Annotated in this window: 49 protein-coding genes (2 of these 49 cut by a window edge); 19 read left to right on the top strand and 30 right to left on the bottom strand. The window is 64.8% G+C overall.

The window, feature by feature from the left end:
- The 9 genes from H0A72_RS11750 to H0A72_RS11710 form a co-directional block, all read right to left on the bottom strand.
- On the bottom strand, positions 1-314 hold the beginning of the coding sequence (locus tag H0A72_RS11750; RefSeq protein WP_180155444.1) for an FAD-dependent oxidoreductase. 1426 nt of this gene lie to the left of the window's left edge; 314 of the gene's 1740 nt are visible here — the first part of the coding sequence; it begins with the start codon at positions 312-314; its stop codon lies off the left edge, out of view.
- A 29-nt stretch (positions 315-343) separates the two neighbouring features.
- Positions 344-1756, bottom strand: coding sequence for an FAD-dependent oxidoreductase (locus H0A72_RS11745; RefSeq protein WP_180155442.1), 1413 nt, complete (start codon positions 1754-1756; stop codon positions 344-346).
- Positions 1757-1793: 37 nt separating this feature from the next.
- Positions 1794-2075, bottom strand: coding sequence for a hypothetical protein (locus H0A72_RS11740; RefSeq protein ID WP_180155440.1), 282 nt, complete (start codon positions 2073-2075; stop codon positions 1794-1796).
- On the bottom strand, positions 2072-3589 hold the full coding sequence (locus H0A72_RS11735) for an FAD-dependent oxidoreductase (protein ID WP_218953279.1): 1518 nt from the start codon (positions 3587-3589) through the stop codon (positions 2072-2074). Before H0A72_RS11735 ends, H0A72_RS11740 begins: the two co-directional genes overlap by 4 nt.
- A 119-nt stretch (positions 3590-3708) precedes the next feature.
- Entirely contained in the window at positions 3709-4896 is a 1188-nt protein-coding gene (locus tag H0A72_RS11730; RefSeq protein WP_180155438.1) for an ABC transporter substrate-binding protein, read from the bottom strand.
- Positions 4897-5002: 106 nt separating this feature from the next.
- Complete coding sequence (locus H0A72_RS11725) at positions 5003-5707, bottom strand: ABC transporter ATP-binding protein (protein WP_180155436.1); 705 nt, start codon at positions 5705-5707, stop codon at positions 5003-5005.
- A complete protein-coding gene (locus H0A72_RS11720; RefSeq protein WP_180155434.1) occupies positions 5704-6423 on the bottom strand; it encodes an ABC transporter ATP-binding protein in 720 nt (239 codons plus the stop codon). Before H0A72_RS11720 ends, H0A72_RS11725 begins: the two co-directional genes overlap by 4 nt.
- Positions 6424-6448: 25 nt before the next feature.
- Positions 6449-7465: a branched-chain amino acid ABC transporter permease gene (locus H0A72_RS11715; RefSeq protein WP_180155432.1), complete on the bottom strand. Its 1017-nt coding sequence runs from the start codon at positions 7463-7465 to the stop codon at positions 6449-6451.
- Positions 7466-7482: 17 nt separating this feature from the next.
- Complete coding sequence (locus H0A72_RS11710) at positions 7483-8334, bottom strand: branched-chain amino acid ABC transporter permease (protein WP_180155430.1); 852 nt, start codon at positions 8332-8334, stop codon at positions 7483-7485.
- Positions 8335-8851: 517 nt separating this feature from the next.
- Here H0A72_RS11710 and H0A72_RS11705 point away from each other — a divergent pair.
- The gene (locus H0A72_RS11705; protein ID WP_180155428.1) at positions 8852-10015 is read left to right on the top strand and encodes a linear amide C-N hydrolase; all 1164 of its coding nucleotides are present in this window, start codon (positions 8852-8854) and stop codon (positions 10013-10015) included.
- A 47-nt stretch (positions 10016-10062) separates the two neighbouring features.
- Here the strand turns inward: H0A72_RS11705 and H0A72_RS11700 are convergent, their stop codons facing one another.
- From H0A72_RS11700 to H0A72_RS11680, 5 genes are read right to left on the bottom strand one after another with little or no spacing between them, the layout of a single operon-like run.
- A complete protein-coding gene (locus tag H0A72_RS11700; RefSeq protein WP_218953278.1) occupies positions 10063-11655 on the bottom strand; it encodes a TolC family protein in 1593 nt (530 codons plus the stop codon).
- Positions 11652-13454, bottom strand: coding sequence for an FUSC family protein (locus H0A72_RS11695; RefSeq protein ID WP_180155425.1), 1803 nt, complete (start codon positions 13452-13454; stop codon positions 11652-11654). The genes H0A72_RS11700 and H0A72_RS11695 overlap by 4 nt, the downstream gene beginning before the upstream one ends.
- Positions 13438-14487: a multidrug transporter subunit MdtN gene (gene mdtN / locus H0A72_RS11690; protein ID WP_180155423.1), complete on the bottom strand. Its 1050-nt coding sequence runs from the start codon at positions 14485-14487 to the stop codon at positions 13438-13440. The genes H0A72_RS11695 and mdtN overlap by 17 nt, the downstream gene beginning before the upstream one ends.
- 2 nt (positions 14488-14489) lie before the next feature.
- On the bottom strand, positions 14490-14756 hold the full coding sequence (locus tag H0A72_RS11685) for a YtcA family lipoprotein (protein ID WP_343060175.1): 267 nt from the start codon (positions 14754-14756) through the stop codon (positions 14490-14492).
- Positions 14711-15025, bottom strand: coding sequence for a hypothetical protein (locus H0A72_RS11680; protein ID WP_180154935.1), 315 nt, complete (start codon positions 15023-15025; stop codon positions 14711-14713). Before H0A72_RS11680 ends, H0A72_RS11685 begins: the two co-directional genes overlap by 46 nt.
- On the opposite strand from H0A72_RS11680, the gene H0A72_RS11675 reads away from it, so the two are divergent.
- Together H0A72_RS11675 and H0A72_RS11670 are read left to right on the top strand one after the other, a co-directional pair.
- Positions 15024-16109, top strand: coding sequence for an RCC1 domain-containing protein (locus H0A72_RS11675; RefSeq protein WP_180155421.1), 1086 nt, complete (start codon positions 15024-15026; stop codon positions 16107-16109). The two genes, H0A72_RS11680 and H0A72_RS11675, sit on opposite strands and share 2 nt — an antisense overlap.
- Positions 16110-16122: 13 nt before the next feature.
- Positions 16123-17871, top strand: a complete 1749-nt coding sequence (locus H0A72_RS11670; protein WP_180155419.1) for a multicopper oxidase family protein — start codon at positions 16123-16125, stop codon at positions 17869-17871.
- A gap of 103 nt (positions 17872-17974) precedes the next feature.
- Here H0A72_RS11670 and H0A72_RS11665 read toward each other — a convergent pair whose 3' ends face one another.
- Entirely contained in the window at positions 17975-19474 is a 1500-nt protein-coding gene (locus H0A72_RS11665) for a catalase (RefSeq protein WP_180155417.1), read from the bottom strand.
- 75 nt (positions 19475-19549) lie between these two features.
- Positions 19550-22051, bottom strand: a complete 2502-nt coding sequence (locus H0A72_RS11660; RefSeq protein WP_180155415.1) for a heavy metal translocating P-type ATPase — start codon at positions 22049-22051, stop codon at positions 19550-19552.
- Between the two features lie 115 nt (positions 22052-22166).
- Between H0A72_RS11660 and chrA the strand changes: the two genes are divergently transcribed.
- From chrA to H0A72_RS11635, 5 genes are all read left to right on the top strand, one after another.
- Complete coding sequence (chrA, locus tag H0A72_RS11655) at positions 22167-23363, top strand: chromate efflux transporter (RefSeq protein WP_180155413.1); 1197 nt, start codon at positions 22167-22169, stop codon at positions 23361-23363.
- 37 nt (positions 23364-23400) lie between these two features.
- Complete coding sequence (locus H0A72_RS11650) at positions 23401-24486, top strand: tellurite resistance/C4-dicarboxylate transporter family protein (protein ID WP_246436933.1); 1086 nt, start codon at positions 23401-23403, stop codon at positions 24484-24486.
- Between the two features lie 167 nt (positions 24487-24653).
- Positions 24654-25607 (top strand): Bug family tripartite tricarboxylate transporter substrate binding protein, encoded by a 954-nt coding sequence (locus H0A72_RS11645; protein WP_180155411.1) that lies wholly within the window; start codon positions 24654-24656, stop codon positions 25605-25607.
- Positions 25608-25638: 31 nt separating this feature from the next.
- Positions 25639-26121: a tripartite tricarboxylate transporter TctB family protein gene (locus H0A72_RS11640; RefSeq protein WP_180155409.1), complete on the top strand. Its 483-nt coding sequence runs from the start codon at positions 25639-25641 to the stop codon at positions 26119-26121.
- On the top strand, positions 26121-27611 hold the full coding sequence (locus tag H0A72_RS11635; protein ID WP_180155406.1) for a tripartite tricarboxylate transporter permease: 1491 nt from the start codon (positions 26121-26123) through the stop codon (positions 27609-27611). Before H0A72_RS11640 ends, H0A72_RS11635 begins: the two co-directional genes overlap by 1 nt.
- A 30-nt stretch (positions 27612-27641) precedes the next feature.
- Here the strand turns inward: H0A72_RS11635 and H0A72_RS11630 are convergent, their stop codons facing one another.
- From H0A72_RS11630 to H0A72_RS11610, 5 genes are all read right to left on the bottom strand, one after another.
- Positions 27642-28637: a Bug family tripartite tricarboxylate transporter substrate binding protein gene (locus tag H0A72_RS11630; protein ID WP_246436934.1), complete on the bottom strand. Its 996-nt coding sequence runs from the start codon at positions 28635-28637 to the stop codon at positions 27642-27644.
- Positions 28638-28661: 24 nt separating this feature from the next.
- On the bottom strand, positions 28662-29564 hold the full coding sequence (gene mmsB / locus H0A72_RS11625; protein ID WP_180155404.1) for a 3-hydroxyisobutyrate dehydrogenase: 903 nt from the start codon (positions 29562-29564) through the stop codon (positions 28662-28664).
- On the bottom strand, positions 29561-29938 hold the full coding sequence (locus H0A72_RS11620) for a carboxymuconolactone decarboxylase family protein (protein ID WP_180155403.1): 378 nt from the start codon (positions 29936-29938) through the stop codon (positions 29561-29563). The genes mmsB and H0A72_RS11620 overlap by 4 nt, the downstream gene beginning before the upstream one ends.
- An 85-nt stretch (positions 29939-30023) precedes the next feature.
- Complete coding sequence (locus H0A72_RS11615; protein ID WP_180155401.1) at positions 30024-30917, bottom strand: LysR family transcriptional regulator; 894 nt, start codon at positions 30915-30917, stop codon at positions 30024-30026.
- Positions 30907-31812 (bottom strand): LysR family transcriptional regulator, encoded by a 906-nt coding sequence (locus tag H0A72_RS11610; RefSeq protein ID WP_180155399.1) that lies wholly within the window; start codon positions 31810-31812, stop codon positions 30907-30909. Before H0A72_RS11610 ends, H0A72_RS11615 begins: the two co-directional genes overlap by 11 nt.
- A gap of 122 nt (positions 31813-31934) precedes the next feature.
- On the opposite strand from H0A72_RS11610, the gene H0A72_RS11605 reads away from it, so the two are divergent.
- A complete protein-coding gene (locus H0A72_RS11605) occupies positions 31935-33092 on the top strand; it encodes an acyl-CoA dehydrogenase family protein (RefSeq protein WP_180155397.1) in 1158 nt (385 codons plus the stop codon).
- Positions 33093-33153: 61 nt separating this feature from the next.
- On the opposite strand, the gene H0A72_RS11600 is transcribed toward H0A72_RS11605, so the two are convergent.
- Positions 33154-34140 carry a Bug family tripartite tricarboxylate transporter substrate binding protein gene (locus H0A72_RS11600; RefSeq protein WP_425502513.1) on the bottom strand — a complete coding sequence of 329 codons (987 nt, stop codon included), beginning with the start codon at positions 34138-34140 and terminating at the stop codon, positions 33154-33156.
- Positions 34141-34239: 99 nt separating this feature from the next.
- Between H0A72_RS11600 and H0A72_RS11595 the strand changes: the two genes are divergently transcribed.
- A complete protein-coding gene (locus H0A72_RS11595; protein WP_180155393.1) occupies positions 34240-35559 on the top strand; it encodes an NAD(P)/FAD-dependent oxidoreductase in 1320 nt (439 codons plus the stop codon).
- Positions 35560-35567: 8 nt separating this feature from the next.
- Here H0A72_RS11595 and H0A72_RS11590 read toward each other — a convergent pair whose 3' ends face one another.
- From H0A72_RS11590 to H0A72_RS11580, 3 genes are all read right to left on the bottom strand, one after another.
- Positions 35568-36548, bottom strand: a complete 981-nt coding sequence (locus H0A72_RS11590; RefSeq protein ID WP_180155391.1) for a Bug family tripartite tricarboxylate transporter substrate binding protein — start codon at positions 36546-36548, stop codon at positions 35568-35570.
- A gap of 113 nt (positions 36549-36661) precedes the next feature.
- Positions 36662-37258, bottom strand: a complete 597-nt coding sequence (locus H0A72_RS11585; protein WP_180155389.1) for a UGSC family (seleno)protein — start codon at positions 37256-37258, stop codon at positions 36662-36664.
- Between the two features lie 15 nt (positions 37259-37273).
- Complete coding sequence (locus H0A72_RS11580) at positions 37274-38479, bottom strand: hypothetical protein (RefSeq protein WP_246436935.1); 1206 nt, start codon at positions 38477-38479, stop codon at positions 37274-37276.
- A gap of 41 nt (positions 38480-38520) precedes the next feature.
- On the opposite strand from H0A72_RS11580, the gene H0A72_RS11575 reads away from it, so the two are divergent.
- The 5 genes from H0A72_RS11575 to gudD all read left to right on the top strand — a co-directional run bounded on the left by H0A72_RS11575 (position 38521) and on the right by gudD (position 44186).
- Positions 38521-39435 (top strand): LysR family transcriptional regulator, encoded by a 915-nt coding sequence (locus tag H0A72_RS11575; RefSeq protein WP_180155387.1) that lies wholly within the window; start codon positions 38521-38523, stop codon positions 39433-39435.
- Between the two features lie 103 nt (positions 39436-39538).
- Positions 39539-40849 carry an MFS transporter gene (locus H0A72_RS11570; RefSeq protein WP_180155385.1) on the top strand — a complete coding sequence of 437 codons (1311 nt, stop codon included), beginning with the start codon at positions 39539-39541 and terminating at the stop codon, positions 40847-40849.
- 128 nt (positions 40850-40977) lie between these two features.
- A complete protein-coding gene (locus H0A72_RS11565) occupies positions 40978-41706 on the top strand; it encodes a tellurite resistance TerB family protein (RefSeq protein WP_180155383.1) in 729 nt (242 codons plus the stop codon).
- Positions 41707-41746: 40 nt separating this feature from the next.
- Complete coding sequence (locus H0A72_RS11560) at positions 41747-42775, top strand: LacI family DNA-binding transcriptional regulator (RefSeq protein ID WP_180155381.1); 1029 nt, start codon at positions 41747-41749, stop codon at positions 42773-42775.
- A 79-nt stretch (positions 42776-42854) separates the two neighbouring features.
- The gene (gudD, locus tag H0A72_RS11555; RefSeq protein WP_180155379.1) at positions 42855-44186 is read left to right on the top strand and encodes a glucarate dehydratase; all 1332 of its coding nucleotides are present in this window, start codon (positions 42855-42857) and stop codon (positions 44184-44186) included.
- Between the two features lie 75 nt (positions 44187-44261).
- Here gudD and H0A72_RS11550 read toward each other — a convergent pair whose 3' ends face one another.
- The gene (locus tag H0A72_RS11550) at positions 44262-45215 is read right to left on the bottom strand and encodes a Bug family tripartite tricarboxylate transporter substrate binding protein (RefSeq protein ID WP_180155377.1); all 954 of its coding nucleotides are present in this window, start codon (positions 45213-45215) and stop codon (positions 44262-44264) included.
- Between the two features lie 210 nt (positions 45216-45425).
- Here H0A72_RS11550 and garD point away from each other — a divergent pair, with 210 nt between their 5' ends.
- Positions 45426-46997: a galactarate dehydratase gene (garD, locus tag H0A72_RS11545; protein WP_180155375.1), complete on the top strand. Its 1572-nt coding sequence runs from the start codon at positions 45426-45428 to the stop codon at positions 46995-46997.
- Between the two features lie 59 nt (positions 46998-47056).
- Here the strand turns inward: garD and H0A72_RS11540 are convergent, their stop codons facing one another.
- The 3 genes from H0A72_RS11540 to H0A72_RS11530 all read right to left on the bottom strand — a co-directional run bounded on the left by H0A72_RS11540 (position 47057) and on the right by H0A72_RS11530 (position 51898).
- Positions 47057-48022: a Bug family tripartite tricarboxylate transporter substrate binding protein gene (locus H0A72_RS11540; RefSeq protein WP_180155374.1), complete on the bottom strand. Its 966-nt coding sequence runs from the start codon at positions 48020-48022 to the stop codon at positions 47057-47059.
- A gap of 145 nt (positions 48023-48167) precedes the next feature.
- Positions 48168-49784 (bottom strand): hydantoinase B/oxoprolinase family protein, encoded by a 1617-nt coding sequence (locus H0A72_RS11535; RefSeq protein ID WP_180155372.1) that lies wholly within the window; start codon positions 49782-49784, stop codon positions 48168-48170.
- Positions 49781-51898 (bottom strand): hydantoinase/oxoprolinase family protein, encoded by a 2118-nt coding sequence (locus tag H0A72_RS11530; protein ID WP_246436936.1) that lies wholly within the window; start codon positions 51896-51898, stop codon positions 49781-49783. The genes H0A72_RS11535 and H0A72_RS11530 overlap by 4 nt, the downstream gene beginning before the upstream one ends.
- A gap of 193 nt (positions 51899-52091) precedes the next feature.
- On the opposite strand from H0A72_RS11530, the gene H0A72_RS11525 reads away from it, so the two are divergent.
- Complete coding sequence (locus H0A72_RS11525; protein ID WP_180155555.1) at positions 52092-53129, top strand: zinc-dependent alcohol dehydrogenase family protein; 1038 nt, start codon at positions 52092-52094, stop codon at positions 53127-53129.
- Here H0A72_RS11525 and H0A72_RS11520 read toward each other — a convergent pair.
- Entirely contained in the window at positions 53110-54336 is a 1227-nt protein-coding gene (locus tag H0A72_RS11520; protein WP_180155368.1) for a TIGR03862 family flavoprotein, read from the bottom strand. The genes H0A72_RS11525 and H0A72_RS11520 overlap by 20 nt on opposite strands.
- 219 nt (positions 54337-54555) lie before the next feature.
- Between H0A72_RS11520 and H0A72_RS11515 the strand changes: the two genes are divergently transcribed.
- The gene (locus tag H0A72_RS11515; protein WP_180155366.1) at positions 54556-55821 is read left to right on the top strand and encodes a 4-aminobutyrate--2-oxoglutarate transaminase; all 1266 of its coding nucleotides are present in this window, start codon (positions 54556-54558) and stop codon (positions 55819-55821) included.
- A gap of 70 nt (positions 55822-55891) precedes the next feature.
- Positions 55892-57149, top strand: the 5' portion of a protein-coding gene (locus tag H0A72_RS11510; RefSeq protein WP_180155364.1) for an NAD-dependent succinate-semialdehyde dehydrogenase. It continues 209 nt past the right edge of the window; only the first 1258 of its 1467 coding nucleotides appear in the window; the start codon lies at positions 55892-55894; the stop codon falls past the right edge of the window.

Here is a 57149-nt window from a genome sequence, read left to right as displayed (position 1 = left end):
TCGACCATTTCAGGCGCGGTCCGCAGATAGACTTCGCGTATCCCGGTATCGTCGGGCGTGCCGATCAGCGCGTCGAGATACACCCGGGCGGCGTCCACGGTGTCCTGGTAGCCGGCCTCCCGGCTCTGCTGGTTGCCGGGGATCCAGATCGTCCCGGCCGACGTCGACATGGTGCCGCCGACCTGGTCCGTCTTTTCCGCCAGCAGGACGTCCAGCCCTTCGAGCGCGGCGACCAGGGCGGTGGTCATCCCCGCCGCGCCGCCCCCCAGCACCAGCAGGTCGACCTCTTTGTACCCCTCGTTGTTTTCTTGCATGGTCATCTCCTCTGTTCCCGCGCTCATGCTCAATGGGCCCGCAGGGACGCCGCAATCGATTCGCCGGTCAGCATGCCGAAGACGGCGGACTTGGACAGCCCGCCCGAATATCCGGCCGCCCCGCCGCTGCCTTCCAGCCCGCCCGTGCAGGCGCCGGCCGCGTACAGGCCCGCGATCGGCCGGTCGTCGGCGTCGAGGACGCGGCCTCCCGCATCGGTGGCGATGCCGCCCATGGTGTAGGTGATGCCGGCGCAGATTTCGATGGCGTGGAACGGCCCCCGCTGAACCGGCCAGGCACGATAGACGCCTGTGCTGCGCGGCGGCTGGCCGGCGCGCTCGCCCGACGCGACGAGCCGGTTGTAGTCTGCGATGGTCCGGTCGAATTGCCCGGCGTCCAGGCCAAGCCGGCCGGCAAGCTCGGCCAGCGTCGGCGCCGTGACGAGGCTGCCGCCCGCACTGAGCAGATAGGGGTTGGCGGGCAGCAGCCAGTCCTTCCCCGGCCCCTGCCAGGTGGCGTCGTCGAAAACGATGACGGCCGACAAGGGGTCGTCGAGCTTGGCGACGGCGTTGGTGACGTAGACGCCGCCCAGGCCCTCGTCGCAGAACCGCTTGCCCGTGCCATCGATGACGAGGCCCGCCGTCGCCAGGGAATCGACCACGGGGTAGGGCCATAGCGCGCCGTCCGCCATGGCGTTGCGGTGCTGCAGGTGGCCGTAGAAATTCTCGGTGCCGACCAGCTTCGCGCCCACGGCTTCGGCCATCAGCAATCCCATGCCGCGGCCGGTCTGGGCATTGCGCTGCAGGACGCGCTCCGGATGCTCGCAGATGAAGCGGCGCACGAGCTCCGGGTTCCCCTGGAAACCGCCGTCGGCGATCACCACCGCGCCGGCGGAAATATCGAGCGAGTCGCCGGAAGCCGCCACGGCCTGCACGCCGGCGCAGCGGCCGTCGCGCATGATCAGCTGCCGGGCCTCGACGCCGCGCATCAATTGGCCGCCCATGCGCTGCAGGCTCTCGCCCAGGGTCCGCAACATGACATCGCCGGCGCGCCCCTGCCAGTTCAGGCCCGTCTGGCGCACGCCGGGAGGCGACAAGGCATTGCGGCGCAGGCCGTCCGGGCCGGCCTTGATGAAGCGGACGCCCAGGGAAGACAGCCAGCGCAGGGCCCTTCGGGCATGGGCGGTCAAGGCCTCGGCCAGGGCGGGCTCGCAGGTGCCGTTGGTCACGCGCTCCAGGTTGGCCCTGACCCAATCGGGCTCCCCCGCCATGTCGTCCATGGCGATGTGGAACAGCCCGCCGGTGTAGCGGCTGTTGCAAAGATAGGCCTCCTCGGAACCTTTTTCGAGCACGAGCACACGCAACCCATCCTGGGCCACCCTATTGGCGGCGCTCAGGCCGGCCAGGCCGCCGCCCACCACGACAACATCAACTTCCCTTTGCATTACGGCATGCTCCTTGCTGCATATTCGTTCAAGATGTTCAGTATTTCGGCAATAAGGTGTCTGCGATGATGCGCAGCACTTCGACATAGCTCAGCAACAGGCCGAGCAGCACGCCGGACGCGATGATCCCGGCCACGCCGATCAGGACCGAGCCGGTGAAAAAAGCCCACGCGATCGAGGCGAGCAACAGTAAAAGCGCGAATGCGTAGCTCAGGCCACGGCCCCGGGCGACCAGGAACTGCACAACGGGATAACTTGGATTATTCATACGATGGACACGGAAAAGAGAGGAAAAAACAGGCGCGGCCGGGGCCGTCATGATCCGTTCCCGCGCGCCAGCTCGGCGGCGAAACGGCCGGCGCGGCGGCCGGAGGTCATGGCCCAGCCGATGTGGTGGCCGTGGCCGGCGAGTATGGTGCCGCCCTGCCCCGCCGAACCGACGGCGAACAGGCCGGGAATCGGCGCGCCGTCCGGCTTGATGACTTCATGGCGCGCCGTGACGGCCAGCCCGCCCTCGGTGAACACGATCCAGCTCAGCACCGGGCCAAGCGCATGGAAAGGCCCATTGACCAGCGGCTTTCTGCCGTCGCCGGCATCCAGGCCGGCGTTGTATTGACGCACTTGCCGCGCCAGTGTGTCGGCGGGCACGCCCATCTTGTGCGCCAGATCCTCGACCGTGGCGGCTTCGTAATACAGGTCTGGGCGCGTGGCTTTGTAGTCTTTCAGATAGGCATAGGCCACGCCCGGCGCGGTGGACACGAAGTTGGGCCAGGCCTCGAAGGCCTTGGCCAGCGTGTCGTCGAACACCAGGAAAGCCTCTTTGCCGGGCTGTTTCGGCACATCGAGCTCGGGCCTTGCCAGCTCATTGGTGAAGCGTTCGCCCTTGCGGTTCACCAGCAGCGCCCCCGCGCGCAGCATGGAAGGCTCGGGCGCCAGCGATGCCGTCATGAAGCGGGTGACGAAGGGCCGGAAGACCCACATCGGCAGATTCATCAAGGCGAACTGCAGCGGTTTGGTCACCCATTTGTACGGGGGCAGGCGCCTGAGCAGGGTTTCCACGGGCGGCGCCTTGAAACGCATGCTGGGCCCCCACATGACCTCGGGGTTCCGGATCCAGCCGCCTATCCGCTGCGCGACCACGTGCCCGTCGCCGGTGCTGGCGGGATTGATCGCATCCACCTGGGCGGCATGCGGCACGTGCTGCTTCTTCAGCGTTTCGCTCGCGCTGAAATCGCCGGTGGCCAGGATGACGGCTCCGCGCGCCCGGAACTCGCAAAGCCCCGAACCGCCGTCGGCCAGAATGCCCTTGACCGCGTCGCCCTCCATGATGAGCCGGTCGATCTTGGCGTTCAAGCGGATGTCGACGCCTTGCCGGCGGCATTCTTTTTCCAGGTAATACGCATACGCCCGCGAATTCGGCAGGACGTTGTGCATGCGGGGCTTGTTGTGCGGCGGCTCGGGCATCGGGCCGTAAAAGCACAGGCCGATGCTGATCAGCCATTCGAGCGTTTCCGGCACATGGTCGACCAGCACGCGCCGCAACTCGAGGTTTTCCTTTTCGGCCAGCTCCGGAGTCAGGAACAGCGACATGTCGTTGAAGTGCTCGTCCGGCGTGTCGTGTATGCCCTTCGCTTTCTGGAAGCGCGTGCCCGTCGCCGTGATCGACCCCACGGAAAGCCGTGTCGTGCCGCCCAGATGCGGATTCTTCTCGAGCAGGATGACTTTCGCGCCGGACTCGGCGGCAGCGATGGCGGCCGCCATCCCCGATCCTCCGCCGCCCACGACGATCACATCCGCGGACTCCATCCGCGCAGAGTTGGTTTTTTGAGTCATGTTTTCCCCACACCAGCGGCTTCACCGTGGTGAACCCCGGCCGGTTCGGCCGGGTGGCTGATTTTCTGAATGATGCGCAGGGGCTTTCCCGCTCCGGGCGAGCCCCAGAAACGGCGTGCTTACATTTTGCAGAGCGGCGACGCCGGGGGTGCGTTGTCGGGCGTGAAGACCTCTTCGATGACCGGCCGCATTTCGCCGTCGACGTTCTTCACGCGTGCAACGAAGTTGGGCACGACCAACTGGTTGTCGGCCGCGCGCACGGTGAGCTTGCCCAAAATGGTGTCCACTTCCGCGCCGCGCAGGGCAGCGGTGACTTCAGCCGGCTTGACGCTCTTGGCGCGGCGCACGCCCTCCAGCATGACTTCGGATCCCAGATAGCCCAGCGCTTCGGTTTCGGTGGGGACGCGATTGAATTTTTCCTTCCAGGCTTTGACGAAAGCCTGGTTGAGCGGGTATTGGAAGTCCGCCCCGTAGCCCAGGGTGCCCACCATGCCTTCCTGATTGTTGCCCGTGGCGCGCACGATGAATTCCGACAGCATCGCATGGCCGATCACGGGGGTGGTGGCCAGCAGGCCGAATTCGCCGGCCTGCTTGATGAAGGCAATGCCGTCGCGCGCGGGGATGGCGGCCCAGATGGCGTCGACCTTGGCGGCTTTCAGCTGGGAAATATAGGGCGAGTAGTCCTTCGCGCCCAGGGGCACGAAGAGGCTCAGCGAGACCTTCTTGCCGCTGCTTTCAACCGCCTTCTTGAACGAGCTGCTGGAATCATGGCCCCAGGCATAGTCCGAAGCGATCACGGCGAAGTTCTCGCCTTTGATCTTCGGCGCCCACTTGTTGATCATGGCGATGTCGATGGCATCGGATTGCACGGTGCGTATGCTGCGCGCCTTGCAGCTGTCGCCGCTCAGCCTGTCGGTCTTGCTGATGGTGGCGAAATACGCCGCATCCCAGCGATCCAGGCCCTGCACGATGGCCAGCGACACCGCCGAACCGATGGAACCGATCAGCAGGTTGTGGCCCGAGCGCGCCAGTTTTTCGGCGCCCCGGCGGCCGGCGTCGGGGTTGCCCTCATCGTCGCCTTCGGCGACCAGTATCTTGCGGCCGTCCACGCCGCCGGCCGCATTGGCGTTGTCGATGGAAAACATGATGCCGCGGGCCACTTCCTCGCCCATTTCGGCCCACACGCCCGTCCTGGACGTCAGCACGCCGACCTTGACGGGATCTTTATTCTGGGCAAAGCCCGCCATGGGCAAGACGGCCAATACAGAAGCAGCCACCAGCTTGTTGAAATTCCTGCGTTTGATCATGTGGGAAGGTCTCCTCTTGTGATTGCCGGAAACGGTCCGGCACCCGTGGTTCAAATAAGGTAATCGGCACGAGGCGGGGCGCGGGGGCCGGCCGCCGGAACGGGTTTCAGACCATGACGTGGCTTTCCAGGTCGTCCAGGCCTTCGCGTGAATTGACGACGCCGCCCCGCGCCACGATGGCGCCCTTGGACATCGCCAGATACCGGTGCGCGACGCGGGCGACCAGGCTCATGTTCTGCTCGATGAGCAGCAGCGCCGTGCCCTGGTCGGCCACCAGGTTGAAGATGTCGGCCAACTGGTCGACGATGACCGGGGCCAGCCCTTCGGTGGGTTCGTCGAGCAGCAGCAGGTCCGGGTTGGCCATGAGCGCGCGCCCCACCGCCAGCATCTGCTGCTGGCCGCCGGACAAGGCGGTGCCGGGCGTATGCGCCCGTTCCTGCAAGATCGGAAAGAGCTTGTAGATCTTGGGCACGTCCCAGTGGCCCTTGCGGCCGTTGGCCGCGCCCAGCAACAGGTTCTCCTCGACCGTCAGGTTGGCCACGATGCAGCGGCCCTGCGGCACGACGGAGATGCCGTGCTTGGCCGCCATATAGGGGCGCAAACGGCTGATCTGCCGCCGGCCGAACGACACGGCACCGGCCTTCATCTGGGCCAGGCCCAGTATGGTGTTGACGACGGTGGTCTTGCCGACCCCGTTGCGGCCGATCAAGGCGACCCGTTCGCCCGCCGATACGGACAGGCCCAGGCCGTGCAGGATGTGGGCGGCGCCGTAATAGGCGTGCACGTTTTCGAGATTGAGGATGGCCGTCATGCCGCGCTTCCCAGATAAGCTTCGCGAACGCGCGGATCGGCGCGCACCACCTTGGGCTCGCCGCTGGCGATCACCCTGCCGAGCTCGAATACGGTGACGGCGTCGGAAATACCAAAGACCACGTCCATGTCATGCTCCACTAAAAGTACGGACACATCCCAGCTCGAGGTCAGCTTCTTCAGGTGCTGTGCCAGATCCTGGGACTCCTTGACGGAAAGCCCCGCCATCGGCTCATCGAGCAGCAGGACGCTGGGGCGCCCCACCAACGCCAGCGCCAGATCGAGCCGGCGCTGCTCGCCATAGCCCAGGTCCTCGGCTTCGATGTCGGACAGATGCAGCAGGTCCAGCTCGCGCAGCACGGCCTCGGCGTCGGCGCGCGCATCCTGCACGCCCATCATGACGGAGGCCAGTTCGACCTGCTTGCGCACCGACAGCCCGCCGAAAATGCTGGTGCGCTGGAAACTGCGCGACAGCCCGATCTTGCGGCGCTCGACCACGCCCAGCTCGCTGACGTCCTGGCCGCGCAGCATGACTCTGCCGCGGGTCAGCCGCCGGCGCCCGGTCATGGCGTCGATGACGGTCGATTTACCCGCTCCGTTGGGGCCGATCAGCCCGCGTATCTGGCCTTTTTCCAGGGTCAGCGACACGCCGTCGACCGCCTTGACGCCGCCGTAATGAATGGCGACGTCGTCAGCCTGCAAAACGAAATTGCTCATGATTTGTCTCCTGTGCGGCGCGCGGCTATTGCGCCTGCGCCTGATAGCCGGCGCCGGCCGCCGCTTCCTCGCCGCCGGCAGCCCGCAGGGGTTTTTTCTTGCCTTGGCCCATCAGGCGCTGCAGGACGCCCGCCATGCCGGACGGCGCGAACACGATCACCGTGATCAGGGCGATGCCGAATATGGCCATCCAGTGCGTCGCGAATTCGCCGAGCACGTCTTTGAACAGGAAATAGACCACCGCGCCCAGCACCGGCCCCCACAGCACTTTGAAGCCGCCCACGACCACCATCATCAGCGCCATGCCGGACAGGCTCCAGTGCAGGCTTTCAGGCGAGATGAAGCCGGTGTTCAACGCGGCGAGAATGCCGCCGACCCCCGTGATGGCCGCCGACAAGGCATAGACGGCCGCCCGCGGCAACACGGTGGAGATGCCGATGAAACGCGCCCTTTCTTCGTTGTCGCGCACGGCCTCCGTGATGACCCCGAACCGGCCGCGCAGCAGCAGAGTGAGCAGGATCATCAGCACGATCAGGGTCACCCAGCACACGAGGAACAGATTCGCCGGATGCAGGATCTGAGATTGAGTGAAGCCGAACAAGGTCGACGGCCAGTCTATGGACATGCCGTCCGCGCCGCCCGTGACGCCGCGCGAGCGCGAGGCGCTGAGGAAAAACATCTGTCCGATCGCCAAAGTGAGCATGCCGAAAGCAATTCCCGGCACCCGCACGATGACCAGGCCGATGAGGAAGGCGAATGCCGTCAGGCACAACAGCGCCACGAGGATGGCCAGTTCAGCCGGCATGAGCCGCATATTGAGCAGCAGGCCGACGATGTAGCCGGCCGCCCCGAAATACAGGGCGTGGCCGAAGCTGACCAAGCCGTTCTGGCGCAGCAGCACCCCGATCCCCAGAGCGAAAATGGCGTAAATGACGGCTTGAGTCAAAAGGCTGAGGACGGTGCCCGAAGTGATCAGCGCACTGGCCAGCACACCCACCGCCAACGCAACCAGGGTGTACATACCCATACGTTGAAAAGTCATGTTCAAACGCTCCTGAATCAAGTACGGCTGCCGGCGAACCCTGCCGGCTTCCAGATGAGAATCGCCACCATCAGCAAAAACGGCAGAAGCACGGCCACGTTGGGCAGGTAGACGGCGCCGATGGACTGCACCATGCCAAGCAGCAAGGCGGCCACGAACGCGCCCGCCAAAGAGCCCAGCCCGCCCACGACGACCACGACGAAGGAGTCGATCAGGACGTCGGCGCTCATTGCGGGCGACAGCGAGAGAAACGGCGCGGCGACCACGCCGGCCAGGCCCGCCAATGCCGTGCCCAGCCCGACGACCACCGCGCTCAGATTGTCGGTATTGACGCCTTGCATGGCGGTGGTGGCGGGGTCGGTGCTGGCCGCGCGCACGAACAGGCCGATGCGGGAAAAACGCAGCCAGAGGCTCAGGCCCAGGGCGACGGCGGCCCCGACCACGATCACCCCCACGCGGTAGGCCGGCACCTGGGTGCCGAACAAGTCGATGGAAAAAGCGAGCAGCTCGGGGGCCGGCAAGGAAAGATTGCTCTTGCCCCAGACGGTTTGCACGAAGTCTTCGATCACCAGCAGCAGGCCGAACGTCACCAGCACCACGGACAAGGGCTCACGATCCTGCAGCAGCCGGAACCCGTAGCGGTCGAGCAGCACGCCGAACAGAGCCATGACGGCGGGCGCCGCCACCAGGGCGACCCAGAAATTCGTGTGCAGGGCGATGCTGTAGCCCAGGTAGGCCCCAAGCATGTAGAGCGCGCCATGCGCAAAATTGACGACTCGCCTGAGCCCGTAGATCAGGGCCAGTCCGGAGCACATGATGATCAGCAATGCGCCATAGACCAAGCCGTTGAATAAGTTGATACCCAACATGTTTGTCTCCTCGTTCTAGATCCCGGACGGAGCGACCGTCGGGGCGTGTTCAGTTTCCCGGCCTGGATAAGCCTTCCGGCGCCGCCTTCCCGCAGCGGTCAATAAAAAATCAGCGCAAAGTATCATTCGAAACCTATTCCTTTAATAATGATGATTTCATCTAATTTATATAAAAAAACATATACCTCGGGATGAAGCCGCCCCGCGTCGGCATGGCCGGCGCGGGCGCAAGGGATGGGCACAGCGGTCGGCGCCGAACAGCAGGCGGCCGCCGAACGCCCATTGACACGGTGCCATCAGGGAATGTTCCGGGGCCGCGGGTGGCCCGGAAATTGGCGATATGCCAGCCGGCGCGGAGGTGAGCCTGCCTGTGCAGGCCTATCTGCCGCGGCTTCTGCGCAACATGTTGCGGTCACCCTATAATCAGTAACGTTCGGATACGGAAATGCCGAAAACATCGCCTTATCGCCAAAAAAAGCGATGCGCGTTCAATCGATGGTTTACAAGGATAAGCGTAATGATCATAAGGACAGGACTGCAGCGCACGCTGATCGCCAGTGTGCTGGCCACCGCCCTGACACTCCCCGGCATCGCCTACACATGCACGTCGTTGTTGTACACGGATGCGCAAGGCGCGCCGTATTCCGGCAGGACCATGGAGCTGCCCATGGAGCTGCCCTACCAGGCCACCTACTTTCCCGCGGGCACGGGCTTCGGCTCCAAAGCCGACCATCACCCTGTACTGTCGTTTCAAGCGAAATACGGCTTTGTGTCCGTGACCACCCCAGATCCCTTGACCAAGGATCTGAAGGTTCTGGAAGGGCTGAACGAACACGGCCTGAGCTTCAGCCTGCTGGCTTTCGCCAGTACCGAAGGCCCCAAAGACATGACGGAAAAAACCCATGCGGTGCTTGCCGCCGTCGACCTGGGGGCCTGGACCCTGTCGCAGTTCAAGAATGTGGAAGAGGTCAAGGCCGCGCTGCGCGACCAGACCGTGCTGGTGACCGCCTTGCTGCCGCTCGGCGTGCTGAAGACGCCGTTTCACTACACGCTGCACGACGCCGGCGGCGCTTCCATCGTCATCGAGTTTGCCAACGGCAAGCAACAGGTGATCGACAACCCTCTTGGCGTCATGACCAATGGACCGGAATTTTCCTGGCACATGACCAACCTGAATAACTACACCTTCCTGAGCAACAAGGATCAATCCAAGCTGGAGCTCAATGGGCTGCAATTCGCGCAGCCGGATTCAGGTATCGCCACGGCGGCGCTGCCGGCTTCGAATACGTCGGTAGGCCGATTCGTCAGGGCCGTCTATTATTCCCAATTCGCCGAAAAAGCCAAGACGCCCGAGCAGGCCGTCTCGACCCTGTCGCACGTGATGAACAACTTCGACAGGCCGCGCGGCATCACCATGGACGAGCGTTTCGAGGGCGCCGTCCAGGATGCCGTCGCTCCCGGCGTGGCGGGCCATTCCATGTATACCACCGAGTACACATCCTGGACGGCGCTCTCGGATCTGCGTCGCCTTCGATTCAGCGTTCGAAGCTACGAAAGCCTGAACTACATTGACTTCGATCTCGCCGCGCTGCTGAAGGAAAAGAGCCGGAAGACCATCGCGTTGAGCAAGATTCCCGCAGGCGCGACCGATGGCGCCAAGGTCTTGCTGGCCGCCGATTGAAGCTGGATTCACCGGCCGGCCAGGCCGCCGGCCACATGGTCCCTGCCTTATCGTTCTAGGTGTGTCTCGGGACCGGGCTGCTCGAGCCAGGAATCCCGATGCACGGTCATGGCCCCCATGACGAACGCCAGATTGGCGGCCGCCGACAATGACGCGGCATGCGCATCGGAATGGGCGCTTCGGGCGTCGAGCAGGCCCGTTGCCGCTTCAATGGCGACGGTGGCGGTACCCACGCCATGGCGATAGGCCTCCAGCGCCGCGTCATAGGCGATCGATGCGGTCCGTGTCAGCTCGTCGGCCGCGTAATAGCTCGCCAAGGCCGAATGCAGCACATCTTGCGCCATGACGATTTCCCGCACGGCGTCCTGTTGAGCCTTCTGGAAAATCCGCTTCGCATTGTCGACGTGTATTTCCGCATCTTTCAACCGGGCCGCGCGCAGGCCCGCGTCATACAGCGGCAGGGTAACGCCCAGCAGCACCGCCGAATTGGACGAACGGTGGCGCAACGCAGGCAAATGCGCCGCCTCGAAGCTCGTTCTGTTGCCGCCCGCGACCGCCGCGAGATACACCTTGGGCATGAAGTCCGCCTCCGCCGCCGCTACGCCGGTCTCTGCCATGCCGAGCGCAGCGTAGCTCGCCTGCAGGTCCGGCCGCCTGGAAAGGGCCGTCCGGATGGCCTCGTCGGTCAGCGCGGGAGCCGCGCGAGGCAGCGTGCGCTGCTCCAGGCCGCCGACATGGATTTTGCTGGTCGGCGGCAAACCCGCGGCCGCCAGCAGGCTCTGGTAGGCATTGCGTTCCAGTCCTTCCGCATTGGCGACACGCAACACCGTTTGCGCCACCTGCTGGCGCGCCAGCGCCAGCTCCACGGTCGTGGCCAGCCCGCCCTTCAGGCGCTGCTCGACGGCCTCGCGCACCTGACGACTATTGGCAAGCGCTTCTTTGGCGATGCGCAACCGCGCGCCGGCGGCCGCATGGGTGTAATAGGCATGGGTGACGTCGTGGATGATTTTCTGGTGAGCGCCGTTGAACAGCACGTTCGCGGCATAGGACGCGTGTTCGGCGCCTTTGGCCAAGGCACGCCTTTGCCCGAAATCGAAAAGCAGCCACTCGATAGCCAGGAAGGGAGCCACCCCATGCAGATCGGCGTCGATATCGGAGCGGCGGCCGTCGAGGGTCAGGGGCGAAGGAGTGCTGGTCCGCTGCCAGCCTCCGATGACGTTGGCCGAAAGCATCGGGAGGAAAGTCGCCTCCGACACTCCGACGGCCAGCGCCGCCTGCCGCGCCCGGTTCCAGGCGAGGCGGGTCGAGGGGTGCTCGCGTTGGGCGAGATCGATCAGCTCCGGCAGCGAATAAGTGGCGTTCGCATCGACGACCGGCCCCCGCGGCAATTCAGCGATACGGGGATCGGCCGGCACCGAGAAGCCGTCAAGCGGCGCGGCCTGCGATGCATCACCCCCCTCATTCGGGCTTGCGGCGGACGGAGAAGGCCTCCAGGGCTGGCTGGGGGAGGCCGGGGCGCGGCTCAGCGCATCGCCGGCGCAGCCCGCCGACACGGCGCAAGCCGTGATGATGCTTAGCATGCGAGCCAACACGCGAGCGGCATCGCTCCAGCTCCGCTTGGAAATATCGAGAGTAATCATGTGTTGGCACGCCTTACTGTCCGCATCAAGTCGGGAAGCTCGCGGATCGCCCGGTCATACTCGGATGTTTGCCGTCCTTCCCGAAAGGCAACCAGCCGGCAGAGATGATTTGCCTTGCTGATGACGTCATGCAAAAGGGCGACGTTGCCGTCGGCCGGGCGCAGTTTGCGCGGTTCGAACAAAAGGAATTGCAGCCCTTGCCGCGCCTGGCTCAACTCGGACATGACGCCCGATATCTCCTCTGTTCCGGGATCGTCGTTGCGATCGGCGGTGGCAATGGCGGCCAGGCTGTTCAGCGCTCTGGTGAGCGCCGGCACCACGGAAGAGATCATGCCGACCGGCCACAATTTCGTAAACATGACGAACATGACGAAATTGCCGAGCATGATGCCGATGATGCGGTCCCAGGCCACGTCCATTTGCACGTCCGGCCCGAACCCTTGCAGGACCGTGAGCAGGAATGCCAGACCGATCTGTATGCCGGCATAAGAAATCCGCTCGCTGCCGGCCGCCACCCAGCCTGCGGCCAGAACGCCCGCAAACACCAGGATCATGAGCGCGCCGATCGATGTGATGTGCGGAATCACAAAGATGATGGAAGCCATGCCCATGGCCGCACCGGCCAGGCAGCCGATAATACGCAGAAACAGCTTGTGCAGCGTTTCGGCGGTCGATCCCAGCGCGGCGACATAACAAGTGATCATCGCGGTGTGGATGCCTTGCCAATCGAGCGCGGTGTAGATCAAATAACAAATCACCGCCGCGGCCGTCGTCCGCAGCGCGAAATGCTGATAGGCAGGGTTGCTCAAGGCGTCCGCAAAGAAAAAGCCTTTCCGGGATGCCGGCGCATGGCCTCGCGCCGGCGCCGTCCCGCTCGATAGGGATGCCAAGGCTTTTCGCACATCGTCCAGTCCGGCGTCCCCTTCAGTGCCGCCAATGTCCGCCGGTGCAGGAACACCTTGCCGCATGGCCAACGCCGCCTCCCTGCACCGGGCGGCGAGCCGCATGCGGCATGGGCTCGTATCGGAGGGCTCCAGCCTAGATGCCGCGAGCATAAGACGGTAGCTCGTGCTTATCGCATTCGTCAGAAAACGGGTTTGCACCGTGGGCGCCAAATGCAGCAGCCTGACCAAGCCCGCCTGCTTGTCAAGTTCTTCATTTCCTTCCAGCAGGAACTCTTCAAGCGCGGCGGATGGCGACCGCCCCTCGATCACGTCGGCGGCCGCCTGCAGCCTTGCCGAAAGCCTCGCGCGCAGCCATGCCAGCGATGACCTGCCGAAAAACAGATTGAAAAGCACGACCAGCCCCATGGGAGCCGCGGCCATGAGCCAGGCGTAGAGCAGCCCGCGCGTGGCGACTTCCCCGAACGGCACGTCGCTGAGCAAGGTCATGATGAATGCAACGACCATCGCAAGAATATTGCCCACCGGCCCCAACTGGCTGGCCGCACCGATATACAAGAACAGGATCGAGCCGCCGACCAGCACCGCCATCCGCAGCAGTGGAGAATCGATGGTCCAGTGCAGCACCGCGAACATGATCATGACCACCAGGCTTACCAGTATCGAGATGGCGACCGCCATGAGCGAACTTTCTGTGCTGGCCGGCTTCATGATGAACAGGATCAGATAACAGCCGATCGCCGCCATGGGAATGCCATAGGTCATGAATACAGCGGCGGCGATCATGCATTGCGCCGCAACGCGCCACGCCATGCCGAGGCGGCCGTCGAACGGCAGCAGCTCCGTCCGCGCAACGCTGAGCAGCGCCGGAAGAACGCCGCTAGCAGTCGCCGCCATGCCTGATCACCACATCCGCCGATGCGCCCATGCGCAGAAAGCCCGAATCCGGCTCATTCAGCCCGATGCGGACGGGGAAGCGCTGTGCCACGCGTACCCAATTGAGCGATTTCTGGACATATGGAAGGCTGCGCGGCAGGTTGATCACGTCGGCGGAGCTGATTCCCCAGCCGATGTTCTCAACCCGCCCCTTGAGGGATGGTCCCCGCTGTCCCAGGACATACACGGACGCACATGCCCCCAGCTCGATGTCGGCCAGTTCGGTTTCACGGAAGTAGGCCGTGGCATGCCAGCTCTCGGTGTTGATCAGGGTGAAGAGGGATTGATCCGGAGCCGCATACTCGCCCGTTGAAACGGAGAGCCCCACCACCAATCCATCATGCGGCGCATAGACCCTGGTATCAGCCAGAGATTTCCTGGCGATTGCCAGGGCGCTGCGGCTCACTTGCACCATGGCGCTCTCCGCGTCCAGGTTGCCGATCAGTTGGCGCGCAGCCTCTGCCTGCGACACCGCCTGATTCAAGCTGACCTGGGCATCGCGCTTCAGGGTGGCCGCGTCGTCGAGCTGCTGTTTGGTGACATACCCTTTGCCGGCGAGCGGCAGCAGCCTTTGGTGAGTGCGCTCGGCGAGGGTCAAATTGTGCCGGGCGCGGGCGATCTGCTCATCCGCGATGGCGGCGTTCGCCGTTTCCGCGTTGATACCCCGGCGCTTGGCCTCCAGCGCCGCTTCGGCCACCTGCAATTCCGCCTCGGCCTGTTCGACCCGAAGCTGATAGACGGCCGGATCCAGGCTGAACAGAAGATCGCCCCGCTTCACGCGGCTGCCTTCCTTGACATTGAACTGCATGACTCTGCCCGGTACGGGCGTGCTGATGTGTACCACGTCCGCCTGTATCACCGCGTCTTCGGACAAGGGATGGGACAGCACTCGCTTGAAAGTGGACCAGCCGAGCGCCGCGGTGGCGATGAAGATGGCAAACGCCGCGGCCCAGGCCCATTTCTTTTTATTGTCGTGAGGATTGGCTGTCTGCATGGCTATTCAATGAAAAAACACAGCCCGACAACCATCGCGATGATGAAGGCGATACATGAATAAACCAGCAGCCGCAATGGCAAAATGTCGTCGAGTCCAATTCTGATGAACAGGACGCGTGTGAACGCCGCGCCCGCGATGCCGATTACGGCGCACAAAAGCCATGCCGGAAAGTATGAGCCGGCCATGTAAAACGACGGGGCTCGAGCCTGTGCGCATCCACTCAGCGGTACTGCCAATGCCAGAAGTGTAAAAATAATATGCGGCACATTATTTTCCGATGCGTACGGAACAGTTCCGCAGCCTGCCCGCCAGATGCTGTAACATATGGCAAATTAATTACATTATTATACATATAACCACGTCCAGCGCGTTGTCGCATAGGGCGGCGCACGCCGCCCCCGTGTGCGTATTCAACGGCGGGGATGATGCGGGCCGGCAGTGAGCCATCGACCGGCCTGGCGACCTCGAACTTCAATGCACCGCGACGTTCTGAGCTAATATATTTAGCAACAAATAATAAAACGAGATACATCATGGCTATCGTTCAGCTCAGCGCCGGCCCTCAACGCTCCGTCGCGCTCGACGGCAAAGGCGCGGCCTGGGGGTGGGGGGCCTTCAAAACCGCCTACCCCGGCCTGCAAGATGCGCTTCCAGGGGAAATCTGCTTCACGGATAAAACCGAAGTCGGCCACCGGCGCTATGCCCAGCCCTATGCGCAACTGCTCAACCCGGGCGCGCCTTTTCGCCTTGTCGCCGATGGCAACACTCACATACTGGGGGCTTGCGACACCGGAGCCCTGCTGGCCTGCCGGCCCGTGATTGCACCGGACCATGGAGCGGCCCACCAGACGGTCCGAGCCATACCCGGAGGAATACGCCAGTTGGCCACCATGCAGACCGTCAGCCTGGCCGTGCTGGAGAACGGCAGTGTGTGGTCCTGGGGTTTCAATCACCAGGGGCAGCTTGGCCGGCCGGCACAGCCGGCACAGAATACCGCGGCTGCGCTCGATGGCCTGCCCGCCATCGCCAGCCTGGCATGCGGCTCGGCGCACGCCCTGGCCCTGGATCGCTCCGGCCGCGTCTGGAGCTGGGGCGCCAACCAGGCCGGCCAGCTGGGGCACGGGACGCTCAAATCCTCGGGCCTGCCGGCCCAAGTGGCCTTGCCCGAGCTCATCATCGGCATCGCCGCGGGCGACACGCACAGCATGGCCCTGGATGCAGCCGGCCAGTTATGGGCGTGGGGCGCCAACAATCATGGCCAAACAGGCAGCGCCGAGGGCGCCTACTTCACTCGTCCAGTCAAGATCCAGACTGACTTTCCCGTGCGCCAGGTCGGCGGCGGGCTGTTTTACACGGCGGCCTTGTCCGAGCAGGGCGAAGTCTTTGCCTGGGGCTGGAACGGGTTGGGGCAGATCGGCTTGCCGCAACGGCACTCCTCTCCGCGGGCCATGCGAATTACCGGCCTGCCGCCGATCACGCATCTGGCCACGGGAACGGGCCATGTGCTGGCCAGCGACGGCCTGACCGTCTTTGCCTGGGGCGACAACCGCAGCGCCGCCTGCGGGCGGCCCGCCCAAGACCCGGTGGTCCTGATCCCGAATCCCATCCATCTGGCCTGACGAGGGCACAAGCATGAGTACAAGCAATCACCACGGCGCCCGTCAACCATCGGCGACCGCCATCGGTCCCGCGGACCCCAAGCGCCGCAACGTCCTGCGCTGGTCGCTGGGCTTGTCCGCCGGCCTGATGCTGCCGCCCCTGGCGGGTTGCGGCGGCGGTGGCGACGTTTCGGAGGTGACGGCGGACACCCTGCCCGAAGCCCCCCGCATCCATGCCCGCAACGGCCTCATCGATATCGATCTGGTGGCCGCTTATGGCAACAGAAGCGTCCAGTTCGCCGCCCCCTCGCAGAATGTCTATCCGGGCGCATCCCGTTCCGTGAACGCCTACTTGCGCAGCTATGACAATGGTCTCCCGGCCCCTACCCTGTGCCTGAATGCGGGCGACACCTTGCGTATCCGGCTGCAGAACAGGCTGCCCGCAAATGATGCCAAGTACTCGTCATTGAGCTTTCTCAATTACCAGAACAGCACCAACCTGCATTTTCACGGTCTGCATGTGGATCCCAAGGAAATCCGTCCCGGGGTCTATGGCGACTATATGGTGGACACCCCCGACGCGGGGGTACCGCCCGGCGCCGACCGGCAGCATGAAATCGCCTTGCCCGCCAACCATGCCAATGGAATCTACTGGTATCACCCGCACCTGCATGGATCCACCACCACGCAGGTGCTCGGCGGCATGTTCGGGGCCATCTTGATCTCCACCCCGCGCAATGATTTCGATCTGCCCGATGAAATCCGCGAAAGAATCATCTTCGTGCATCGCCTGAATCTTAGCGATAAAGGCCGCAGCGACACCCTGTACGACTACACAGGCAACAATAACAGCGGCTTCGTGCTCAATGGGGCTTATCAGCCCACCATCGTCATGCGCCCGGGGGAAATCCAGAACTGGCATTTTCTCAATGCAGACGTCTTCTACCCCTTCAACCCGGTGCTGGACGAGCACACCCTGTGGCATTACGCCCGCGATGGAAACGCCTTCCCGCGCCAGTACCGGCCCGTCAATGCCGACTCCGTGACTCGGATGGACGGCGTCCTTTGGCCAGGCAGCGCCATGTATCCCGGCAATCGCAACTCGATGCTGGTGCAGGCCAGCAAAACTCCCGGCACTTATTATCTGCGCTGCGCCAAGGCTCCGTCGGGCATGGACCCGGAAATCGTCGCACGCGTCGTCGTCGAAGGCACGCCGGTCGACATGGATCTGCCCAGCCCGCACCGCTTGCCTTTGTATAACAACTACCAGCCCATCACCGATGCCGAGCTCGCCCAGCACGGCGGCAAGACCCGGGCGGTCATCCTGTCGGTGCTGAGCAAGGACAGCTCCTTGCTCGCGCAGCCCATCCCCGAGGGTGAAGAATGGTTCATCCCGGCAACGGACAATTCGTCGCTGGCCAATTTCGTGTTTTCCACCGGCAACGCCGGAGGCAAGCTGGCCACGTTCCAATCCGCGCTGTCGACGACGCAGATCGTGGCCCTGAATGCCGTCGAAGAATGGACTTTGTACAACATGAATGGCTACCCGCATCCGTTCCACATTCATGTCAATGACTGCTATGTCGTCAAGGTCAATGGCGAGGACATCGAACCCTACTGGGCCGACACCATTCCGTTGGCGCCCAACGGCACCCAGGACCGGCCAACCTCCATTACATTCCGCAGCCGCTTTACCGACTTTACCGGCAAGTTCGTCTGGCATTGCCATGCGCTGGATCACGAGGACATGGGCATGATGGAACTGGTCGAGGTGGTCGCCTGAGGCGGGCGAAAGGCGGCACTCGACGCGCCAGCATAATGCGCGCACAGCATACAAGAACCGGCAGGCGCGCCGACACGCCTGCCAGGTTCGCCTGTCATCTACGCTAGGCTTCGCTCATTCCCGCCGCCGGTTCCGCCGCCTGGCCGCTGCGGACTTTTTCCTCGATGCGCCGGCCCACGTCCGCGTCGATGCTTTTCCAGTATTCGAACGCGCGTTCGAGCACCGGGCTGCGCACCCCGCCCAGCAGGCTGCCGGCGACGGTTTCCACCAGCCGGTCGCGCTGCGCGTCGTTGAATACCTCGCGCACCAGAGTGCCGGCCTGGCCGAAGTCATCGTCTTCGGCATGCAGCGCATAGGCGCTGCGCACCATGTCGCCGTCCGTTTCCCAGCCGTCCTCCACCTTGCCGGTGCTGTCGGCCCAGCCGCGGCCGCCGGAGTTGGGCGCATAGACCGGCTGGCTGCCGCTGTGCTCGTAGGCCATCTGCCCATCGAACATATAGGTGTTGACGGGCACCTTGGGCTTATTGACCGGCAGCTGATGGAAGTTGGTGCCGATGCGGTTGCGTTGCGCATCGTTGTAGGCAAAGGCGCGGCCCAGCAGCATCTTGTCGGGCGAGAGCCCGATGCCGGGCACGGTATTGCCGGGCGAGAACGCCGCCTGCTCGATCTGCGCGAAGAAGTTTTCCGGATTGCGGTCGAGCGTCATGGTGCCGACTTCGATCAGCGGGTAGTCCTTGTGCGACCAGGTCTTGGTGAGGTCGAAGGGGTTGAAGCGATACGACTTGGCGTCTTCGTAGGGCATCACCTGCACGGACAACGTCCAGCTGGGGTGGTCGCCTGCTGCGATGGCCTCGAAGAGATCGCGCCGGTGGTAGTCGGCGTCCAGGCCGGCCATTTCCTTGGCTTGCGCATTGGTGAAATGCTGCATGCCCTGCCTGGTATGGAAATGGTACTTGACCCAGTAGCGTTCGCCGGCGGCGTTGACCCACATGTAGGTGTGCGAGCCGTAGCCGTTCATGTGGCGCCAGGTGCGCGGCAGGCCGCGGTCGCCCATCAGGTAGGCGACCTGGTGGGCGGACTCCGGATTGCTGGTCCAGAAGTCCCACTGCATGTGGTTGTCGCGCAGGCCCGAATCGGGCAGGCGCTTCTGGCTGCGGATGAAGTGCGGAAACTTCATCGGGTCGCGCAGGAAGAATATGGGCGTGTTGTTGCCGACCAGATCGTAATTGCCTTCTTCGGTGTAGAACTTGAGCGAGAAGCCGCGCACGTCGCGCCAGGTGTCGGGGCTGCCCGCCTCGCCCGCCACGGTGGAAAAACGCGCGAGCACTTCGGTTTTACAGCCCTTCCGGAACAAGGCGGCCTTGGTGTAGGCGGAGACGTCGGCGGTGGTTTCGAAAGTGCCGAACGCCCCCGCGCCCTTGGCGTGGGGCTGGCGCTCCGGGACTTTTTCGCGGTTGAAGTGCGCCATCTGCTCCAGAAAGTGCACGTCATGCAGCAGTATCGGGCCGTTCGAGCCCAGCGTCAGGGAATTGCGGTCGCTGGGCGCGGGCGCGCCGGCGCCGGTGGTCGAGCCCTGAGCAGGGTGGTTTTTGGATTGAGTCATTGCAAGCCTCCAGTAAGATCACTTCGATGGGCGGCAGCCCCGGATGGGGCCAAGTAAAAGACTACTGTATTTCCTTCATGCGGCGGCGCCCGGCGTGCCGGCCATGGGCGGCTGGAAGCGGCGCAGGCGCAGCGCGTTGGCCAGCACGAACACGCTGGACAGCGCCATGGCGCCGGCCGCGAAAATGGGCGAGAGCAGCACGCCGTAGGCGGGGTACAGCGCCCCCGCCGCCAGCGGAATCAGGGCCGTGTTGTAGGCGAAGGCCCAGAACAGATTCTGCCGGATATTGCCGATGGTCGCCTGCGACAGGGCGATGGCGTTGGGCACGCCTTGAAGATTGCCGGACATCAGCACCACGTCGGCCGCTTCCATGGCGACGTCGGTGCCGGTGCCGATGGCCAGCCCCACGTCGGCTTCGGCCAGCGCGGGCGCGTCGTTGATGCCGTCGCCGACGAAGGCGACGCGGCCGTGCTCGGCCTTCAGGCGGCGCAGCGCGTCGACCTTGCCCGCGGGCAGGACTTCGGCCACCACTTCATCGATGCCCAGCCGGTTCGCGATCGCCTTGGCGGTCACTTTGTTGTCGCCGGTGATCATCGCGACTTTCAAGCCCAGCCGGTGCAGCGCCGCGATGGCGTCGGGCGTGCTTGCCTTGATGGGGTCGGCCACCGCCACGATGGCGGCCAGGCACCCGTCGATGGCCGCATACAGGGGGGATTTGCCTTCGCCGCCCAGCCGCTGGGCGGTCGCCGCGAAGATGCCGGTGTCGAGCCCGAGTTGGTGCATGTAGCGGTCCGCGCCCACTTGCACGCGCACGCCGTCCACGCCGGCGCGCACGCCCATGCCGGTCACCGACTCGAAATCATCGAGCGCGGGCACGGCGAGCCCTTCCTGCTCGGCGGCCTGGACGATGGCGCGCGCAATGGGATGTTCGGAACGGGATTCCACCGCCGCGATGAGTGCCAGCACCCGCGCGCGGTCGAAGCCGTCCGCCACTTCCAGGTCGGTGAGCACCGGCCGCCCTTCGGTCAGCGTCCCGGTCTTGTCCACCGCCACCACCCGGGCGTCTTTCAGCATCTGCAAGGCTTCGCCCTTGCGGAACAGCACGCCCAATTCCGCGCCGCGCCCGGTGCCGACCATGATGGAGGTCGGCGTCGCCAGGCCCATGGCGCAGGGGCAGGCGATGATGAGCACGGCGACCGCGTTCACCAAGGCGAAGGTCAGCGCGGGGGCGGGGCCGAAGGCCAGCCAGATGAGGAAAGTCAGCGTGGCCGCCGCCATCACCGCGGGCACGAACCACATCGTCACCTTGTCCACCACCGCCTGGATGGGCAATTTGGAGCTTTGCGCCTGCTCGACCAAGCGGATGATCTGCGCCAGCACGGTCTGCCCGCCCACGGCGGTGGCGCGCAAGGTGAAGGCGCCCGTCTGGTTGACGGTGCCGCCCACCACCTCGCTGCCGGCGACCTTCTGGACCGGTATGGGCTCGCCTGTGATCATGGATTCATCGACATAGCTTTGGCCGTCGATGACCTGGCCGTCGACCGGCACCCGCTCGCCCGGGCGCACGTCCACGATGTCCCCCGCGACGACGTCGCCGATGGGGATCTCGACGACCCGGCCGCCGCGCGACACCCGGGCGACCCTGGCCTGCAGGCCGACCAGCCGCTTGATGGCCTCGGACGTCCGGCCCTTGGCGCGCGCTTCCAGGTAGCGGCCCAGCAGGATCAGCGCCACGATCACCGCGGCGGCTTCATAATAGACGTTGACCGTGCCGGCGGGCAGCAGGCCGGGCGCGAAGGTGGCGACCACCGAATAGGCGTAAGCGGCCGAGGTGCCGACCGCCACCAGCGAGTTCATGTCGGGCGCCAGGCGCAGCAGGGCGGGAAAGCCCTTGGCATAGAAGCGCCGGCCGGGCAAGGCCAGCACCAGCGTCGTCAAGGCGAACTGCAGCATCCAGCTCCATTGCATGCCTATCGTGCGTTCCACCAGCGCGTGCATGCCAGGCACCAGGTGCGACCCCATTTCCAGGATGAACACCGGCAGCGTCAGCACGGCGGCGATGAGCAGGTCGCGCTTCAGCTCCACGCGCTCCGCCTCTTTCTTCGCCAGGGCGTCGTCTTCGCCGCCCGGCGCAACGGCCTCGTGCGCCCGCGCCTCGTAGCCGGCATTCCGGACCGCGGCGATGAGCTGGTCGGCCGAGGCCCGCCCGCGCACGGTCGCGCGCTCCGTCGCCAGGTTGACCACGGCATCCGAGACGCCGGGCACCGCCTTGAGCGCGCGTTCGACGCGCCCCACGCAGGAAGCGCAGGTCATGCCTTCCACCTTCAGTTCGACGGCGCCGGCGGGCACGTCGTAGCCCGCCTTTTCGATCGCCCGCACCAGCGCCATGCGGTCGACCGGCCCGGCCGGCCGGATGTCGGCGCGTTCGGTGGCGAGGTTGACCGATACGCTGCCGACCCCGGGCACTTTGGAAAGCGCGGCCTCGACCCGCCCGACGCAGGAGGCGCAGGTCATGCCTTCGATGGGCAGGCTGATGACGGCTGCCGCGCTGGAGCCGGCTTTGGCGGGCTGAGTCATGATGGTCCTTGAAAAATTCATCGTCGATGGAAGAAAATTAATCCTTACCATCATTGGAAAGTCAAGCGAATCCGGTATTCTTTCGTCGACATCATCTTCCGACCCGCAGCCATCCATGACCGACGACCGCCGTGACGGCCCCTGGGGCGTTTTCCTGATCTTTTTGCGCCTGGGCATGACCTCGTTCGGCGGCCCCATCGCGCACCTGGGCTATTTCCGCGCCGAGTTCGTGGAGCGCCGGCGCTGGCTGAATGACCGCGATTATTCCGACCTGGTGGCGCTTTGCCAGTTCCTGCCCGGGCCGTCCAGCAGCCAGGTCGGCATGGCCCTGGGGTTGGGGCGCGCGGGGTGGCCGGGATTGCTCGCCGCCTGGGCGGGCTTCACCCTGCCTTCGGCGCTGGCGCTCATCCTGTTCGCCTATGGCATCGGGCAGTATCAGGACCTGGCCCGATCCGGCTGGGTGCATGGGTTGAAGATAGTGGCCGTTGCGGTCGTGGCCCAAGCGGTATGGGGCATGGCCAGGTCGCTCTGCCCCGATCGCCCGCGCGCCGCCATGGCCATCCTGGCGGCGCTGCTGACATTGGCCGCGCCCACAGCCGCCGGCCAGGTCGCCGCCATCGTCGGCGCCGGCCTGGCGGGGCGCTGGGTGCTCAAGCCGCCGCAGCCGGCGGGCGCCCAGGTCCACCAAACCTATCCCGTCTCGCGCAGGGCCGGCATCGTGGCGCTGCTTCTCTTTGCCCTGCCGCTGGCCGGGCTGCCGCTGTGGGCCGCCGTCAGCGGTTCGCCGACGGCGACGCTGCTGGACGGCGTCTACCGTGCGGGCGCCCTCGTCTTTGGCGGCGGCCATGTGGTGCTGCCCCTGCTGCAGGCCACGGTCGTTCCCGGCGGCGCGGTAAGCAGCGCCGACTTCCTGGCTGGTTATGGCGCGGCGCAGGCGGTGCCCGGGCCTTTGTTCACCTTCGCGGCCTACCTGGGCGCCATCGCCGAGGGCACGCTGAACGGATGGCGCGGCGGCCTGGCGTGGCTGGCGCTCATCTTCCTGCCCGCCTTCCTGGTGCTTGCCGCCGCCCTGCCGTTCTGGAACCGCTTGCGCCTGCGCCCCGGCGTCCGGGCCGCCATGGCCGGCATCAACGCCGGCGTGGTCGGCATTCTGCTGTCGGCGCTGTATGATCCGTTATGGACCGGAGCCATTCACGGCAAGGCGGATTTCGCTCTGGCGCTCGCGGCGTTCGGGCTGCTGGTTTTCGGCCGGGTCTCCCCGGTCGCCGTCGTGGCGCTGGCCGGCATGGCCGGATGGCTCATGGCGGCCTGACCGTGCCGCACGGTATGCTTTGTAGAACCAGAACACCATGATCATCAGCTCTATCGACCAATCCATGAAGCCCGCCCGCGGCACCAAAGGCTGGGACCTGGAATCCATGTCCCCCGCCTGCTTCGGCCTGGTGATGGCGACCGGCATCGTGTCGCTGGCCGCCCACATGCTGGCGCTGCCCGGCATTGCGCAAGGTCTTTTCGACTTGAACCTGGTCTTCTTCCTTGGGCTGTGGATCCTGACCATACTGCGCATCGTCCGCTATCCAAGAAGGTTCTTCGGCGACATGGCCGACCACCTGCGCGGGCCCGGGTTCTTCACGGCGGTGGCGGGAGCCGGCATACTGGGCAGCCAATTCGTGGCGCTTTACGGCAACTACCGCGTCGGCTGGCTCTTGTGGCTATGGGCCGCGGCGCTTTGGGTGGGGCTGACCTACGCGATCTTCGCCGCGCTGACCATCCGCCAGAACAAGCCGGACCTGGGCCGGGGCCTGAACGGCAGCTGGCTGCTGGCGGTCGTGGCCACCCAGTCGCTGTCGGTGCTGGGCGGCATGCTGGCCGGGCATGGCGGCCCCATCGGCACCCTGGCGCTGAACTCCCTGGCCTTGTTCCTGTGGCTGTGGGGCGGCATGCTGTATGTCTTGATCATGGCGCTGATTTTCTTCCGCTATCTGTTCCTGCGCTTCTCGCCGGCCGATCTCTCGCCGTCGTACTGGATCAATATGGGCGCCATGGCCATCTCCACGCTGGCGGGCGCGCAACTCATCGCCAATGCGCAGGCACGGCCCTTCCTGCACTCCATCCTTCCCTTCCTGAAAGGGCTGACGCTGTTCTTCTGGGCGGCGGGCACCTGGTGGATTCCGCTGCTGCTGGTGCTCGGCTTGTGGCGCCATGCCTATATGCGCTTTCCCATTCAGTACGACCCGCTGTACTGGGGCGTGGTCTTTCCCTTCGGCATGTACGCAGCCGCCACCTATAGCCTGAGCCATGTGCTGGAACTGGATTTCCTGTATTTCGTGCCGCCCGTCTTTCTTTATGCGGCGATGGCGGCCTGGCTCGTCGCCTTCGCGGGCCTCGCGCACGACGTCTGGCTCAGGTATAGCGGTTCGCGCCGGCCGGCCTGAGGACTGTTAACGCCGAGGCAGGCGGCACCGGCCCCGAGAAGCGCGTATTTCCTGGGCGCGCCGGGCGCATGCGGCGCGGCGGCGGCCTTGACACCCGCTGGCCGCCCTCGTAACCTACGGCTTGCATCTTGCAAATGACAAGAACGGTACGACTTCAGGAGACCCCCATGCGCTTCCCCTCATTCCTGGCCGCATTGGCCACGACGGCCTTGCTGTGCGCCGGCGCCGCCCAAGCTCAGGTCAGCGTCATGCTGCCCGCAAATCCCGGCGGCGGCTGGGACTCCACGGGTCGCCAGGCCTTCCAGGCCATGCAGCAGGCGGGCATCTATACGGGCACGGTCAACTTCACCAACAAGGGCGGCGCGGGCGGCACCATCGGCCTCGCCGAATTCCAGCGCGCCCAGAAAGGCAAGCCGGACGCCCTGGCCGTATTCGGCGCCATCACGGTCGGCGCCATCACCCTGAATAAATCACCCATCGACCTCAGCAAGTTCAAGCCGGTGGCCCGCCTCACGGCGGAATACCTGGTGCTCGCCGTCAAGGCCGATGCCCCCTACAAGACGCTGGGCGATTTCGTCGCAGCCCTCAAGGGCAACCCGGGCGGTACGCCGGTGGGCGGCGGTTCGGCCGGCGGCGTCGACCACATCGCCCTGGCCCTGCTGGCGCAAAGCGCCGGCGTTCCGGTCCCGAAGCTCAACTACATCCCGCAGGCCGGCGGCGCCGACACCGTCACCGGCATCGTGAACGGCACGCTGAAGGCCGGCATTTCGGGCATTTCCGAATTCCAGCAATTCGCCGAAAGCGGGCGCATCCGGATCCTGGGCATCACCAAGGCCGACCGCATGCCGAACCTCGACGTCCCGACCTTCAAGGAAGCCGGCTACGACGTCGAAATCGCCAACTGGCGCGGCATCCTGGGCTCCATCGACATGCCCGAAGCCAACCACAAGGAATGGGTCGACCGCTTCGCCCGCCTGAACGACAGCGACGCCTGGAAAGCCGTGCTGGCCAAGCAGGGCTGGGATCCCTACTTCCTGCCCGGCGACGCCTTCGGCCAGTTCATTCAAAGCGAAAGCGGCCGCATCAACCAGATCCTGAAAGACGCCGGCCTGGCGAAGTAAACACCGGTCGAGCGTTAACAGGCCCTAGATCATGGCATCCTTGCGCAAGCGCCCCTGGTGGCTGGGGCTGGCGGTTCTCTTTCTGGGCGGGGTCTGTTTTCACGCCTCGACTCAGCTGGCCGCCACCGCCCAGTATGCCGCCATCGGCCCGGGCATGTTCGTCGCGGGGGTCGGCGTCGGGCTCATGGTGCTGGGCGTGCTGCTGCTCGTGCAGATCGCACGGGGTGAAACTTTCGAACCGCTGGACGCCGAGAACGCGGCGGCCGACCAGCCCATGGACCGGCGCGCGTTCTTTACCGCCCTGCTGGCGGTCGTCCTGCCCACACTGACCATCGAACCGCTCGGCCTGCCCATCACCGCCATGCTGTCCTTCATGCTGGTGGCGCGCTCGTTCGGGTCGCGGCGGGTGCTGCCCGACCTGCTGACCGGCCTGATCCTGGGCGCCGTCAGCTGGCTGCTGTTCAGCTGGCTCGGGCTGCAGCTGGGCGGCTTCCTCCCATTGGCGGGGCTGTAATGGATACCTTGGCGCTCCTGTTGCACGGCTTCGACGTGGCGCTGTCGCCCATGAACCTGCTGTGGGCCTTCGTCGGCTCCATGCTGGGCACCGCCATCGGCATCCTGCCGGGCATCGGCCCCGCGCTGACCATCGCGCTGCTGCTGCCGGTCACCGTTACCGTCGGCCCGGTATCGGCTTTCATCATGTTTGCCGGCGTGCTCTATGGCGCCATGTACGGCGGCTCCACCACGTCCATCCTGATCAACACGCCCGGCGAGGCCGGCTCGATGATGACGGCGCTGGAAGGCAACAAAATGGCCCGCGCCGGCCGCGGCGCCGCCGCGCTGGCGACGGCCGCCATCGGCTCCTTCGTGGCCGGCACCATCGCCACGCTGCTATTGACCTTCGCCGCGCCGGTGGTCGCCGAACTGGCGTTCATCCTGAAGCCCGCCGACTACTTCGCGCTGACGGTGCTCGCCTTCACGTCGGTGGCGGTGGTCATGGGGGCGTCGCGCGTGCGCGGCTTCATTTCGCTGTTCCTGGGCCTGGCGCTGGGCGTGATCGGCATCGACGGCATGACCGGCCAGCCCCGCATGACTTTCGGCCTGCCCGACCTGCTGGACGGCGTGGAACTGACCGTGGTGCTGGTTTCGGTGTTCGCCGTGGGCGAGATCCTGTTCGTCGCCAGCCGGTATACCTACAGCAAGGACGAGATCATTCCCATCCGCGGCAAAATCTACATGACGCGCCAGGAATGGGCACGGTCCTGGAAGCCGTGGCTGCGCGGCACGATCATCGGCTTCCCCATGGGCGCCGTTCCCGGCGGCGGCTCCGAAATTCCCACCATGCTGTCCTATTCCCTGGAAAAGAAGCTGTCGCCGTACCGGGACGAATTCGGCCAAGGGGCCATCGAAGGGGTGGCCGGCCCGGAAGCCGCCAACAATGCGGCCGCGGCCGGCATCCTGGTGCCCCTGCTGACCCTGGGCCTGCCCACCTCCGCCACGGCGGCGATACTGCTGGCCGCCTTCCAGAACTACGGCCTGCAGCCCGGGCCCTTCCTGTTCACCAGCAACCCGGAACTGGTATGGGGGCTGATCGCTTCCCTGTACATCGGCAACCTCATGCTGCTGGTGCTGAACCTGCCGCTGGTCGGCTTGTGGGTGCGGTTGCTGTACATACCGAAACCGCAGCTGTATGCGGGCATCCTGGTCTTCGCCATGGTGGGCATCTGGGGGGTTTCGGGTTCGGTCTTCGACCTGGGGCTCATGGCGGGCCTGGGCGTTGTCAGCTACGCCATGCGCGTGTATGGCTTTCCCATTCCGCCATTGCTCATCGGCCTGATTCTGGTTCCCTTGGCCGAGAACCAGCTGCGCACCGCACTGGCGGCCGGCCAGGGAGATTGGTCGGTGCTGGTCGACGACCCCATCTCGATCACCTTCCTGACCTTGACCGTCTTGTTCCTGTTCGTGCCTTTCCTGCTGAAACGGCTGCGCGGCCAGCCTGCGTAGGAGCGCAGACCGGCGTTGCGGGAATGGGTCCTAATTGGGCTGGATTCCCGCAGCCTTGATGACTGGTCCCCATCGCTCGCCCTCGGAATTCAGGAAGGCAGCGAATTCTTCAGGCTTGTTGTCGGCAACGATGGCGCCCAGGTTTTTCAGGTACTCGCTCAATTCCGGGCTACGCAAAGCCTTCAGCGTGGCCTTGTTCAGGCGGTCGACGATTTCTGAAGGCGTACCCGCGGGAGCCGCGAGGCCGAAGTAGGAACTGATCTCGTATCCCGGATAACCCGACTCGGCTACGGTCGGGAGATCCGGGAACGACGCCGACCGGACCTTGCTGGTCACCGCCAGTATGCGCAGCTTGCCAGCTTCGACATGTGGAACGACCGTCGACAGATTATCGAAGGCCGAGTCCGTATCGCCGGCCATGACGGCCGTCAGGGATGGCGCGCTGCCTTTATACGGCACATGCAGCAAGGGCGCTTGAGTTTCGTACTTGAACAACTCGCCTGCCAAGTGCAGCGATGACCCCACTCCTGGTGTCGAGTAGGTTCTACCCTCTTTAGATGCTTTGGACTGCTCGACATACTGCTTGACCGTCTTCACCGGAGAGTCGGCCTTCACCACAATGGCATTGGGTACTTGTGCCACCAACGCAATCGGTGCGAAATCCTTTTTGAAATCGTAAGGGACTTGCTGGTACAAGTATTGATTTACCGGCAGGCCAAACGGAACCATCAATAGCGTATGGCCATCCGGCTTGGCGCGTGCGACATACCCGCTTGCGATATTGCTATTGGCGCCGGGCCGGCTTTCCACGATAAAGTTGCCGCCCAATTCTTCCGCGAATGCTTTGGCCAATAGGCGGCCCAGCATGTCTGTCGAGCCGCCTGCGCTGAATCCTACGACGATGTTCACCGGTTGAGCGCCCGGGTAATTCGCCGCTACATTTTGAGCCTGAGAAGCGCTCAAGGATAAAACCGAAAGGACGCCTATTGAAAGCATCGCTTGCGATAATGTCTTCAGAAGTTTCATTGCTTCGAATCCTCGTTATGGTGGTTATTTATTTGACTGATACGAAAAATCCCCATTTACAACCTTGAAGATAATGGAGTTGTCCAGGTCGCCCAGACCTGCCTGCGTGCAGTGTTCATAAAGGCTCGTAGCCGCCGATCCCAACGCAACAGGTACGCCGTACGCCGCTGCGGCGCTTTGAGCGAGCTTCATGTCTTTGAGCATCAATCGCGTCGCAAATCCGCCTTTGTACCCATGGCTGCTCGGAGCAGTCGGAACAAGCCCCGGTACGGGGCAAGTCGTCGTCAGCGCAAAACAATTGGCGCTGCCATGGGAGGCAACGTCGAACAGCACCTTCTTGTCGACCCCCAGCCGCTCGGCCAAAGCAAACGCCTCGCAGACCGCAATTTTTATGATGCCCGCCGCCATGTTGTTGCACACCTTCACAGCTTGGCCGCAGCCAGGCCCGCCGGCATAGGTAATAGACGCTCCAACTGCTTCGAGCACGGGCTTGGCCGCCTGGAAATCATCGTGGCTGCCGCCGACCATCACTGTCAACGAACCTTTCTCAGCCCCCATGACGCCGCCGGTTACCGGCGCATCCAGTACCCGAATGCCATGCCGCGCGCAAAGTTCGTGGACGTCGCGAGCCGCCTCCACGCCAATCGTTGAAAAATCGACCAATAATTTGCTGGAGTACCCGGCCCCGATCAATTCCGCCACACATGCCTTCACATGATCGCCGGCGGGCAACATGGTGACTACGACGTCGCTGTGCGCCACGATCTCCGCAACCGAAAGCGCCGCCTTGCCTCCGGTTTCCATGAACCGCTGCATTACCGCTTCATCGATGTCCATGCCCAGGACATCATGGCCGGCCTCGGCCATGTTGACGGCCATAGGAAAACCCATTGCCCCAAGTCCGATGAAACCAACACGAACCTTCATTTCAGAGCCCCGCATTCACGCAACGCCAGCTCGGCATGCTTGAAGGCCTCCACTCCCGCAGGTATGCCCGCATAAACTGCGGCCTGCAGCAACACTTCTTTGATTTCGTCAACCGTGCACCCATTGTTGATTGCGCCAACGGCATGCATTTTTATTTCAGCGCCCTTGCCCAATGCGGCCAACATAGCCAAGACCAGCATGCTACGCGTGCGCCGATCCAGGACGGGGCGCTCCCAGACTTCGCCGAAACAATAGCGTGCCGTCAACTCACGCATATCCCGGTTGAAATCGTTGGTGCTCTTTTGTCGGTTGGCGAAGTACTCGTCGCCCAGAATTTCTTTGATGTTCTTCAGCCCTGCGTCAATGTCACTCATGGTGTCTCCAAATAAAACACCTGAGAGCGTAGGCGAGAACCTGGTGAATTGAAAATTCTTTTTTGTACGTGACAATAGCTTGAGGCTATTCTTCTGACAGTTGCTGCCGAAGCGCGGTGGTAAACAGCCGAAACTGCTCATCGGCTTGGCGGAATCGGGAACGGAGCAGGCAAACCGAAGTCTGAATTCCGCTATCGATGTCCCGAGTCACCAAATTCCTGGCATTCAGGCTGCTGGAAGCAAAAGCGTCGCAAAGGAAGAGCCCCAGGCCTTGCTCAACGAGCGAGTAAGCGGTCTCACTGCTGTCAACGGTGAACGGCACCGTCCAATCGTAGTCATAGCGAGCCATTTGGGCCCGTATGGCATCGCCAAGAGGCATGGAGTCGGAATGGAGAATCAAGCTTTCCGGTTGCAGGTCCTCAAAGCAAAGGGCATTGGGAAAGTCGGCGAGTCGGTGGTCAGCCCGCATCAGGATTTTTACGGGCCTCGACGCGAGCACCGTGCATTCAACGGCCGGGTTCTCGACGGGCCAGATGGTCAAGCCTATGCTGTCGGGATTCAAGACGAGTCTCTGGGCGATTTCACCCACGCTTTTATTGGCTATACGGACACGTACCTTGGGCGAGCGAAGATGATAGCGGGCAACCACGCGCGGCAATAAAGTAGTGGATAGCGTGGCGCTGGTATAGATCGTCAAGGATCCCGACCCCGGCTGGCCCAGGGCTTTGGCAAACCGGACGAACTGCTCAACCCGCTCCTGCACATGCAGCGCTTCGTCAAAAAGCTTGCGTGCATGCTCGTTCGGCACAATGGCATTGCCCGTGCGGTCGAATAGCGAATATCCCAATCGCGATTCCATCTGCGCAATCAGCTTGCTGATCACCGGCTGGCTGACGTGCATCAGTTCAGCGGCGGCCTTGGTAGTGCCGCAAATCATCACGGCGCGAAAAGCCTCTATTTGGCGTACGCTAATTGACATAAAGCGCCTCGTTGCAAAGACGCGCCTTCAAGGCTTGGATGAGCGCGCGGGCCGCGGCGGTCTGGTAGCGGGTCGGAGGCGTCAGGAGGAATATCTTGGCGCCGAACACGCTGATGCGGTAGTACTCCAGATGCCTGACCAGGCGCCCCGACTCCAGCTCGTCGCGCAGCATGTACCGGGGCAGGAAGCCCACGCCGCCGCCCTCCATCACCGCCTGTTTCAGGAATACGAAGTTGTCCGAGCGCAGCACGGGGTCGAGCTCCACGCTCCTGCTGCCGCCTGCATAGCGCCCCGTCACGCTCAAGGCGGCGCCGACGGCGGAGGCGCACACGATATCCAGTCGCTGCAGGTCCTCCAGCACGTGTATCGGCGGCCGGCCACGCATGTATTCGGGACTGGAGCAGACCACCCAGTCGACGTCGGCCAGCTCGACGGCCATGGAATTGGCCGGCGGCCGGGACAGCACGCGCAAGGCGATATCGATGCCTTCCTCGACCAGGTTTGAAATCTGGTTGCTGAAGACCACGTCGAACGTGACTCCCGGATGATCGCGCCGGAAACGAACCAGCGTATCGGATAGCGCGAGGTGGCCCAGCCCCGCCGATACGCTCAGGCGCACATGCCCCGAGACGCTGCCCGCAGCGCTGGAGACGACGTCGTTGACGGCCGCGAGTTCCTGCAGCATATTGCGGCCATGCTTGTAGACGGCCGCGCCTATCTCGGTCAACTGCATGGATTTGGTCGTGCGCCTGAGCAACTGCGCCCCCAGCGCGTCTTCGAAGGCCTTGAGCCGGTAGCTGAGGTTCGCCCTGGACATATTGCGCTTGCGGGCGGCGGCGCTCAGGCTTCCCGCATCGACGATGTCTATGAAAAAATGCAATGAATTGAGGTCCATGCGCGGCTGCCGTCAGCGTTATTGTCAAATAGTATTTGACATGCATTTAAATCGTCAAATGAAACGTCAATAGCCTTACCATACTGCAAGACCACCACGCTATCCTCTACCTAGGCGAAATCATGGCACTCGACAACGAAACTTTCTCGATCCTGCGCTCGACCGTGCAGCGCTTCATCGAACAGCGGCTGAAGCCCGCGGAAGACATCCTGGAGGAAACCGACGACGTCCCGGCCGAGATCGTCGCCGAGATGAAAGAAATCGGGCTTTTCGGTATTTCCATCCCCGAGGAATACGGCGGCTCGGGGCTGTCGATGGCGCAGGAATGCGATATCGCCTATGACATGGGCCATACCGCCTTCGCCTTCCGCTCCGTGTTCGGCACGAACGTCGGCATTGGATCGCAGGGCATCCTGATGGACGGCACGGAAGAGCAGAAGCAGGCCTGGCTGCCGCGCATCGCATCGGGCGAAATCGTCATTTCGTTTGCGCTGACGGAACCCGGAGCGGGTTCCGATGCGGGCTCCTTGCAAACGCGGGCCACGCTGCAGGACGGGCACTATATCCTGAACGGCACCAAGCGCTTCATCACGAACGCCTCGCGCGCCAATGCCTTCACGCTGATGGCGCGCACGGGCGGCCCGGGCGCCGACGGCATCACCGCTTTCATCGTCCCCGCCGACGCGCCCGGCATCTCGCTGGGCAAGCCCGACAAGAAAATGGGGCAGCGCGGCACCAAGACTTGCGATGTCGTGCTGGAGGACGTCAAGGTGGACGCGGCGAACGTCATCGGCGGCACGCCCGGAAAAGGGTTCCGAACGGCGATGAAGGTGCTGGACCGGGGCCGGCTGCATATTTCGGCGCTGGCCTGCGGCATGGCCGACCGGCTGATTCACGACGCGGTCGATTACGCGAAGCAGCGCAAGCAGTTCGGTCAGCCGATTGCCCAGTTCCAGTTGATACAGGCCATGCTGGCCGACAGCCAGACGGAACTGTATGCCGGCCTTTCGATGATGCGCGATTGCGCGCGCATGTACGATGCCAATCCGCCGGGCCAGAGGAATGCGGAACTGAGCATGGCGGCGTCTTGCGTGAAGCTGTTCTGCACCGAGATGGTGGGCCGGGTGGCCGACCGGGCGGTGCAGATTCATGGGGGGTCGGGCTACATCAGCGAGTACAAGGCCGAACGTTTTTACCGCGACGTTCGCCTGTTGAGGCTTTACGAGGGCACCAGCCAGATTCAGCAACTGATCATCGCCAAGCATCTGCTGCAGCGCTGACCGGCGGCGTTCATGCCCCCGTGGCCGGGCTCCATGCGGGGCCCGACCGTTCCAGCCCGGCCTAGTCGACCGAGATCTTGGCTTCCTTGATCACCTTGGCCCACTTGGCGCGTTCGTCCTGGATGAACTTGCCGAACTCCTCAGGCGTGCCGCCGCCCACCTGGCCGCCGGTTTGATCGAAAGCCTGGATCACTTCCGGCTTCTTCAGGATCTTGTTGAAAGCCGCATTGAGCTTCTGAATGATGTCTTGCGGCGTGCCGGCCGGAACCACGATGCCTTGCCAGTTGTACGACTCGAAGCCGGGCAGGCCCGCTTCGGCCACGGTCGGCACGTCGGGCAGCAGGGGCAGGCGGTGGTTGCTGGTCACGCCCAGGGGCTTCACCTTGTCGGCCTGGATGGCGGGCATGGCGGCATAGCCCATTTCGAACATCATGTCGATGTGGCCGGCCATCAGGTCGGTCGCCGCGGGAGCGCCGCCCTTATAAGGCACGTGCGTCATCTCGACGCCGGCGCTGTTGGCGAAAAGCTCGCCCGAAAGATGATGCGCGCCGCCCACGCCCGACGACCCGAAGGTGATGCGGCCCGGATCCTTCTTGGCCAGCGCGATCAGCTCGGCGACATTGCTGACGGGCACCTTCTTGTTGACATTCAGGATGAGGGGCGCTTCTTCGATCAGGATGACCGGCGCCAAGTCTTTCTGGACGTCGTAGGGCACGTTCTTGGGCATCAGGGTGGGGTTCACCGACAAGGGCGCCAGGTGGCCGCTGCCTATCGTGTAGCCGTCCGGCTTGGCGCGGGCGATTTCCGCGGTGCCGATGACGCCGCCGGCCCCGGCTTTGTTCTCGATGACCACGTTGGCCTTGAGCTCTTTCGCCAATTCTTCGCCCAGCATGCGCATGCGGGTGTCGGCAAAGCCGCCCGCGGCGTAAGGAATGATCATGGTGATGGGCTTGCCGCCGGGCCAATCGGCGGCCGCCGCGGTCGTGGACAAGGCGCCGAAAACGGCGGCGGCCGCCAGCGCGGCCCCGAGCTTCTGTATGAACATGATGCGGACCTCAAAAAAGAGAAACAGTGATTGAATCGCAAGGATTTTTCGGGCTTTATTGTATGCTGTAAGAGTGGGCGTCGCTTTATCAGGAGTCAAAGCATGCCGGATCTGCCCCATAGCGTCGTCATCGTCGGAGGCGGGGCGGGCGGGCTGGAGCTCGCCGCCAGGCTGGGCCGCAAATTCGGTCCCAGCCACGTCGTTCTGATCGACAAGGCGGAAAGCCATATCTGGAAGCCGTCGCTGCACGAAGTGGCTGCGGGCACCCTGGACATCCACCGCGAAGACTTGTCGTATTTCATGCTCGCGCGCGAAAGCGGCTTCACCTTCATCCAGGGTGAAATGCACGCGCTGGACCGAAACGCGCGCGAAGTCCTGCTGCTGTCCGTGGCCGGCTCCACCGGCCTGGAGATCTTCCCGGCCCGCCGCGTCGGGTACGACACGCTCGTCCTGGCCATAGGCAGCAGGACGAATTTCTTCGGCACGCCGGGCGCGCGTGAACACGCGATCACGCTGGACTCGACCGAGCAGGCGGAGCGATTCCGGCAGCGGCTGCTGAACCTGATGGTGCGGCGCATCCCGGCGGGCCAGCATGGCGACGACGCCGGCGGCGCCGAGCCGCCGGGCCTGGACATCGCCATCGTGGGCGCGGGCGCCACCGGGGTGGAGCTGGCGGCAGAACTGCTGGAGGCCCGCGCCGGCCTGGCCTATTACGGGCTGCACGGGCATGGCTGCGAGATGCGCATCACCCTCATCGAAGGAGCGGACCGCATTCTTTCCGCCCTTCCTCCGAAACTCTCCTTCGCGGCTCAATCCCTGCTTGAATCACGCGGGGTCGAGGTGCTCACCGGGTTGCGCATCGCCGGCGTATCCGCCGACCATCTCTCCGATCAGGATGGCCGGCGCTATCCAACCGATTTATGCGTGTGGGCGGCGGGCATAGAAGCGCCGGCCATGCTCGGCGAACTGGGGCTGGAAACCAATCGGGTGAACCAGCTGGTGGTGGATGCGCAATTGCGCACCGCGGACCCACGCATCTACGCGTTCGGCGATTGCGCGCAGGCGCCGTGGATCGGCCAGAATTCGAACCTGCCCGCACGCGCCCAGGTCGCCCACCAGCAGGCCGCCTTTCTGTACGATGCCATGAGCGCGCGCATCCGCGGCGCGCCCGCGCCGAGTCGCGGCTTTGCATTCCGCGACTACGGCTCGCTGGTCTCGATCGGGCACAATCGCGGGGTCGGGAACCTGATGGGCGTTCTGTCGGGGAAAAGCTGGTTCGTCGAAGGCCTGGTGGCGCGGCTGATGTACATGAGTCTGCACTTGACGCACCACCTGGCCGTCCTGGGCTTCGGGCGCACGGCGGCCCTCGCCCTGGGGCGGCTGCTGCTCAAGCGCGGCACGCCCCGGGTCAAGCTGCATTGAACCGCTTCCTATGATTGAGGCTGAATGTTGGCGGCCTTCACGATCGCCCCGTAGCGCTTGGACTCCGATCGGCAGAACTCGGCGAAGTCCTGCCGCGACCCGCCCAGAGGATCCGCGCCCGCCTGCAGCAGCTTGGCCCTGACATCGGGATCGGCAAGCGCCTTGTTGATCGCGCCGTTCAACTTCTCGACGATATCGACCGGAGTTTTGGCGGGCGCCCACACGCCGTACCAGGTGGTTACGGCGAACCCCTTCAGGCCGGATTCATCCAGGGTGGGAAGCTCAGGAGCGACTTCCGTGCGCTTTTCCGAAGTCACGCCCAGTGCCTTCAGCTTTCCGGATCGGACGAAAGAGATGGACGAAGGGGCGCTGTCGAACATCATGTCCACTTGGCCGCCGACCAGATCCGTCAGGGCGGGCGCGCTGCCGCGATAGGGAACGTGCATGAGCGGCAGCTTCGTCATCTGGCCGAACAGCTCGCCCGCGAGATGGCCCGGCGCGCCCACGCTGGAGGACGCGAAAGTCATTCCCTTGCCGGAGTCCTTGATGAGCTTTATGAGTTCCTCAACGGACTTGGCCTGAACCTTGGGCGAAACTACCAATATCTGCGGTGTGGACGCCAGTCCGACGATGGGCTCGAAGTCCCTCAAGGGATCGAAGGGAAGGTCCTTCTTCAGGAAAGGATTGATGACATGTCCGGAATAGTTGAGCAAAAGGGTGTAGCCGTCCGGCGCGGCGCGCGCCACTTGCCCGGCGCCGATCACGCTGCTGGCTCCCGGCTTGTTATCGATGATGACCGATTGCCCCAGGTCTTCCGACAGCTTCTGCCCAACCACCCGCGCGACGATGTCCGTCGGCCCTCCAGCAGGAAAGGGAACGATCATCGTGATCGGCCTGTTTGGATAAGGCTCGGCCGCTGATGCGAACGTCGGCTGCACGGCGCCGGCCAAGCCAAGTATCGCCACCGCGGCGAATTTCGCGTTCTTCATTGTCTCTTCTCCACTCGAAATGGTTGTTTTATGTCTTGTACTGATGCCGTCCGCGCACGAACACCGCCTTTCAGCGGTGTCGTGCGGCGCTGGAATGCAAGCGCGCCGAACCCTCAGTCGGGGGCACGCCGATTCTCGAGGTATTTCGCGGCTGCGCCCTTTTGCTCCCCTTTCCAGACGGCTTGCGCCTGAGTCAGTATCTGGGCAACGCGCTGCGCAACCTCTTCCAGCGTGATCGAACTGACCGGATGCGCAATGATGACCGGCTCCAGGTCCAGCATTCCCAAGGCCTCCCGTGTCAGGACGGTCTCTTTGACGAACTCTGTCGTCACGATGACCGCCGTCGGAACACCCGCGCCTTCAAGAGCAATGGCGTCTCTCAGGCATCCCGACGTGCAGGAGCCGCAGTCACCGATAGCGGTCAGGACGATGTCGTTTTCCTCGACGATCTGCGCAATCAGTTCCGGCGCCGCATCCTTCGAGAAACTATGCTTGACGTAGTAGTTGACCGCCTCGAAGTCGATTTCCCGCTTGAGCGCTTCGATGGAGCCCCTGAGCAGCTTGTTGGCGTTCCATTTGGAATTGTCGAGAACGCCCAGCCTCAGGCCATCGAGGCCAGCCTTTCTTGCCGCCGTGGGCTTTTCTATGGAGCGCACTACGCCGCGCGGATCATAAACGCGCACATCGACGCCTTTCATTTGCATCAGCATGGTTTTCTTCCCGAATCAAAGTGAACATGTGCCGCTGGAACAATCCGGCTCCTCGTGCGCCGCTGTGGCGTCGATGGGCTTCAACACCGGCGTGCTCATGTGGCCCCATCCCGGAATCACCGCCGAAAACCGCCCCGCCTCTCCGCCCATGACGAACAAATGAATGTGATCGGGATCGTGGATGATCGGGATGCGGGTGTGGTCTTCGCGCTTGTACCATTTCGGAAGATTGCGGTTGTAGACCTTGCCGTAGCGATGGCCATAGGCAAGATCGATGAAACGATTGCCGTGGTTCATGAAGATGTAATTGCGCACATCCGAGCGATTCCAACCATGTTGAGCAATCGTCCTGGCATGCTCCAGGCCCAGCACGACCGCCATGTGGCCGCCCAGCACCGCGGTGTTCGAGCCTATCGTGCTCATCACCGAGCAGATCGTATCCAGGATTCCTTCCGGGTCATTCGAGACGTGATTCGTGACGCTATGCGGCGCCTCCGCCGCAAGGGCGAATACCGTCGATTCGCCGGCACGGTATCCATGTTCGACGTGATAGGGCGCCAAGGGGCTTTGCGCTTCGTTCTCCGCCACGCAATATGTGTACTTGCCGGGGTGTCCCAATGTGCTTTTGTCCAGGTCGCCCGGCCAGGCTCCGCCCACGTTGAGCATGATCAGCCTGATCGCCCGGCCAATGGTCGCGTTGGCGCGATTGCCCGATCCGAAGGCGTTGGCTCCGCCGTTCATTCCGACTTCGGCTGCGATCGGGCCGTTGACCACGATGAGGGGCGACGCCACGTGGGTCGTCGCCTGGACGCCGTTCAAGTTGAATGCCGAATCGGTCAAGGCGAGCATGGCCGCGCGCACAATTGGAGCATAGGCGGGTTTGCAACCCGCCATCACCATATTGATCGCCAACACCTCTCGCGTCAGCTCACCCCAGCGCGGGGCGACTTTGCATTCTACGTAGTCGGGATCTCCTCCCAACTCGCGAATGACGGCTTCGATTTTCTCCGGGGTCGGCGGCACGACCGGCAGCCCGTCGCTGAAACCTTTCTCGTAGTAATACTCCACGAGATCGACATCCGTCCCGACGACGTCGTCTTCCACTATGGCGTTCATGATCTTAAAGCCTCCTGAAATACATGAAGCCATCTTAGTGAGCCTCTTTATTATTTCCAACAGGAATCTATTAACTGCAATAATTGCGTTTTCAACATAAATCAAGCGTTTATCTTCTTCGTGAACCTGCGAGCCCTTCCTTCACCATGATCCGTCCCGACCAACTGGACCTCAGCGCAAAAGAGCTGCTGGCCATCAAGACCATTGCGGAATATGGAAGCTTCAATGCCGCAGCGATTACCCTGAATGTTTCCCAGCCCGTGCTCACACGCACCGTGCAGCGGGTGGAGCGCCTCCTGGGGCTCGCCTTGTTCAATCGCACGACTCGCAGCGTGGAGATCACCGAGGCGGGGAAGGAATTCGTGGCGCTTGCCGAACGAGTCTTGAACGACGTCCAGATTTACCTGAAAGCGGTGCAGGAAAGAGAGGCCGAACAGCGCGGCCAGGTGATCATCTCGTCGGTCATGTCGGTGGCCGCCACTGTGCTTCCGGCGATCGCGGCGCGCTATCGGCAAGCCTATCCGAACGTCACCCTGCACATCCATGAAGGCGTGCACGGTACCGTAATCGAAAATCTGCGTTCGGGCGTTTCCGATTTCGGGCTCACGTATCTCGACGATATCGCGCCCATTTTTTCCACCCTGCCACTGAGCACCCAGTATTTCCATGTTTTGCTGCCGCAGGGCCACCGCCTCGAAAAGCGCAGGCAGGTGTCGTGGCTCGACATACAGTCGGAACAATTGGTTTCATTGCCGGCGGACTCCCGCACGCGACGCCTGATCGACGCCACCGCCATCACGAACGGCTTGACCCTGACCCACGCCATCACCGTGACGCAGTTCACCACCATGATGCAATTCGTCGCCGCGGGAGTCGGCATCGCAATCGTGCCGGAAGGGGCTTTGTCTGCGGCGTCGGTGAGCCCCGGCCTGTCCGCGCGTCCGCTGGAAAAACCCAAGCTGAGCCGGACGATGGGGCTCGTTGCGCTGAAGAGCAGGAACCAGACCTACTTTGCAAACAAAATGATTGAATTGGTCATGCAGGAGTGGCGCGGCATCTGACGCACATTCCGGCACCGCGAATACATCGGCCCGATCTGCAGCGCACTTGCCGAAACCGCCATAAAGCGCTTGAATAAGGGGATCTGACAGGTGGAGCGAAAAGATGGCCGGCAAGGGCGGTAAAAGTGGTGAAGGCATGTATTACGGATGGGCGATCGTCTGGGCGGCTACGGCGCTGACGCTGCTGACCGTCGGCCTGCGGCTGGGCGCGGGGCCCTTCTTTCTTCCGATGACCCAGGATCTCGGCATGTCGCGCAGCGAGCTCTCCAGCATCATCGCCGCCGGCATGCTGACTTACGGCCTGACCATGCCGCTCGCGGGGCAGCTGGTCACGTCCTGGGGCACCCGGCGCGTGCTGCTCGTCGGCATGCTGTTCGTCGCGGGGTCCATCGCCGGCACCATCTATGCGCAGGGGCCGATCAGCCTTGCGCTCAGCTATGGGGTGGGCTTGTCCATCGGCCTGGCGCTCGCCAGCCCGGTCTCGCTGACGCCGGTCATCAGCCGCTGGTTCGTCCGGCAGCGCGGCATGGCGCTGTTCGTGCTGTCCGCGGGCTCCATGGCGGGCATAGCCATCCTGACCCCTTTGTTCACCTCGTCCATCAGCGCTTTCGGCTGGCAGGCGACGCTGGCCGGTTTCGCGGTGGTCTTCTCGCTGATCACGTTTCCCTCCGCCCTCTTCGTCATCCGCGACCAGGCTCCGGAACACGCGGATACGCTGAGCGCGCGAAACGCCTCCGGCACGCCCGCGCTCGCCCAGGCGTCCTGTGCGGTGCCGCCCCCCGCGGCGGCGGCGCAGGCGCGGCCCTTGCGCGCGGCGGCGGCCGTGCGCACCCTGCCATTCTGGCAACTGACGCTGGGCCTGTTCGCCTGCGGCTTCAGCATGAATCTGCTGGGCACCCATGGGGTGCCCATGCTGATGGACCACGGCTTCGACTCGCAGACCAGCGCCTTCGGCATCGCCTTGATCGGCCTGGTCGCCATCTTCAGTTCCTTCGCCCTGGGTAAGCTGTCCGACATGGTCGAGCGGCGCTATATCCTGGCGGTCATCTACACGGTAAGGGGCCTGGGCTTTTTCGGCCTGGTGGAAGCGCTCGCGCCCTGGCAGCTGTACGGCGTGGCGTCGGTCGGCGGCATCGTCTGGGCGGGCAGCGTCGCGCTGTCCTCCGCCATCATGGCCGATGTCTACGGCACCCGGCTGGTCGGCGTGCTCTGCGGCTGGGCCTACGTCGGACACCAGGTCGGCGGCATGATCAGTTCATGGCTGGGCGGCTGGGCATACGAAGCTTTCGGCACCCACCTGATCGCCTTCGGGGCGGCCGGCCTGCTGCTGTTCGGCGCCGCGGCGATCTCGCTCGGGCTGCCTTCGCGCGGCGTCACCGTCCGGGCGCGGCCCGTCGCCACGGCGGCGGAATGATGCCGGGCCCGCGCCCCTCCGGGGCGGCGGGCGGCGGCTTCGGCCATGCAACTTTCGCTTCGCGGCGCTGTCTGACGTCCTTTGGAGCCTGTCCGCAGGCCCGCTCACTTTACAAGGACGCCAATCACATGTCGGTACAACAGCTGCTGCAACAATTGCTTCAATCAGGAAAGAGCCTGGGCCAGGATGCGGGCTCGCGCATCCAGGACGCCGCGCCGGGCCTGGCGTCCGGCCTCGGCGGTTTCGGCGGGGGCGCCCTGGCGGGCGGCGCGCTCGGGCTGCTGCTGGGCAACAAGAAATTCCGGAAAATGGGTGGAAAACTGGCCACCTACGGCGGCGCGGCGGCCCTGGGCGCGGTAGCGCTCAAGGCCTACCAGGATTGGCAGGCCAAGCAGTCCGCGCCGTCCGCCGCCGGCGCCGCAGCGCCCTCACCCCAGCCCCAGCCGCTGCCTTATGCGCCGCAGCCCGCCGCGGCCTTCACGCCGGGCGCCGATGCCGAGCAGCACAGCAAAGCCATACTGGCGGCCATGATCGCCGCCGCCAAGGCCGACGGCCACATCGGCGACACGGAACGGCAGTTGATCGACGCCGAAGTGGCCAAGCTGGCAAGCAGCCCCGCCGATATGGCGTGGTTCGATGCCGAATTGAAGAAGCCCGCCGATCCGGCCGAAATCGCCGCCCTGGCCAGCACGCCCGAGATCGCCGCCGAAGTCTATCTTGCCAGCCTGCTCGTGATTGCGGACGACAGCTTCATGGAAAGGGCCTACCTGGACGAGCTGGGACGCAAGCTGGGATTGGCTCCCGCCCTGCAGGAAGAACTGCGCGCCCAGGTGCAGCGGCTTGGTGCCATGGCCTGAAAATGGTAAAAATGCCGCTACCGGCACCATTCGAGCGGACATGACCACAAAAGAAACAACCAGGCGAAGCCGGCGCGGCAGCGGCGCCATCACCCTGCGCGACGTCGCGAAGCTCGCGGGCGTCGCGCCCATCACGGCATCGCGCGTACTGACCTCGCCCGAGCGCGTCTCGCCGGAAAACCGCCAGAAGGTCCTGGATGCCGTGCAGCGCACCGGCTACGTCCCCAACCGCCTCGCCGGCGGGCTCGCTTCGGCGCGCAGCCGCCTGATCGCGGCCGTGGTGCCCAGCACCGTCATGTCGGTGTTCATGGAAACCATCGAATCGCTGAACGCCACGCTGTTCGACGCCGGCTATCAGCTGATGCTCGGGCAGTCCGGCTACTCGCCCGTGCGGGAAGAGCTCCTGCTGGAGGCCATCATCGGCCGCCGGCCCGACGGCATCTTCCTGACGGGCATCCTGCAGCAGGGCAAAGGGCGGACGCGGCTGCTCGCCTCGGGCATCCCGGTGGTGGAAACCTGGGACCTGACGCCCAATCCCATAGACATGCTCATCGGTTTTTCGCACCAGGACATCGGCCGCGAGGTGGCGCGCTTCCTCATCGGCAGGGGTCGGCGCAAGCTGGGCATGATCCGCGCGAACGACGAACGGGCCGGCCGCCGCGCCCATGCCTACGCCGCCGCGGCAACCCAGGCGGGCCTGCCACCCATCACCGACATCGACGTGGGCGCCTCGCGCTCGCTCAAGAGCGGCCGCGAGGCGCTGCGCGCGCTGCTCGAACAGAATCCCGAAGTGGACGCCGTATTCTGCAGCTCCGACCTGCTGGCCATCGGGGCGCTCACGGAAGCGCGGGCACGCGGCATCTCGGTCCCGGAGCAGATCGCCATCATCGGCTTCGGCGACGTCCCCTTCGTGGCGGACATGGTTCCCGCCTTGACCACCGTGCACATCAAGGGCGCCAACATCGGCAGGCTGGCGGCCGGCCATCTCATCGACCGGGCCGAAGGCCGGGATGTGGACCAGCCGGTGATCGACGTGGGTTTCACGATCATAGAGCGCGAAACCACTTGACTGCTCCATATGGTACCGCTACCATTTGCCTCACCTTTCGATGGTAGCGGTACCATCCCAGCTTGCCGACATTCCTCCCATGCCCGATTCCACACCCATCATCACAGAACTGCGCGTCATCCCGGTCGCCGGCCATGACAGCATGCTGCTCAACCTCAGCGGCGCGCACGCGCCTTTCTTCACCCGCAACCTGGTCATGCTGTCCGACAGCAGCGGCAAGGTCGGCCTCGGAGAAGTGCCGGGCGGGGAAAGCATCCGCAAGACACTGGAAGACGCCTCGTCGCTGATCGTCGGCCGGCCCATCGGCGCCTACAACGCCGTGCTGAACGCCATGCGCGCACGCTACGCCGAGCGCGACGCAGCCGGGCGCGGGCAACAGACTTTCGATCTGCGGGTGGCCGTCCATGCCGTCACCGCGGTGGAGTCGGCCCTGCTCGACCTTCTGGGCCAATTCCTCGGCGTCCCGGTCGCGGCCCTGCTGGGCACCGGCCAGCAGCGCGACACGGTGCCCGTCCTGGGCTATCTGTTCTATGTGGGCGACCGGCGCAAAACGCCCCTGCCCTATCGATCCGAGCCCGAGGCGGACGACGCCTGGCTGCGGCTGCGCAACGAAGAAGCGCTGACGCCGGAGGCCGTCGTCCGGCTTGCCGAGGCGGCGCAGGCCAGGTATGGGTTCCAGGACTTCAAGCTCAAGGGCGGGGTCCTGCGCGGCGAAGAAGAAATCGAAGCGATCCGCGCCTTGCATGCACGCTTTCCCGGCGCGCGCTGCACGCTGGACCCGAACGGCGGCTGGCTGCTGAAGGACGCCGTCCGCCTGACGCGGGATCTCCACGGGGTGCTGGCCTATGCCGAAGACCCTTGCGGCGCGGAAGGGGTGTTCTCCGGACGCGAGGTGCTGGCCGAATTCCGCCGCGCCACGGGCCTGCCCACGGCCACCAACATGATCGCCACCGACTGGCGCGAGATGGCGCATGCCTTGTCGCTGCAGTCGGTGGACATCCCGCTGGCCGATCCGCACTTCTGGACGATGTCGGGCTCGGTGCGCGTTGCGCAGACCTGCCAGGATTTCGGTCTGACTTGGGGTTCTCATTCGAACAATCACTTCGATGTCTCGCTGGCGATGTTCACGCATGTGGCGGCGGCGGCGCCCGGGCGCATCACGGCCATCGATACGCACTGGATCTGGCAGGACGGCGAACGCCTCACGAAGGAGCCGCTACGCATTCAGGACGGTGGCATACGTGTGCCGTCGAAGCCTGGGCTGGGCGTGGAGATCGATATGCTGGAGGTCGAGAAGGCGCATCAGCTGTATTTGAAGCATGGGCTGGGGGCGAGGGACGACGCCGTGGCCATGCGGTATCTGGTGCCGGAATGGGGGTTCGATCCGAAGCGGCCTTGTCTGGATCGGTGAGGGCCGCGGTGTTTGTTGTGTCGGGGCGGTCGCGGAACTCGTGCTCGGGCCGGTGGCCCGAGCGCCGCCCCGAAATCAATTCGACTTGATGTTCCGGCTGGAAATCAGATTCTTCCAACGATGGAACTCAGCCTCCTGAAACGCGGTGAACTGCTCCGGCGTGTTCGCCACGATCTCGAAACCCAGCTCCAGCAAACGCGGCTTCACCTTCGGGCTGTTCAGCCCGGCCACCAGCGCCGCATGCAGCTTCGACTTCACGTCGGCCGGCAAGCCGCGCGGCGCGGCCACCGCCTGCCATGAATATACATTCGCATCCTTGATCCCGGACTCCTCCAGCGTCGGAACACTCGGCAACAGGTCCGAACGCTTCGCGCTGGTGATCGCCAGCGCCCGGAACTTCCCGGCCTGGATGTGCGGCATCGCCGTGTTGATGTTCATGAAAGACGCATCGATCTGCGAACCCAGCAAAGCCGTCACGACCGGCCCGCCGCCCTTGTAGGGCACGTGCGTACCGCTGGTGCCGGTCTGCTGCCAGAACAGCTCCGCCGTCAGGTGGTCGCTGCTGCCCGAACCCGACGAACCGAAAGTCATGACGCCGGGCTGCGCCTTCTGGAAGGCGATCACGTCCGCAATCGATTTGTGCGGCGAAGACTCCGGCACCACCAGGACATTGGGCGCCTGCACGGCGACGGTCAGATAATCGAAATCCGTGAGCGCGTTGTAGGGGACTTTGTCCATCAGATGCGGCGCAATCACATACGGCCCCAGCGAAGAAACGAGTATGGTGTTGCCGTCCGGCTTGGAGCGCGCCACGATGCCCGCGCCTATGGTGCCGGTTGCGCCGGCCTTGTTGTCGACCACGAAGTTTCCGCCCAGCCTTTCCTGCAATTCAGGCGCCAGGACGCGGCCGATGAGGTCGGTGGAGCCGCCGGGCGGGAACGGCACCACCAGCGTTACCGGGCCGTCGGGCCATGCCTGCGCCGACGACATGGCGAACGTGGCCACCAGCGCACATAGTATCTTTTTCATGTTGTCTCCTGTCTGAGTATATTGGGACGGGCACCGCGCGCGAAGCTGGTACCGCTACCACAGCCAAAATCGATGGTAGCGGTACCAAAACCAAGCGTCAATCGATTCTTTGCTAGGGTTTTCACCAAAAGTGCGTTCGCAAGACTCGCCTTGGCATAAAATGGTACCGCTACCAAATTCGGTATCGCGCTTACGCAGGAGAACCGCAGCATGCCGTCCGCCCCAGCCGGCCCCAGCCCGCTCACCATTCAGATGCACGCCCGCGACAACGTCGTGATCGTCGCCAACGACGGCGGCCTGCCGGCGGGCGCCGCCCTGCCCTCGGGCGTCGTGCTGCGCGAAGCCGTCCCGCAGGGCCACAAGGTCGCCCTGGTGGATCTGGACAAGGGCGCGGCCGTCCTGCGCTACGGCGTTCCCATCGGCTATGCCGCCGAGCCCCTGCCGGCCGGAAGCTGGGTGCACGAACGGCGCCTGGACATGCCCGGCGCCCGCGGGCTCGACGGCCTTCCCATGGCCACCGCCGGGAACGGCCCGGCGCCCCCGCTGGAAGGCTATACCTTTGAAGGCTATCGCAACGCGGACGGTTCGGTCGGCACGCGCAACATCCTGGCCATTACCCAGACCGTCCAGTGCGTGGCCGGCGTCACCGAACACGCCGTCCGGCGCATCCGCGCCGAACTGCTGCCGCGCTTTCCCAACGTGGACGACGTGGTGGCGCTGGAACACGCCTATGGCTGCGGCGTGGCGATCGACGCGCCCGATGCCGCCATCCCCATACGCACCTTGCGCAACATCAGCCTGAACCCCAACTTCGGCGGGGAAATCATGGTGGTCAGCCTGGGCTGCGAAAAGCTCCAGCCCCAGCGGCTGCTGCCTCCCGGCTCCATTCCCCTGCGGGACGAGCGCGGCGAGGCGGCGCAGGCCGACGTCGTCTGCCTGCAGGACGACGCCCATGTCGGCTTCATGTCCATGGTCGAATCCATCATGCGCCAGGCCGAACGGCATCTGGCGCGGCTGGACGCGCGCCGCCGCGAGACCGTGTCCGCCAGCGAGCTGGTGGTGGGCGTGCAGTGCGGCGGCAGCGACGCGTTCTCGGGCGTCACCGCCAATCCGGCCGTGGGCTACTGCGCCGACCTGCTGGTCCGGGCGGGCGCCAGCGTCATGTTTTCAGAAACCACCGAGGTGCGCGACGGCATCGCGCAGCTCACGGCGCGCGCGGCATCGCCCGAGATCGCCCAGGCGATGATCCGCGAAATGGCCTGGTACGACGCCTATCTGCAGCGCGGCCACGTGGACCGCAGCGCCAACACCACCCCGGGCAACAAGAAAGGCGGCCTGTCGAACATCGTGGAAAAAGCGATGGGATCCATCGTGAAGTCGGGTTCCTCGCCCATCGCCGGCGTGCTGGCGCCCGGCGAAAAGCTGCGCTGGAAGGGCCTGACTTTCGCCGCGACGCCCGCCAGCGATTTCATCTGCGGCACGCTGCAACTGGCGGCGGGCATGAATCTGCATGTGTTCACCACCGGGCGCGGCACCCCTTACGGCCTGGCGGCCTGCCCGGTGATCAAGGTCGCCACGCGCAGCGACCTGGCGCGCCGCTGGCACGACCTCATGGACATCAACGCGGGCAAGATCGCCGACGGCTCGGCCAGCATCGAAGAAGTGGGCTGGGAGCTATTCCGGTACATGCTGGATGTCGCCAGCGGCCGCAGGAAGACCTGGGCCGAGCAATGGAAGCTGCACAATGCGCTGGTGCTGTTCAACCCGGCCCCGGTGACCTAGGACTGTCGACGTTGCAAGACCCTGGGGCCCGTCAGCATTGACGGGCCCCAGAGGATGTTTCAGTTCAGGACGTTCTTGTTGCGCTCGACGACTTCGCGCCAGAGCTCGATGTCCTTGTCCAGGAAGCGCTGGAAGTCTTCCGCGCTGCCCGCCTTCAGGACGATGCCGCTGCGGGTGCTCAAGGCCTCGACCACTTCGGGGTCGGCCAGCGCTTCATTGAAGCCGGCGTTCAGCTTGTCCACGACGTCCCTGGGCATGGCCTTCGGGCCCATGATGCCGTAATAGACGCCCACGTCGTACTCGGGATACCCGAGCTCCTTGAAAGTGGGCACGTCGGGCGCCAGCACCGAACGCTGCTCGCCGGTGATGGCCAGCGACTTGATCCGGTCGGACGCCGTGTCGCCCAGCAAGGGGTTGATCAGCAAGTCGACCTGCCCGCCCAGCAGGGCGGCCAGGGCGTCCGCGCCGCCCTTGTAGGGGATGTGCACCATATTGGTGCCCGCGACCTGGTTGAACAGCACGGTCGCCATGTGGGGCGTCCCACCCACGCCCGAAGAGCCGTAGTTCAACTTGCCGGGATTCGCTTTCGCGTAGGCGACGAGCTCCTGCAGCGTATCGACGCCCAGGTCCTTGCGCACCTTCAGGATCACGGGGCCTATGCCCAGGTAGGCCACCGCGGCCAGATCCTTCTTGACGTCGAACTTCAGGTCTTTGTACAGCGCCGGGCTGATGGCGATGCTGTTGGCGACGACCAGCAGGTTGTAGCCGTCGGCCTTGCCGCGGGCCACGTAGTCGGCCGCCAGGTTGCCGCCCGCGCCCGACTTGTTCTCGACGATCACGGGCTGGCCGATTTTTTCGGAAAGTTTCTTGGCCACGGTGCGCGCCACCAGGTCGATGCTGCTGCCGGGAGAGAAACCGACCACGAGGGTGACGGGCTTGTCCGGGAACCCGGACGCCGAGGCGGGAGCCGCCAGACCGATGCCGGCGGCAAGCGCCACGGCCGTGAAGAAACGTGCGATAGACATGATGGACACCACGATGATCGGCGGGCGAACCGCCGGGAGTTCTTGCTGGAGAAGAGGAAAAGCAGTATTGCAGCGGCAACCCGCTTTGTCTAATACCTATCGATCATATCCATATTACCCATGTGCCGGAAATCAGTGTTTTTAATCACGCGCAGGTATAACCCAATTCGCGATCGCGGTCGCGCGCCGCCTGTGCCCGCCGCTCGGCCGGCCCGAAGCCGCCGCCGCCCGGCGTGCGCAGCGTGACCTCGTCGCCCGGCTGCAATACCTGCGGCACGCGCGAGTCGATGGGACGGCCGTTGATCAGGACCGCGCCGCGGCCGCCTTCCTCGCCGCCGCCCAGGCCCGGCGCCGGCACCTTGATGCGTTCGGTCAGGAAGACCACGGACAGCGGACCGGTATGCCGGCTGACGAAACATATCTCTTCGCCCAGGCCGCCCCGGAATTCGCCTTTCCCCCCGGAATCGGGGCACAGGCGCTTGTAGCGGAACTGCAGGGGAGAATCGCGCTCGGCGATTTCGATGGGCGTGGGGGAGATATTGCTGGGCCAGGACATGACCGAGGCGCCGTCCTTGCCGGCCGTGGCGCCCATCCCGCCGTTGTAGAAGAGCACGGTGGCGAAGGGCTTGCCGTTTTCGCGTATGCCGTTCATGTTGGTGATCCACACCGGCGAACCCACGCCCGCCATGACGCGTTCGGGCAGCACGGGATAGAGCGCGCCGAACACCACGGTGGGCACGTAATGGCCGGTGCACGACCGCCCCCCGACCGGCGCGGGCGGCACCGGGTTCAGGATGGAGCCCTGCGGCGCGGTCACCCGCAGCGGCCGGAACAGGCCGTGGTTGTTGGGAAGATCGGGCAGCAGCAGGCTTTTTATCGCGTACACCGCCATGGCGTTGGTGTAGGCCAGCACGCAGTTGATGGCCCGGGGCTGCTGCGGCGACGAGCCGGCGAAATCGCATTCGAGCTCGCCGCCCGCGATGCGGACGGTCACGTTGAAACGGAAGGGCTCGGCGAAGCCGTCGGTGTCCATGCCGTAGCGGTATTCGCCGTCCGGCAGGGCCGCGATCGCTTTGCGCATGGCCTGCTCGCTGCGGTCGAACAAGGCGTCGGCCAGGCTGTCGAGCTCGTGCAGCCCGTATTCCTGAAGCAGGTCGGCCACCCGCCGCGCGATGAGCTCGGCCGCGCCCGCGTGGCACCAGATGTCGCCCACCGTGAGGTCCGGCGTGCGCACGTTGGCGCGCAGCAGGCTCAGCAGCGTGTCGTCGGCCTTGCCTTCGCGCAGGAAATGCATGATGGGAATGTGGAAGCCTTCTTCGAACAGCTCGCGCGCGTCGACGGAGCGGATCTTCCCGCCGATGTCGGGCACGTGGCCGGTCGTTGCGGCGAAGCCGACGATGCGTTCGCCATGGAAAATCGGCTTGACCAGGCAGACGTCGTTCAAGTGGCCCGTGCCTATCCATGGATTGTTGGTGATGAAGATGTCGCCGGGCCGCATGGCGTCCATGCCGATGGCCGCCACGGTGGCCTGCACGGTTTTCGGCAGAGTGCCGATGAAAGACGGGATGGCGCCGGCGTTCTCGGCCAGGGTCTGGCCGCGCGCATCGGTCAGCACCACGGCGAAGTCGTTGGCCTCCGAGGACAGCGTCGAGAACGACGTGCGCACGATCACCTTGGCCGCTTCCGTCACGATCGAGCGGATGCGGGTCCAGAACACTTCGAGGAAAATGGCGTCGGACGCCGGATCGACGGGATTTTTCATGCTTGCAAGTCCTCAATGCTGACCACCAGGCTACCGGACGGCGCCACCTCGACATGCCCCAGGGGGCCGACCACCAGGGTGGTGCTCGGTTCTTCGACCAGCAGCGGCCCCTGGGCCTGGAATCCCGTGGGCAGGGTTTCGCGCCGATAGACCGGCGTCTGGACGAAGCCGCCCGATTCCTTGAAATACACCGCGCGCACCGCCACCGGCGCCGCCGCGCCGGCCGCCGCGCGCCGGGACGATTCGAATGGCCGGCGCGGCGCGGCCAGGCCGGTCACGCGCAGGTTCACGAGCTCCACTGGCACGTTGGGCGGCGTGCGCCCGAACTTGTGTTCGTATTCCTTGCGGAACGTCTGTTCGAGCCGCGCCGGCCAGCTTGCCGCGCCCGGCCCGCCCGAGGCCGGATCGCCGGCATAAGGGCCGTCGGGAAGGTCCACCGTGAGGTTGAAGCCCTGGCCGATGAACCGGCCATCGGCCCGCCGGCGCAGCACGCAGGGGCCGAAGCTGCCGGACAGGGTTTCCAGGTTGGCGGCCACTTCCCGCTCCAGCGCCGCGTACATGTCTTCAAGCTGCGCCACCGAGTCGGTGGCCGGCTTGAAGCTGACCGTGCGGGAACGGTCGGTGCGCGCCGACGAGACCAGGAGGCCGAACGCCGACGCCACGCCCGCGTCCGGGGGGCAGACGATGGTCTTCACCCCGATCTTGCGGGCAAGATAATAGGCATGCAGGGGGCCGCCCCCGCCCGTCGCGACCAGCACGAAATTGCGGGGATCCTTGCCGCGTTCCGCCACGTGCACCCGCGCGGCCGCCGCCATGTTCTCGGCGACGATGTCGTGCACGCCCCATGCCACGTCGTCCGGATGGCGGCCCAGCGCGGCCCCCAGCCCGGCGTAGCTCGCGCGCGCCGCATCGATGTCTATGGGCAGCGTGCCGCCCGCGAAATAACCGCCGTTCAGGTAGCCGAGGATCAGATTGGCATCGGTCACCGCGGGCTGTTCGCCGCCGCGCCCGTAGCACACCGGCCCCGGTTCCGAACCCGCGCTTTGCGGGCCGACCTTGAGCAGGCCCAGCTCGTCCTGGTGGGCGATGCTGCCGCCGCCGGCGCCGATCTCTATCAGGTCCACCGTGGTGATGCTGATGGGCATGCCGCTGCCTTCGGCGAAGCGCTGCTGCCGGGCGGCTTCGAAGCCGAAGGTGACCGAGGGCCGGCCTTGCTCGATCAGGCAGAGCTTGGCCGTGGTGCCGCCCATGTCGAAGGCCAGCAGATCGCCCTTGCCTTCGCGCAGGCTGTGATGCACGGCCGACACGACGCCGGCCGCGGGGCCGGATTCCAGCAGCGATATGGGGTGGGCCTTGGCGTCTTCCAGGTGCGACAGGCCGCCGTTGGACAGCATCATCAGGATCTCGCTGCGCAGGCCGAGTTCGCGCAGGCGCTGGGCGAGCGTGTCCAGATACCCCTGGGCCATCGGCTTGATGTAGGCGTTGGCCAAGGTGGTGGACATGCGCTCGTATTCGCGGATCACCGGCGCGATCTCCGAAGACAGCGTCAGCGCGAGCCCCGGATAGGCCTGCTCGATGGCGGCCTTCAGACGCTGCTCATGGACATCGGACTTGTAGGCATGCAGCAGGCAGACCGCCAGCGACACCACGCCGTCCGCCACCAGCCCGCCGGTGACCCGCAAGGCCTGGTCGACGTCGAGCGCTTCGATCTCGCGCCCCTGGGCGTCGAGCCGGCCCGCCACTTCGCCCCGCAGCGTCCGGGGCGCCAGCGGCGCGATGCGGTCCAGGCGCAGGTCATACAGATCGTATTTGCGCTCGTTGCCCATCTCTATGATGTCCCGGAAGCCCTGGGTCGTCAGCATGCCGGTGCGGGCGCCACGCCGCTCGATGAGGGCGTTCGTGAACAAGGTGGTGGCGTGCGTCACGTTCAGCACGTCCCGCGCCGCGATGCCGTTTTCGCGCATCAGGCGGCCCACCCCGTCCACCACCGCGGTGGCGGGATCGGTGTGCGTCGTGAGTATCTTGAGACTGTGCAGCGCACCGCTGACGTATTCGATCGCCACCAGGTCCGTGAAAGTCCCGCCTATGTCAATGCCTATCGCCCATTTCGCCAAAATTCGGCCTCCCGCTCTGATTCCTCGAAGGCGGACATTATAGGAGCTGAGCAAGAGGCCGCGCAGCGCGGGTTGTCGCTTGCGCAATGTCAACGCGCATGCCGCGTTCATGTGAGAATATGATAATTGAATTATCACACTCCCCCTATTTCTCGTGTTGTACAAGGAGGCAGTCATGGCTTTGCCATCCCAAATGAAAGCCGTCGTCTATGAGGCGCCGGGCAAGAAAACCTTCGCGACGGTTCCCGTGCCGACGATCGCGCAGCCTACGGACGCCATCGTCCGCATCGTCAAAACCACTATTTGCGGCACCGACCTGCACATCCTGAAGGGCGACGTGCCCGCCGTCACCGCCGGCCGCATCCTGGGCCACGAAGGCGTGGGCATCGTGGAGGAAGTCGGCAGCGCGGTCAGCAACTTCAAGAAGGGCGACCGCGTGCTGATTTCCTGCATCACCGCTTGCGGCAAGTGCGAATACTGCAAGAAGCAGATGTACTCGCACTGCGAAGACGGCGGCTGGATCCTCGGCCATCTCATCGACGGCACCCAGGCGGAATACGTGCGCATCCCGCATGCGGACAACAGCCTGTATCCCGTCAAGGCGGGCAGCGATGAAGAAGCGCTGGTCATGCTCAGCGACATCCTGCCCACGGGCTTCGAAATCGGCGTCCTGTACGGCCAGGTCCAGCCGGGCGATACCGTGGCCATCGTGGGCGCCGGCCCCGTGGGCATGGCGGCGCTGCTGACGGCCCAGTTCTATTCGCCGTCCAAGCTGATCATGGTCGACGTGGACGACGCCCGCCTGGAACTGGCGAAGAAATTCGGCGCGACCCATACCGTGAACAGCGGCCAGGGCGACGCGGTCGAGGCGATCCGCAAGGAAACCCGGGACGGCGTCGACGTCGCGATCGAAGCCGTGGGCATACCGCAAACCTTCGACATCTGCCAGCGCGTGCTGCGCCCCGGCGGCCACCTGGCCAACGTGGGGGTGCACGGCGCGGCCGTGAACCTGGAACTGCAGAATTTGTGGATCCAGAACGTCACCATCACGACCGGGCTGGTCAACACCAACACCACGCCCATGCTGTTGAAGACCGTCGAGTCCGGCAAGCTGCAGCCCGAACAGCTGATCACGCACCGGTTCGCCTTCAAGGACTTCATGCAGGCCTACGAAGTGTTCGGCAACGCGTCGCGCGAACAGGCCTTGAAGGTCATCGTGGACAACCAGTAGCCGCCAGCCAGCGCAGGGCGCCCTGCGCGGCCACGCGCCCGCTGGCGAAGCAGGCCGTCAGCAGGTAGCCGCCGGTGGGCGCCTCCCAATCCAGCATCTCGCCCGCGCAGAATACGCCGGGCAGGTCGCGCAGCATCAGGTCCCGGTCGAGCGAACGGAAATCCACACCGCCCGCCGTGCTGATCGCTTCATCCAGCGGCCGCGTGGCGGTCAGGCGCAGCGGCAGGCATTTGATCGCTTGCGCCAGCATGCCGGGGCCGTAGGCCGACGGATCCAGGCGCTCGCGCAGCAAGCCGGCCTTCACGCCGCGCAAGCCCAGGCGGCCCGCCAAATGGCTGGACCAAGAACGCGAGCCGCGCGGCCGGGAGACTTCGGCCAGCACCTGGCCCGGATCCCGGTCGGGCAACAGATCCAGGCACAGCCAGGCTTCGCCCTCGCGCTCCAGCGCATCGCGCAGCACCGCCGACCAGGCATACACCAGCCCGCCTTCCAGGCCGTCGGACGTCACCACGCATTCGCCGCGCCGCATCGGCTCGCCCCGAGGCGCCATGGCGATGGACTTGAGCGGCTGCCCGGCATGGCGCTCCTTGAACCAGGGGCTCCATTCGGCCAGAAAGCCGCAATTGGCCGGCCGCAAGGGCGCGATGCGCACCCGCCGCGCCGACAGGGCTCCCTGCCAGGCGCCGTCCGACCCCAGGCGCGGCCAGCTGGCGCCGCCCAGCGCCAGGATCACCGCGTCGGGACGCAGCTCGATCCGGCCCCCGGGCGTGTCGAACAGCACGCCGCCGCTGTCCGACCAGCCCTTCCAGACATGGCGGGCATGCACTTCGACGCCGCCCGCCCGCAGCCGATGCAGCCATTTGCGCAGCATGGGCGCCGCCTTCATCTCGCTGGGAAACACCCTGCCGGACGTTCCCACGAAGGTTTCCACGCCCAGCTCATGCGTCCAGGCGCGCAAGTCGTCGGCATTGAAGCGCCGCAGCCAGTCGCCCACCTCGCGGGAGCGCTCGCGGTAACGCGCCACGAAGCGGTCGAACGGTTCGCTGTGGGTCAGGTTCAGCCCGCCGCGCCCGGCCAGCAGGAACTTGCGCCCCACGGACGGCATCGCATCGTAGACACACACGCGGACGCCCGCCTGGGACAGCGTTTCGGCCGCCATGAGGCCGGCGGGACCGCCGCCGATCACGGCTACGTGGGCAGAGGGCATGAGAAAATGAGCGGAAAAGAAAGGGACGGCCCCAATCGGCCGGCGATGATTTTACATGGGACGCGGGCCACTTTCAGCCCGGACGGCATAATGGCACCATGATTTTTTTGAAAGTGGATCTACTTAATAGGGCCATTTTGCCTTTTAATAGTCGAAAGCCTGCTGACGGCAGGATTTCCCGCCCCTTTCGGGGCAACTCACGGACTTGTTGAGATCGCCATGAAAAACCTTGACTTGAATACCCGCCGCTCCATCGCCACGCCCAGGGGCGTGGGCGTCATGTGCAATTTTTATGCGGAACGCGCGGAAAACGCCACGCTATGGGATGCCGAGGGCAAAGAGTACATCGACTTCGCGGGCGGCATCGCGGTGCTGAACACCGGCCACTGCCATCCCAAGGTGAAGGCCGCCATCGCGAAACAGCTGGACCGCTTCACGCACACCGCCTACCAGATCGTGCCGTATGAAAGCTATGTGGCGCTGGCCGAGCGCATCAACGCCATCGTCCCGATCTCGGGGCTGAAGAAGGCCGCCTTCTTCACCACCGGCGTCGAAGCGATCGAAAACGCCGTGAAGATCGCCCGCAGCCACACCGGCCGCTCGGGCATCGTGGCCTTCAGCGGCGGCTTCCACGGCCGCACGCTGCTGGGCATGGCGCTGACCGGCAAGGTCGCGCCCTACAAGCTGTCCTTCGGCGCCATGCCGCATGACATCTTCCACGTCCCCTTCCCCACGGCCACGCAGGACATCAGCGTGGCCGACTCCCTGAAGGCGCTGAACCTCCTGTTCCAGAGCGACATCGATCCCAAGCGGGTCGCCGCCATCATCATCGAGCCGGTGCAGGGCGAAGGCGGCTTCAACATCACGCCTCCCGAACTCATGACGGCGCTGCGCCAGATCTGCGACGAACACGGCATCCTGCTCATCGCCGATGAAGTGCAGACCGGCTTTGCGCGGACCGGCAAGCTGTTCGCCATGGAGCACCATTCGGTGCAGGCCGACATCATGTGCATCGCCAAGAGCCTGGGCGGCGGCATGCCGATCTCCGGCGTGGTGGGCCGCGCCGAAGTCATGGACAGCCCCTCGCCCGGCGGCCTGGGCGGCACGTATGCGGGCAACCCGCTGGCCGTCGCCGCCGCGCACGCCGTGCTCGACATCATCCAGGAAGAGCAGCTGTGCGAACGCGCGAACCGGCTGGGGCAGAAACTCATGAACCGCCTCAACGACCTGCGCGCCACGTGCCCGGCCATCGCCGACGTGCGCGGGCTGGGCTCCATGGTGGCCCTCGAACTCAACGACCCGAGCACCGGCGCGCCGGATGCCGCGCGGGTCAAGCAGGTGCAGGACAAGGCGATCGAACAAGGGCTGATACTGCTCAGCTGCGGCGTCTACGGCAACGTGCTGCGCTTCCTGTATCCGCTCACCATCCCCGACGAGCAATTCGACCGGGCACTGGACATCCTGGCCAACACCCTGACCGCCTGAACCCGGAACCGGGGCGCGCCCGTCGCCGGGCGCGCCCCGCCGTCCATACACATACATACAAGGATTCCCCATGACACAACAGGTTCCGTCACTGAACCGCCCGGACCTCCTGCGGCAGGCCTGCTACATCAACGGGCGGTGGCAGCCCGCCGGCGCCAGCTCCATCAGCGTGAACAACCCCGCCTCGGGCGCCGTCATCGCCGCCGTCCCCAATCTGGGCCGCAAGGAAACCGAGGAAGCCATCGCCGGCGCCCAGGCGGCGCTGCGCCCATGGTCGGCCAAGACCGGCAAGGAGCGCGCGGTCATTCTCATGAAGTGGGCCCAGCTCATGCTGAAGCACCAGCAGGACCTGGGCGCGCTCATGACCTCCGAGCAAGGCAAGCCGCTGGCCGAGGCGGTGGGCGAAATCGCCTACGCCGCGTCTTTCCTGGAATGGTTCGCCGAAGAAGCCAAGCGCGTCGAAGGCGACGTCTTCCAAAGCCCCAAGGCCGGGCAACGGCTCATGGCGCTCAAGCAGCCCATAGGCGTGTGCGCCGCCATCACCCCCTGGAACTTCCCGGCCGCCATGATCACCCGCAAGGCGGGCCCCGCCCTGGCGGCGGGCTGCACCATGATCGTCAAGCCGGCCGAACAGACGCCGCTGACCGCGCTGGCCCTTGCCGTGCTGGCGGAAGAAGCGGGCGTGCCGCCCGGCGTGCTGCAGGTGCTCACCGGCGACGCCCGTGAAATCGGCGGCGCCCTGTGCGACAGCGACGTGGTCCGCAAGCTCAGCTTCACCGGCTCGACCGAAGTGGGCCGCATCCTGATGCGGCAGTGCGCGCCCACCATCAAGAAGCTGTCGCTGGAACTGGGCGGCAACGCGCCTTTCATCGTGTTCGCCGACGCCGACCTGGACGCCGCGGTCGACGGCATCATGGCGTCCAAGTACCGCAACACCGGCCAGACCTGCGTGTGCGCCAACCGCATCTACGTGCATGACGACGTCTACGAAGAAGTCCTGAAGCGCCTGACGGCCAAGGTCCAGGGCATGAAGACGGGCGACGGCTTCGGCGCGGGCGTGACGCAGGGCCCGCTGATCGACGGCGACGCCGTGAAGAAGGTCCAGGAACACATCGCCGACGCGGTGGCCAAAGGAGCCAAAATCGTCACCGGCGGCAAGCTCCACGCGCTGGGCGGCACTTTCTTCGAGCCCACCATCGTTCGCGACGTCACGCACGACATGAAGTTCTCCTGCGAGGAAACCTTCGGCCCGGTGGCGCCGATCTTCCGCTTCAAGGACGAGCAGGAAGTCCTGGCCATGGCCAACGACACCATCTTCGGCCTGGCCG

The organism is Parapusillimonas granuli, assembly GCF_013416525.1.
GTDB classification, from domain to species: domain Bacteria; phylum Pseudomonadota; class Gammaproteobacteria; order Burkholderiales; family Burkholderiaceae_B; genus Parapusillimonas; species Parapusillimonas granuli.
Note: the sequence above shows the minus strand (reverse complement) of the source record. Positions and strands in the feature narration are given on the sequence as shown.

What these genes read in the sequence shown, in the direction of transcription:
- H0A72_RS11745 (WP_180155442.1), bottom strand. Translation starts at nt 1,756, where the DNA reads ATGCAAAGGGAAGTTGATGTTGTCGTGGTGGGCGGCGGCCTGGCCGGC.
- H0A72_RS11740 (WP_180155440.1), bottom strand. Translation starts at nt 2,075, where the DNA reads ATGACGGCCCCGGCCGCGCCTGTTTTTTCCTCTCTTTTCCGTGTCCAT.
- H0A72_RS11735 (WP_218953279.1), bottom strand. Translation starts at nt 3,589, where the DNA reads ATGACTCAAAAAACCAACTCTGCGCGGATGGAGTCCGCGGATGTGATC.
- H0A72_RS11730 (WP_180155438.1), bottom strand. Translation starts at nt 4,896, where the DNA reads ATGATCAAACGCAGGAATTTCAACAAGCTGGTGGCTGCTTCTGTATTG.
- H0A72_RS11725 (WP_180155436.1), bottom strand. Translation starts at nt 5,707, where the DNA reads ATGACGGCCATCCTCAATCTCGAAAACGTGCACGCCTATTACGGCGCC.
- H0A72_RS11720 (WP_180155434.1), bottom strand. Translation starts at nt 6,423, where the DNA reads ATGAGCAATTTCGTTTTGCAGGCTGACGACGTCGCCATTCATTACGGC.
- H0A72_RS11715 (WP_180155432.1), bottom strand. Translation starts at nt 7,465, where the DNA reads ATGACTTTTCAACGTATGGGTATGTACACCCTGGTTGCGTTGGCGGTG.
- H0A72_RS11710 (WP_180155430.1), bottom strand. Translation starts at nt 8,334, where the DNA reads ATGTTGGGTATCAACTTATTCAACGGCTTGGTCTATGGCGCATTGCTG.
- H0A72_RS11705 (WP_180155428.1), top strand. Translation starts at nt 8,852, where the DNA reads ATGATCATAAGGACAGGACTGCAGCGCACGCTGATCGCCAGTGTGCTG.
- H0A72_RS11700 (WP_218953278.1), bottom strand. Translation starts at nt 11,655, where the DNA reads ATGATTACTCTCGATATTTCCAAGCGGAGCTGGAGCGATGCCGCTCGC.
- H0A72_RS11695 (WP_180155425.1), bottom strand. Translation starts at nt 13,454, where the DNA reads ATGGCGGCGACTGCTAGCGGCGTTCTTCCGGCGCTGCTCAGCGTTGCG.
- mdtN (WP_180155423.1), bottom strand. Translation starts at nt 14,487, where the DNA reads ATGCAGACAGCCAATCCTCACGACAATAAAAAGAAATGGGCCTGGGCC.
- H0A72_RS11675 (WP_180155421.1), top strand. Translation starts at nt 15,024, where the DNA reads ATGGCTATCGTTCAGCTCAGCGCCGGCCCTCAACGCTCCGTCGCGCTC.
- H0A72_RS11680 (WP_180154935.1), bottom strand. Translation starts at nt 15,025, where the DNA reads ATGATGTATCTCGTTTTATTATTTGTTGCTAAATATATTAGCTCAGAA.
- H0A72_RS11670 (WP_180155419.1), top strand. Translation starts at nt 16,123, where the DNA reads ATGAGTACAAGCAATCACCACGGCGCCCGTCAACCATCGGCGACCGCC.
- H0A72_RS11665 (WP_180155417.1), bottom strand. Translation starts at nt 19,474, where the DNA reads ATGACTCAATCCAAAAACCACCCTGCTCAGGGCTCGACCACCGGCGCC.
- H0A72_RS11660 (WP_180155415.1), bottom strand. Translation starts at nt 22,051, where the DNA reads ATGACTCAGCCCGCCAAAGCCGGCTCCAGCGCGGCAGCCGTCATCAGC.
- chrA (WP_180155413.1), top strand. Translation starts at nt 22,167, where the DNA reads ATGACCGACGACCGCCGTGACGGCCCCTGGGGCGTTTTCCTGATCTTT.
- H0A72_RS11650 (WP_246436933.1), top strand. Translation starts at nt 23,401, where the DNA reads ATGATCATCAGCTCTATCGACCAATCCATGAAGCCCGCCCGCGGCACC.
- H0A72_RS11645 (WP_180155411.1), top strand. Translation starts at nt 24,654, where the DNA reads ATGCGCTTCCCCTCATTCCTGGCCGCATTGGCCACGACGGCCTTGCTG.
- H0A72_RS11640 (WP_180155409.1), top strand. Translation starts at nt 25,639, where the DNA reads ATGGCATCCTTGCGCAAGCGCCCCTGGTGGCTGGGGCTGGCGGTTCTC.
- H0A72_RS11635 (WP_180155406.1), top strand. Translation starts at nt 26,121, where the DNA reads ATGGATACCTTGGCGCTCCTGTTGCACGGCTTCGACGTGGCGCTGTCG.
- H0A72_RS11630 (WP_246436934.1), bottom strand. Translation starts at nt 28,637, where the DNA reads ATGAAACTTCTGAAGACATTATCGCAAGCGATGCTTTCAATAGGCGTC.
- mmsB (WP_180155404.1), bottom strand. Translation starts at nt 29,564, where the DNA reads ATGAAGGTTCGTGTTGGTTTCATCGGACTTGGGGCAATGGGTTTTCCT.
- H0A72_RS11620 (WP_180155403.1), bottom strand. Translation starts at nt 29,938, where the DNA reads ATGAGTGACATTGACGCAGGGCTGAAGAACATCAAAGAAATTCTGGGC.
- H0A72_RS11615 (WP_180155401.1), bottom strand. Translation starts at nt 30,917, where the DNA reads ATGTCAATTAGCGTACGCCAAATAGAGGCTTTTCGCGCCGTGATGATT.
- H0A72_RS11610 (WP_180155399.1), bottom strand. Translation starts at nt 31,812, where the DNA reads ATGGACCTCAATTCATTGCATTTTTTCATAGACATCGTCGATGCGGGA.
- H0A72_RS11605 (WP_180155397.1), top strand. Translation starts at nt 31,935, where the DNA reads ATGGCACTCGACAACGAAACTTTCTCGATCCTGCGCTCGACCGTGCAG.
- H0A72_RS11595 (WP_180155393.1), top strand. Translation starts at nt 34,240, where the DNA reads ATGCCGGATCTGCCCCATAGCGTCGTCATCGTCGGAGGCGGGGCGGGC.
- H0A72_RS11590 (WP_180155391.1), bottom strand. Translation starts at nt 36,548, where the DNA reads ATGAAGAACGCGAAATTCGCCGCGGTGGCGATACTTGGCTTGGCCGGC.
- H0A72_RS11585 (WP_180155389.1), bottom strand. Translation starts at nt 37,258, where the DNA reads ATGCTGATGCAAATGAAAGGCGTCGATGTGCGCGTTTATGATCCGCGC.
- H0A72_RS11575 (WP_180155387.1), top strand. Translation starts at nt 38,521, where the DNA reads ATGATCCGTCCCGACCAACTGGACCTCAGCGCAAAAGAGCTGCTGGCC.
- H0A72_RS11570 (WP_180155385.1), top strand. Translation starts at nt 39,539, where the DNA reads ATGGCCGGCAAGGGCGGTAAAAGTGGTGAAGGCATGTATTACGGATGG.
- H0A72_RS11565 (WP_180155383.1), top strand. Translation starts at nt 40,978, where the DNA reads ATGTCGGTACAACAGCTGCTGCAACAATTGCTTCAATCAGGAAAGAGC.
- H0A72_RS11560 (WP_180155381.1), top strand. Translation starts at nt 41,747, where the DNA reads ATGACCACAAAAGAAACAACCAGGCGAAGCCGGCGCGGCAGCGGCGCC.
- gudD (WP_180155379.1), top strand. Translation starts at nt 42,855, where the DNA reads ATGCCCGATTCCACACCCATCATCACAGAACTGCGCGTCATCCCGGTC.
- H0A72_RS11550 (WP_180155377.1), bottom strand. Translation starts at nt 45,215, where the DNA reads ATGAAAAAGATACTATGTGCGCTGGTGGCCACGTTCGCCATGTCGTCG.
- garD (WP_180155375.1), top strand. Translation starts at nt 45,426, where the DNA reads ATGCCGTCCGCCCCAGCCGGCCCCAGCCCGCTCACCATTCAGATGCAC.
- H0A72_RS11540 (WP_180155374.1), bottom strand. Translation starts at nt 48,022, where the DNA reads ATGTCTATCGCACGTTTCTTCACGGCCGTGGCGCTTGCCGCCGGCATC.
- H0A72_RS11535 (WP_180155372.1), bottom strand. Translation starts at nt 49,784, where the DNA reads ATGAAAAATCCCGTCGATCCGGCGTCCGACGCCATTTTCCTCGAAGTG.
- H0A72_RS11525 (WP_180155555.1), top strand. Translation starts at nt 52,092, where the DNA reads ATGAAAGCCGTCGTCTATGAGGCGCCGGGCAAGAAAACCTTCGCGACG.
- H0A72_RS11520 (WP_180155368.1), bottom strand. Translation starts at nt 54,336, where the DNA reads ATGCCCTCTGCCCACGTAGCCGTGATCGGCGGCGGTCCCGCCGGCCTC.
- H0A72_RS11515 (WP_180155366.1), top strand. Translation starts at nt 54,556, where the DNA reads ATGAAAAACCTTGACTTGAATACCCGCCGCTCCATCGCCACGCCCAGG.